49 protein-coding genes and 1 other RNA gene (1 of these 50 running past the window's edge) are annotated in these 57,671 nt (G+C 34.3%); 17 read left to right on the forward strand and 33 right to left on the reverse strand.

Annotation, left to right across the window (positions count from 1 at the left end):
• The 3 genes from GWR14_RS17295 to GWR14_RS17305 all read left to right on the forward strand — a co-directional run.
• A partial coding sequence (locus GWR14_RS17295; RefSeq protein WP_163410339.1) for a gliding motility-associated C-terminal domain-containing protein occupies positions 1-1,941 on the forward strand: 1,941 nt, incomplete at its 5' end.
• Positions 1,942-2,088: 147 nt separating this feature from the next.
• Positions 2,089-3,006, forward strand: coding sequence for a PorP/SprF family type IX secretion system membrane protein (locus GWR14_RS17300; RefSeq protein ID WP_163410340.1), 918 nt, complete (start codon positions 2,089-2,091; stop codon positions 3,004-3,006).
• Between the two features lie 11 nt (positions 3,007-3,017).
• The gene (locus tag GWR14_RS17305; protein ID WP_163410341.1) at positions 3,018-4,943 is read left to right on the forward strand and encodes an OmpA family protein; all 1,926 of its coding nucleotides are present in this window, start codon (positions 3,018-3,020) and stop codon (positions 4,941-4,943) included.
• A gap of 117 nt (positions 4,944-5,060) precedes the next feature.
• Here GWR14_RS17305 and GWR14_RS17310 read toward each other — a convergent pair whose 3' ends face one another.
• The 7 genes from GWR14_RS17310 to GWR14_RS17340 form a co-directional block, all read right to left on the reverse strand.
• The gene (locus GWR14_RS17310; protein ID WP_163410342.1) at positions 5,061-5,558 is read right to left on the reverse strand and encodes a CAP domain-containing protein; all 498 of its coding nucleotides are present in this window, start codon (positions 5,556-5,558) and stop codon (positions 5,061-5,063) included.
• 162 nt (positions 5,559-5,720) lie between these two features.
• Positions 5,721-6,365: a pyridoxamine 5'-phosphate oxidase gene (gene pdxH, locus GWR14_RS17315; RefSeq protein WP_163410343.1), complete on the reverse strand. Its 645-nt coding sequence runs from the start codon at positions 6,363-6,365 to the stop codon at positions 5,721-5,723.
• A gap of 92 nt (positions 6,366-6,457) precedes the next feature.
• Positions 6,458-7,363, reverse strand: coding sequence for a ribonuclease Z (locus GWR14_RS17320; RefSeq protein ID WP_163410344.1), 906 nt, complete (start codon positions 7,361-7,363; stop codon positions 6,458-6,460).
• A 96-nt stretch (positions 7,364-7,459) separates the two neighbouring features.
• Positions 7,460-7,792, reverse strand: coding sequence for a ribonuclease Z (locus GWR14_RS17325; RefSeq protein WP_163410345.1), 333 nt, complete (start codon positions 7,790-7,792; stop codon positions 7,460-7,462).
• 275 nt (positions 7,793-8,067) lie between these two features.
• Positions 8,068-8,994: an aspartate carbamoyltransferase catalytic subunit gene (locus GWR14_RS17330; protein WP_029273654.1), complete on the reverse strand. Its 927-nt coding sequence runs from the start codon at positions 8,992-8,994 to the stop codon at positions 8,068-8,070.
• Positions 8,995-9,095: 101 nt separating this feature from the next.
• On the reverse strand, positions 9,096-9,635 hold the full coding sequence (gene pyrR / locus GWR14_RS17335) for a bifunctional pyr operon transcriptional regulator/uracil phosphoribosyltransferase PyrR (RefSeq protein WP_163410346.1): 540 nt from the start codon (positions 9,633-9,635) through the stop codon (positions 9,096-9,098).
• 63 nt (positions 9,636-9,698) lie between these two features.
• Positions 9,699-10,913 (reverse strand): DUF418 domain-containing protein, encoded by a 1,215-nt coding sequence (locus tag GWR14_RS17340; RefSeq protein ID WP_163410347.1) that lies wholly within the window; start codon positions 10,911-10,913, stop codon positions 9,699-9,701.
• 664 nt (positions 10,914-11,577) lie between these two features.
• On the opposite strand from GWR14_RS17340, the gene GWR14_RS17345 reads away from it, so the two are divergent.
• Together GWR14_RS17345 and GWR14_RS23730 are read left to right on the forward strand one after the other, a co-directional pair.
• The gene (locus GWR14_RS17345; RefSeq protein WP_163410348.1) at positions 11,578-12,210 is read left to right on the forward strand and encodes a class I SAM-dependent methyltransferase; all 633 of its coding nucleotides are present in this window, start codon (positions 11,578-11,580) and stop codon (positions 12,208-12,210) included.
• A 94-nt stretch (positions 12,211-12,304) separates the two neighbouring features.
• The gene (locus GWR14_RS23730) at positions 12,305-12,475 is read left to right on the forward strand and encodes a hypothetical protein (RefSeq protein ID WP_187356542.1); all 171 of its coding nucleotides are present in this window, start codon (positions 12,305-12,307) and stop codon (positions 12,473-12,475) included.
• Between the two features lie 66 nt (positions 12,476-12,541).
• Here GWR14_RS23730 and GWR14_RS17350 read toward each other — a convergent pair whose 3' ends face one another.
• Positions 12,542-14,161, reverse strand: a complete 1,620-nt coding sequence (locus tag GWR14_RS17350; protein WP_163410349.1) for an ABC-F family ATP-binding cassette domain-containing protein — start codon at positions 14,159-14,161, stop codon at positions 12,542-12,544.
• Positions 14,162-14,294: 133 nt separating this feature from the next.
• The gene (locus tag GWR14_RS17355) at positions 14,295-15,068 is read right to left on the reverse strand and encodes a TlpA family protein disulfide reductase (RefSeq protein WP_163410350.1); all 774 of its coding nucleotides are present in this window, start codon (positions 15,066-15,068) and stop codon (positions 14,295-14,297) included.
• A gap of 161 nt (positions 15,069-15,229) precedes the next feature.
• Here GWR14_RS17355 and GWR14_RS17360 point away from each other — a divergent pair, with 161 nt between their 5' ends.
• On the forward strand, positions 15,230-16,231 hold the full coding sequence (locus tag GWR14_RS17360; protein WP_163410351.1) for a virulence RhuM family protein: 1,002 nt from the start codon (positions 15,230-15,232) through the stop codon (positions 16,229-16,231).
• A gap of 284 nt (positions 16,232-16,515) precedes the next feature.
• Here the strand turns inward: GWR14_RS17360 and GWR14_RS17365 are convergent, their stop codons facing one another.
• The 5 genes from GWR14_RS17365 to GWR14_RS17385 form a co-directional block, all read right to left on the reverse strand.
• Positions 16,516-18,582: a beta-N-acetylhexosaminidase gene (locus GWR14_RS17365; RefSeq protein ID WP_163410352.1), complete on the reverse strand. Its 2,067-nt coding sequence runs from the start codon at positions 18,580-18,582 to the stop codon at positions 16,516-16,518.
• A gap of 139 nt (positions 18,583-18,721) precedes the next feature.
• Complete coding sequence (gene nagB / locus GWR14_RS17370) at positions 18,722-20,659, reverse strand: glucosamine-6-phosphate deaminase (protein ID WP_163410353.1); 1,938 nt, start codon at positions 20,657-20,659, stop codon at positions 18,722-18,724.
• Between the two features lie 255 nt (positions 20,660-20,914).
• A complete protein-coding gene (locus GWR14_RS17375; protein ID WP_163410354.1) occupies positions 20,915-21,940 on the reverse strand; it encodes a glycosyl hydrolase family 18 protein in 1,026 nt (341 codons plus the stop codon).
• A gap of 83 nt (positions 21,941-22,023) precedes the next feature.
• A complete protein-coding gene (locus GWR14_RS17380) occupies positions 22,024-23,556 on the reverse strand; it encodes a SusD/RagB family nutrient-binding outer membrane lipoprotein (RefSeq protein ID WP_163410355.1) in 1,533 nt (510 codons plus the stop codon).
• 11 nt (positions 23,557-23,567) lie between these two features.
• Positions 23,568-26,759 (reverse strand): SusC/RagA family TonB-linked outer membrane protein, encoded by a 3,192-nt coding sequence (locus tag GWR14_RS17385; protein ID WP_163410356.1) that lies wholly within the window; start codon positions 26,757-26,759, stop codon positions 23,568-23,570.
• Between the two features lie 262 nt (positions 26,760-27,021).
• On the opposite strand from GWR14_RS17385, the gene GWR14_RS17390 reads away from it, so the two are divergent.
• From GWR14_RS17390 to GWR14_RS17400, 3 genes are all read left to right on the forward strand, one after another.
• On the forward strand, positions 27,022-28,071 hold the full coding sequence (locus GWR14_RS17390) for a sensor histidine kinase (protein WP_163410357.1): 1,050 nt from the start codon (positions 27,022-27,024) through the stop codon (positions 28,069-28,071).
• Positions 28,061-28,762, forward strand: a complete 702-nt coding sequence (locus tag GWR14_RS17395) for a LytR/AlgR family response regulator transcription factor (protein ID WP_163410358.1) — start codon at positions 28,061-28,063, stop codon at positions 28,760-28,762. Before GWR14_RS17390 ends, GWR14_RS17395 begins: the two co-directional genes overlap by 11 nt.
• Positions 28,763-28,935: 173 nt before the next feature.
• The gene (locus GWR14_RS17400; protein WP_163410359.1) at positions 28,936-30,405 is read left to right on the forward strand and encodes an MFS transporter; all 1,470 of its coding nucleotides are present in this window, start codon (positions 28,936-28,938) and stop codon (positions 30,403-30,405) included.
• A gap of 91 nt (positions 30,406-30,496) precedes the next feature.
• On the opposite strand, the gene GWR14_RS17405 is transcribed toward GWR14_RS17400, so the two are convergent.
• The 5 genes from GWR14_RS17405 to ffs form a co-directional block, all read right to left on the reverse strand.
• Complete coding sequence (locus GWR14_RS17405) at positions 30,497-30,991, reverse strand: hypothetical protein (protein WP_163410360.1); 495 nt, start codon at positions 30,989-30,991, stop codon at positions 30,497-30,499.
• Between the two features lie 91 nt (positions 30,992-31,082).
• Positions 31,083-31,739 (reverse strand): fructose-6-phosphate aldolase, encoded by a 657-nt coding sequence (gene fsa, locus GWR14_RS17410; protein WP_163410361.1) that lies wholly within the window; start codon positions 31,737-31,739, stop codon positions 31,083-31,085.
• 145 nt (positions 31,740-31,884) lie between these two features.
• Positions 31,885-32,085 (reverse strand): hypothetical protein, encoded by a 201-nt coding sequence (locus tag GWR14_RS17415; protein WP_163410362.1) that lies wholly within the window; start codon positions 32,083-32,085, stop codon positions 31,885-31,887.
• 4 nt (positions 32,086-32,089) lie between these two features.
• Positions 32,090-32,893 carry an SDR family oxidoreductase gene (locus GWR14_RS17420; RefSeq protein ID WP_163410363.1) on the reverse strand — a complete coding sequence of 268 codons (804 nt, stop codon included), beginning with the start codon at positions 32,891-32,893 and terminating at the stop codon, positions 32,090-32,092.
• Positions 32,894-33,066: 173 nt separating this feature from the next.
• Positions 33,067-33,164, reverse strand: an RNA gene (gene ffs / locus GWR14_RS17425) — signal recognition particle sRNA small type.
• An 88-nt stretch (positions 33,165-33,252) separates the two neighbouring features.
• Between ffs and GWR14_RS17430 the strand changes: the two genes are divergently transcribed.
• Complete coding sequence (locus GWR14_RS17430; protein ID WP_163410364.1) at positions 33,253-34,305, forward strand: glutaminyl-peptide cyclotransferase; 1,053 nt, start codon at positions 33,253-33,255, stop codon at positions 34,303-34,305.
• A 96-nt stretch (positions 34,306-34,401) separates the two neighbouring features.
• Positions 34,402-35,640, forward strand: a complete 1,239-nt coding sequence (hutI, locus tag GWR14_RS17435) for an imidazolonepropionase (protein ID WP_163410365.1) — start codon at positions 34,402-34,404, stop codon at positions 35,638-35,640.
• Between the two features lie 47 nt (positions 35,641-35,687).
• Here hutI and GWR14_RS17440 read toward each other — a convergent pair whose 3' ends face one another.
• Positions 35,688-36,566 (reverse strand): hypothetical protein, encoded by an 879-nt coding sequence (locus GWR14_RS17440; protein WP_163410366.1) that lies wholly within the window; start codon positions 36,564-36,566, stop codon positions 35,688-35,690.
• A 97-nt stretch (positions 36,567-36,663) separates the two neighbouring features.
• Between GWR14_RS17440 and GWR14_RS17445 the strand changes: the two genes are divergently transcribed.
• Both GWR14_RS17445 and GWR14_RS17450 read left to right on the forward strand, forming a co-directional pair.
• On the forward strand, positions 36,664-37,701 hold the full coding sequence (locus GWR14_RS17445; protein WP_163410367.1) for a formimidoylglutamase: 1,038 nt from the start codon (positions 36,664-36,666) through the stop codon (positions 37,699-37,701).
• Between the two features lie 134 nt (positions 37,702-37,835).
• Positions 37,836-39,086 (forward strand): DEAD/DEAH box helicase, encoded by a 1,251-nt coding sequence (locus GWR14_RS17450; RefSeq protein WP_163410368.1) that lies wholly within the window; start codon positions 37,836-37,838, stop codon positions 39,084-39,086.
• Here the strand turns inward: GWR14_RS17450 and GWR14_RS17455 are convergent.
• The 3 genes from GWR14_RS17455 to aroC form a co-directional block, all read right to left on the reverse strand.
• Positions 39,083-41,266, reverse strand: coding sequence for a tetratricopeptide repeat-containing hybrid sensor histidine kinase/response regulator (locus tag GWR14_RS17455; RefSeq protein WP_163410369.1), 2,184 nt, complete (start codon positions 41,264-41,266; stop codon positions 39,083-39,085). The two genes, GWR14_RS17450 and GWR14_RS17455, sit on opposite strands and share 4 nt — an antisense overlap.
• A 118-nt stretch (positions 41,267-41,384) precedes the next feature.
• Entirely contained in the window at positions 41,385-42,656 is a 1,272-nt protein-coding gene (locus tag GWR14_RS17460; RefSeq protein WP_163410370.1) for a dicarboxylate/amino acid:cation symporter, read from the reverse strand.
• A gap of 48 nt (positions 42,657-42,704) precedes the next feature.
• Positions 42,705-43,763, reverse strand: coding sequence for a chorismate synthase (gene aroC / locus GWR14_RS17465; RefSeq protein ID WP_163410371.1), 1,059 nt, complete (start codon positions 43,761-43,763; stop codon positions 42,705-42,707).
• 186 nt (positions 43,764-43,949) lie between these two features.
• Here aroC and GWR14_RS17470 point away from each other — a divergent pair, with 186 nt between their 5' ends.
• The gene (locus tag GWR14_RS17470; RefSeq protein WP_163410372.1) at positions 43,950-44,777 is read left to right on the forward strand and encodes a UDP-2,3-diacylglucosamine diphosphatase; all 828 of its coding nucleotides are present in this window, start codon (positions 43,950-43,952) and stop codon (positions 44,775-44,777) included.
• Positions 44,778-44,932: 155 nt separating this feature from the next.
• Entirely contained in the window at positions 44,933-45,430 is a 498-nt protein-coding gene (locus GWR14_RS17475; RefSeq protein WP_163410373.1) for a hypothetical protein, read from the forward strand.
• A 65-nt stretch (positions 45,431-45,495) separates the two neighbouring features.
• Here GWR14_RS17475 and GWR14_RS17480 read toward each other — a convergent pair whose 3' ends face one another.
• From GWR14_RS17480 to GWR14_RS17510, 7 genes are all read right to left on the reverse strand, one after another.
• Entirely contained in the window at positions 45,496-45,918 is a 423-nt protein-coding gene (locus tag GWR14_RS17480; protein ID WP_163410374.1) for a protease complex subunit PrcB family protein, read from the reverse strand.
• A 27-nt stretch (positions 45,919-45,945) separates the two neighbouring features.
• Positions 45,946-47,082, reverse strand: coding sequence for an N-acetyl-alpha-D-glucosaminyl L-malate synthase BshA (bshA, locus tag GWR14_RS17485; RefSeq protein ID WP_163410375.1), 1,137 nt, complete (start codon positions 47,080-47,082; stop codon positions 45,946-45,948).
• Positions 47,083-47,470: 388 nt separating this feature from the next.
• Positions 47,471-47,953 carry an ABC transporter ATPase gene (locus GWR14_RS17490; RefSeq protein ID WP_163410376.1) on the reverse strand — a complete coding sequence of 161 codons (483 nt, stop codon included), beginning with the start codon at positions 47,951-47,953 and terminating at the stop codon, positions 47,471-47,473.
• Between the two features lie 97 nt (positions 47,954-48,050).
• Positions 48,051-48,842 (reverse strand): (Fe-S)-binding protein, encoded by a 792-nt coding sequence (locus tag GWR14_RS17495; RefSeq protein WP_163410377.1) that lies wholly within the window; start codon positions 48,840-48,842, stop codon positions 48,051-48,053.
• 129 nt (positions 48,843-48,971) lie between these two features.
• Positions 48,972-50,303, reverse strand: coding sequence for a (Fe-S)-binding protein (locus GWR14_RS17500; protein ID WP_163410378.1), 1,332 nt, complete (start codon positions 50,301-50,303; stop codon positions 48,972-48,974).
• Between the two features lie 5 nt (positions 50,304-50,308).
• Positions 50,309-51,274, reverse strand: a complete 966-nt coding sequence (locus GWR14_RS17505) for an MlaD family protein (RefSeq protein ID WP_163410379.1) — start codon at positions 51,272-51,274, stop codon at positions 50,309-50,311.
• A 50-nt stretch (positions 51,275-51,324) separates the two neighbouring features.
• Entirely contained in the window at positions 51,325-52,446 is a 1,122-nt protein-coding gene (locus GWR14_RS17510; protein ID WP_163410380.1) for an N-acetylmuramoyl-L-alanine amidase family protein, read from the reverse strand.
• An 81-nt stretch (positions 52,447-52,527) separates the two neighbouring features.
• Here GWR14_RS17510 and GWR14_RS17515 point away from each other — a divergent pair, with 81 nt between their 5' ends.
• Positions 52,528-55,242, forward strand: coding sequence for a putative LPS assembly protein LptD (locus GWR14_RS17515; RefSeq protein WP_187356543.1), 2,715 nt, complete (start codon positions 52,528-52,530; stop codon positions 55,240-55,242).
• Between the two features lie 29 nt (positions 55,243-55,271).
• Entirely contained in the window at positions 55,272-55,652 is a 381-nt protein-coding gene (locus tag GWR14_RS17520) for a RidA family protein (protein WP_163410381.1), read from the forward strand.
• Here GWR14_RS17520 and GWR14_RS17525 read toward each other — a convergent pair.
• From GWR14_RS17525 to gap, 3 genes are all read right to left on the reverse strand, one after another.
• Positions 55,633-56,007: a methylglyoxal synthase gene (locus GWR14_RS17525; RefSeq protein WP_163410382.1), complete on the reverse strand. Its 375-nt coding sequence runs from the start codon at positions 56,005-56,007 to the stop codon at positions 55,633-55,635. The genes GWR14_RS17520 and GWR14_RS17525 overlap by 20 nt on opposite strands.
• Before the next feature lie 9 nt (positions 56,008-56,016).
• Complete coding sequence (locus GWR14_RS17530; RefSeq protein WP_163410383.1) at positions 56,017-56,868, reverse strand: N-acetylglucosamine kinase; 852 nt, start codon at positions 56,866-56,868, stop codon at positions 56,017-56,019.
• A gap of 128 nt (positions 56,869-56,996) precedes the next feature.
• Positions 56,997-57,671: the 3' portion of a type I glyceraldehyde-3-phosphate dehydrogenase gene (gap, locus tag GWR14_RS17535; protein WP_163396584.1), read on the reverse strand. It continues 330 nt past the right edge of the window; only the last 675 of its 1,005 coding nucleotides appear in the window; its start codon lies off the right edge, out of view; its stop codon occupies positions 56,997-56,999.

Here is a 57,671-nt window from a genome sequence, read left to right on the forward strand (position 1 = left end):
ACCAACACCTGGACTGTTAAAGACGACTGTGGTAACACTTCTGATACTTTCACGCAAGTAATTACCATCGAAGACACCACCGCGCCTACATGGGCTACTGAAATGGGTTCTTTAAATGTAACTCTACAATGCAGCGATCTTTCAGGATTAGAAAATGCTCAGGAAATGTTCCCAACAGCTTCTGACTTATGTGATACTGATGTTTCAAACATTGTAAAAGTAAGTGGTCAGTTTATCGCTTCTGAAAGTTGCTCAAACGCCGGAACTTACACCAACACCTGGACTGTTAAAGACGACTGTGGTAACACTTCTGATACTTTCACTCAAATAATTACTATCGAAGACACCACTGCTCCAACATGGGCTACTGAAATGGGTTCTTTGAATGTAACTCTACAATGCAGTGATCTTTCAGGTTTGGAAAACGCTCAGGCAATGTTCCCTGTGGCTTCAGATCTTTGTGATACTGATGTTTCAAACATTGTAAAAGTAAGTGGTCAATTTATGGCTTCGGAAGGTTGCTCAAACGCCGGAACTTATACCAATACATGGACAATAAAAGACGATTGCGGAAACACTTCTGATACTTTCACTCAGGTGATTACTCTGGAAGATACAACACCACCAATGTTTACAGGAAATCTTCCTTTAGATATTACCGTTTCATGTGATGCTGTCCCTGAACCAGCAACTATAGAAGTTTCAGATAATTGCAATAGCAATTTACCAATTGTTTTTTCTGAAACAAAAAGCAATATCCAAAATGAATGTCTTACAAATTACACTTTAACTCGTACCTGGACAACAAGTGACTGCAGCGGAAATACTGCTTCTCACACTCAGGTTATAACAGTAAGAGACATAACTGCACCTACAGGAACTGCCCCTGTGAGTGTGGCTAATTTACAAAGTATTGCCAACATACCCGCCGGAAGCCCACAAGACATAATAGATGCAGCAGATAATTGCAGCGAGAGCGTAAACATCTCGATAAGTGATTCGAACAATGGAGGAAGCGGCTGTGATGGAAATGCATATGTCTTAACCAGAACTTATACCTTAACAGATTGTGCAGGTAACAAAACTGAACTAGTACAAACCTTTACTGTTGAAAATAAAATTTCAGTAACGGGAATAGCTTCAAATGTTACCTGCTTTGAAGGCAGTAACGGCTCTATTTTAGTAACTAACAGCCCTGGTTCAACTGTTGTAATTACAAATCAGAACAATGAAGTTGTAGGAAATACTAATTTACGTGCAGGAGTATACACACTTACAGCAACATCATCGGTTAATACTAATAATCAGATTTGTTCTGCAACAGCTACTGTAACCATCACACAGCCTTCAAATGTTATTATCAACCTTAACAGTGAAGCTTGTAATGCTGATTCCTCAACTCTCGACTTATCAGGTTTATTGCCTGAAGAAATTTCAAAAACAGGAATCTGGACAGACACAAACAGTACTAATGCATTACAAGGAAACATCCTTACTGTTTTTGGTCTTCCATTGGGCAGTTACACATTTGAATATAAAACAACAAATGAAGATTGTCCAAGAAGCGTATCATTGAATTTACTGGTAAATGATGACTGTAGAGTATTAGCTTGTGAAAAAGTATTAGTGCACAATGCTTTCTCTCCTAATGGTGACGGTATAAATGATTTATTCAAAATTGATAATATTGACCAGACTACCTGTTATCCTGAAAATACTGTAGAAATCTATAATCGTTGGGGAATATTGGTTTTCGAAACCACTAATTATAACAATCTCACCAACGCTTTTGACGGAACTTCCAGAGGCCGAACTACCATCAAACAATCTGAAGGACTGCCTACCGGAACATACTTTTACATCATAACCTACAAATCGTTTGATAATAACAACGTAGCACACACTAACAAACAAGACGGTTATCTCTATTTATCAAAATAAACACTATTTGTAATTCGGTGCACCCCTGCGCCGAATTACAAAATAATCAATACAAAATCCTTGTTTGAGTAAGTGAATAGAGGGCTTATTGTTAAGGATTTTCAGTGATAAAAATCATTAGTAATAATTGCAAAAAAAATATCTACTATGAGAACAAAATTATTTTCCTTCGTTATTATGTTTGTATCCATGGTAAGTTTTGCACAGCAGGATGCTCAATTTACGCAATACATGTACAATACCATAAATGTCAACCCTGCTTATGCAGGTTCTCGTGGAGCTTTAAGCATTTTCGGTTTATACCGTACACAATGGGTAGGACTTGACGGCGCTCCTGAGACAGGCTGTATTTCTGTAAATTCTCCAATAAACAACAGTAATTTGGGAGTCGGTCTTTCTTTAGTAAACGATAAAATAGGACCTACAAATGAGAATAATATCTCCGTTGACCTTTCGTACACTATTCAGACATCTGCAGATTTTAAACTGTCTTTTGGTATCAAAGGAACAGCCAATTTGTTTAATCTTGATGTTAATAAACTAAATCCGGATGTAGCTGGAGATCCTCAATTTCAGGATTTTGACAATAAATTCTCTCCAAATGTAGGAGCCGGGATTTATTATCATTCAGACAAAGCTTATTTGGGATTATCTGTACCAAACTTTATAGAAACAAATCGTTACAATGACAACGACATTGCTATTTATAAAGATAAAATCAATTATTATTTTATTGCAGGTTATGTTTTTGATCTGGATAAATATCAATATATAAAATTCAAACCTGCTTTACTGACCAAAATGGTAGAAGGAGCCCCACTACAAGTCGATGTATCCGCCAATTTTATGTTTATAGACAAATTTGTAGTGGGTGTTGCTTACCGTTGGAGTGCTTCACTGAGTGCTATGGTTGGATTTCAAATTTCAGACGGTCTTTATCTCGGATACGGTTATGATCGTGAAACCACCAACCTGAGTAACTATAATTCAGGATCGCACGAGATATTTCTGCGTTATGAATTCGTCACCAAAAATGGTAAAATGACAACTCCTCGTTTCTTTTAAAAATAGTTATTATGAAAAATTTTATACTCCTTTGCTTCACAATGGTAAGTGTTTTTTCATTCAAATGTTATTCCCAACAATCGAAAGTGAACGCTGCTGATAAAAAATACGATGGCTATGCTTATATCGATGCCATAAAGACCTATGAGAGAGTAGCCCGGAAAGGATACAAATCTGAAGACATGTTTAAAAAACTGGGGAATGCTTATTATTTTAATTCTGACTTTGAAGGGGCTTCCAAATGGTATGGAGAATTATTTGCCATGAACCCAAGTCCGGAATCTGAGTTTTATTACCGATATGCCCAATCTCTAAAAGCAACAGGGCAAACCGCACAGGCTAATAAAATCCTTGACGAATTTAATTCTAAATACAAAGATGACAACCGTGGCAGACTTTATAAAGAAAACGTAAATTACCTTGATAAAATCAAAGCCAACTCAGGTCGTTATAATATTGAAGACGCCGGCATCAACTCCCAATATTCTGACTACAGCACTTTTGTGACTAATAATAAAATCTATTTTGCTTCAGCAAGGGATACCGGTAATTTTTCGAATCGCAAACACAAATGGACAGGCGAATATTTTACCAATTTATATGTTACAGATGTTGATTCTGCCAAAGTAAAAAAATTCAAAACTGCATTGAATACTAAATTCCATGAATCTTCTCCCGTACTTACAAAAGACGGAAAAACAATTTATTTCACACGTAATAATTATTTAGATGGAAAAAAAGGAAAAAATGAAGACAAAATTACTTTTATCAAGATTTACAAAGCAACTCTCGAAAATGGCAAATGGACTAATATTAGAGAACTTCCCTTCAGCAGCAACAATTACAGTACTGCTCATCCTGCACTTAGTCCTGATGAAAAAACTTTATATTTTACTTCAGATATGCCCGGAAGTATTGGGCAGTCTGATATTTTTAAAGTTAGTATCAATGAAAAAGGTGAGTATGGAACTCCTAAAAATCTAGGAAAATCGATTAATACAGAAGGCAAAGAAACATTTCCGTATGTTAGCGATGAAAACGAAATTTACTTTTCTTCAGACGGACATCCCGGGCTTGGCGGTCTTGATGTTTTTGTAGGTCAGATAGAACCAGACGGAAGCATTAGTGATATCGAGAATCTGGGTGCCGATATCAATTCACCTAAAGATGATTTTGCCTATACGATTGATACTGCTACAAGAAAAGGGTATTTTAGTTCCAACAAAGACGGTGGAAAAGGTTCTGACGACATCTATAAGTTTTTAGAAACAAGACGATTAAAATGCGCCCAGGAATTATATGGTCTTATTACCGATGAAGCTACCGGAATGATTTTGCCCGGGGCAAAAGTTAGCTTGTATGACCGGAATCTTGATCTTAAAAAAACGTTCATCGCAGATGAAACCGGAAATTACAATTTTCAGGTCGAATGTGACGAAACGTATTATGTAAGAGCTGAAAAACCTGAATACAATACCAAAGAAGTAAGCATCAAAATACCTGATAAAACCGGTAAAACAAATCTTCCGATTGCTTTGGAACCTGCTAAATGTAAAGTTGCAATTGGCGATGATTTAGGAAAATGTTTTGGTATAAAAATGATTTATTTTGACCTTGACAAATCTAACATCAGAGAAGAAGCTGCTTTGGATTTAGAAAAAATATTAGATGTTTTAAACGATAATCCAAAAATGAAACTGGACATACGTTCTCATACAGACAGCAGAGCAAGTCATAAATACAATGAATCTTTGTCTGACCGAAGAGCGAAATCTACCATAGAATGGCTTATTACCAATGGTGTGGCAAAAAACCGTTTAACCGGCAGAGGCTACGGTGAGACACAACTTGTAAACCAATGCGCTGATGGTGTAAAATGTACAGAAGAAGAACATCAGGCAAACAGAAGAAGCGAATTTATTATTACAGCTTTATAAATAACCAAAAACCAATAACCTCAGCTACCTTTCGGGGTAGCTTTTTTTCAAAAAAAGTCGTTGTAAACATGACCTTACAACGACTTTTAATAACTAAACCTGAATACTAACTTTCTTCTAAATTTTTGCAAAAATATTGGTATAATATTTTTTACCTGTTTCTGCATCAATTTTAATGGCAATACCAAAATGGGTATAATCGCCCTCTATATTTTGTTTATGGCTCGGACTCTCCAACCAGGCCTTTACTGCTGCTTCTGAAGTTTGATAATTATAAGCCACATTCTCACCCACCTTTTTTGCACCTAAAACACTGGTGATATTCTCTGACCTTGCAACAAAATCATTATGATTTACCACTTTGTTGGCAATCATGTAAAAATCATGTTCTTCGGATTTGTATGAAATATGATTTATTCTTTCTAAAGCATTTAGTCCAATACTTAGACGATGTTTGTTTATCAAATCAAGTGCTTCCAGTTCTGATTCATTATAAGTATAATCAGTAACAAGTTTAGATTGAGAATCATCAATACCTTCAGCTGAATCTGAAGAACATGAATTAAAAACAAAAACAAGTGCAAAAAGCAACATTGCCTGAAGCCATTTTTTCATAAAATTGGTTGCATGTGTGTAAATAAATTGTGGGGCAACTTATTTAAATCTGTAAATAAAATAATTTAATTATCGTTTTAAAATAACAAAATTACCGTTCAACAACCAAAATTAATCGATAAAAAGCACAATTTAAGCATTTTAACAACCAAAAATCTTACACTATGGTGCAAGCCTGTCAATTTTCCAGGTAAAATCAGACTGACTGAAATAACGAATTCTGTCATGCAGGCGGTTAGGTCTTCCCTGCCAGAATTCAACTTCTAAAGGAGTCACTAAAAATCCGCCCCAATGTTCCGGCCTTGAAATAGTTTTTCCTTCAAATTCTTTTTCCAGCTGTTTTAATTTTTCTTCCAAAAATGATCTGGACGGAATCACTTCGCTCTGATTTGAAACAACAGCTCCTAATTTGCTTCCGTCCGGACGTGAATCAAAATAATTGTCCGAAATAATTTCAGACGTTTTTTGGGCAATTCCTTTAATGATTACCTGACGTTCCATATTAGGCCAGAAAAAAGATAGACAAACATGCGGATTAGCTGTAATTGCTTTTCCTTTTTCAGAATTGTAATTGGTGTAAAATATAAAGCCTTCTTCAGAATATTTCTTCAGTAAAACCACACGGGACTTCGGAAAACCATCTAGTCCAATTGTCGAAACCGTCATGGCGTTTACTTCTCCTACTCCTCCAAAATCTTCCACTTCATGAAACCATCTGTTAAAAAGGTTAATCGGATCTTCAGGAATTGTCGTTTCAAGCAATTCGCTTTTTTCGTATGATTTTCTATAATTGCTTAAATCGCTCATAGTTTTAGTTTTTTTGTTTCAAGTTTCAAGTTTCAGGTTTCTCAGAAGAAAACTTAGAACCTTAGTATCTTAGAATCTCAGGACCTTTAAAATTAAAATTCAAACGAAACCCCGTCATCACCCAAAAGTACATTCGGAAAAATGGTTTCAGCTTCTTTTTTAAAAGGTTCAATTCCTTCGTATCGTGTCGAATAATGACCTAAAATCAATTGCTTTACATTTGCTTTCACTGCTATCGTTGCCGCTTCTTTTGCTGTAGAATGTAATGTCTTTTCTGCCAAAGGAGCTTCTGATTCCAAAAAGGTAGATTCATGATACAAAACATCTACATTTTCGATGATCGGAATAATAGCTTCATTATAAACTGTATCTGAACAAAAAGCGTAACTCATTGCCGGAACCGGATCAAAAGACAGTTTCTCATTTTCAATTACCCTTCCGTCATCAAGCGTAATATCACCACCGTTTTTTATCTTTTGATAATATGCTACGTGAATATCATATTGCTGTACCGCTTCTATATTCAGCTTTCTTTCTGCGGGCTTTTCCTGAAACAAATATCCGTTGGTATAAATGCGGTGTTTCAGCGGAATCGTTTTTACAATCACTTTCTGATCTTCAAAAATCACTTCACTTTCTTTAGATTCTAATTCATGAAAAAACAAGGAATAAGTTGTCCAGGATTCTGTTAATTTTAATTGAAGCAGAATAAGTTCTTTAATTCCTTTCGGTCCGTAAATATGTAAATCGGTTGTTCTTCCCAAAAGGGAAAAAGTCGAAATAGTTCCAATCAATCCATACAAATGATCTCCGTGAAGATGCGAAATAAAGATGTGATTGATTTTAGAAAATTTGATTTTGTTTTTTCGAAGCTGTACCTGAGTTCCTTCGCCACAGTCAATCAAAAACAATCGGTTTTTAATTTCTAAAACCTGCGAAGTTGGGTTGGTAATCGTTCTGGGAGTAGCCGCATAGCAGCCAAGTATCGTTAATTTCAATTTTATGTTTATTCGTTAATTTGGTAAATCGTTTAATTGTCTAAAATTAAATCAAATCGATTAAACAATTAAACGAATAAACAATTAAAATCAATTTTAGAATCCAAGATCTCTTTCAATTTCTTCCATTTCGATAATATCGTGTGCTTCTAAAAGTGAAGGCACAACAGTCAATTTAACTGAAATTGCATTGAAATCAAGATCTGAAACCACAATTACAAACGATTTTTTTGACTTTTTCTGCTGTTTTGAAAGCGGTAAAAAAAGTTTCAAATCATTTTCTGTCAAAGTCGTATCGGCAGATAAATCGATTATAATATTGTGTTTTTCAAAGGTTTTAAACTGCTGCGTTACTTTTTCAAGGAAAGAATTAACATCTCCCTGAGTATCCTTAATAGTAACGGTATGTCCTTTTTGATCTACTTTCATTTTATAATTTGTGGGGCTTATATAAAAATTGATATTTCTGAAGGCAAATGTACAAAGTTTTTTTCTTTGTTGTTTCTGGTTTGGACTTGATGTTTCAGGTTTCAGGTTTCAGGTTTCAAGTTACGTTGTTAGGCTGAGCGGAGTCAAAGCCCTTTATTAGAAAGACTCTCTGCATAAAACCCTTCACCAAAGTTTATCCTGAGCGAAGCCGAATGGACTCAAGATGGCATCACATTTCAACAACTTGAAACATTAAACTTGAAACAAAAAGAAAACTACTGAATCTTAGAAGCCAAAAGATAAATAACTGCCATTCTAATCGCAACACCATTTTCCACCTGATTCAAAATTACTGAATGATCAGAATCCGCAACTTCAGATGTAATCTCTACTCCCCTGTTGATTGGTCCAGGGTGCATGATTACGATTTCTTTTCCTAGCGAATCCAAAAGCGGTTTATCGACTCCGTATTGTTGCGCATACTCACGTGTTGATGGGAAGAAATTCACATCCATACGTTCGTTTTGAACACGAAGCATATTGGCAACGTCACACCATTCTAAAGCTTTACGTAAATTCGGTTCAACCGTAACACCAAGCGATTCGATATATCTCGGAATCAGTGTTTTTGGACCGCAGACTTTTACTTCTGCGCCCTGCATCTGCAAAGCATATATGTTGGATAAGGCAACTCTCGAATGCAGAATATCGCCTACAATAACTACTTTTTTTCCGGCAACATCACCCAGTTTTTCTCTGATAGAATAACTATCCAATAAAGCCTGAGTTGGATGTTCATGCGCTCCGTCTCCGGCATTTACGATACTGGCTTTGACATTTTTAGATAAAAAATAAGCCGCTCCGGGATTGGAGTGGCGCATTACAACCATATCTACTTTCATCGAAAGGATATTATTTACAGTATCAATCAGAGTTTCTCCTTTTTTAACGGATGACTGAGCTGCAGAAAAACTGATGACATCAGCAGATAAACGTTTCTGAGCTAATTCGAAAGAGAGTTTGGTTCTTGTACTGTTTTCGAAGAAAATATTGGCAATGGTAATATCTCGTAATGAAGGAACTTTTTTAATTGGTCGGTTAATGACTTCTTTAAAATGATCTGCCGTTTCAAAAATCAGGTTTATATCATTTTCGTTGATATATTTGATTCCTAATAAATGATTTACGCTTAATTCTTTCATGTTTAATGTTTAACTGTTTTTTTTACTGTTTAATCGTTAATTTGTTTAATCGTTTAATCGTTTTTCTTCCGATTAAACAATTAACCGGTTAACCGATTAAACTAATTTGTAACCAAATGCACTACATCTTCACCATCATTTTCTTTCCAGCTCACTTTTACTTTTTCGCCATTAATTGCATCTACCTGACGGCCTCGATAATCGGGCTGAATTGGTAAATTACGGCTGAAACGTCTGTCGATTAACACTAATAATTCAATTTCTGAAGGTCTTCCAAAAGACTGAATTGCGGTTAAGGCAGAACGAATGCTTCTTCCGGTAAACAATACATCATCAATAAAAATGACTTTTTTGTTTTCGACTATAAAATTTATTTGCGTTTTATTAGCTTCAAGAGGTTTCTCAGTTCTGCGAAAATCATCTCTAAAGAAAGTGATATCCAGATAACCCAGTGAAATTTGAGGCGTATTGTATTCGTTCTCTAAAATCTGTTTTAAACGCTCCGCAAGAAAGACACCTCTCGGCTGAATACCGATTAAAATAGTGTCTGAAAAATCAAGATGTTTTTCGATTAACTGACAAGCCAAACGATGGAGTATGATAGTAACTTCTTTTGAATTAAGTAATACTTTTTGGCTCATAAGTAATTGTAATGATTGGTCGGGCAAATATACAAAACCATTTTAGGATTTTTAAAGTACTCCTTATATAATTACTGATTTTTCTTTAGACTTGAATGACAGCCAAGTCAGTTTACTCCAAATATACTCAAACGGACCTTGTTTATGATTTTTTAGCCAACATTTACAAAAAATGAGCTGAATACTAAACAAAACAATAGCAATTAAAAAGCAATAAGTAGCTCCAGTATATTCATACAACCCAAGTCCCCACCGATAATAAACAAACGCCCCCATTACAGATTGTGTGATATAACAAGTCAAGCTCATCTTTCCAAAAGGCATCAATTTAGAAAGTAGGGATTTCATGAATTCAGAATGATAAAACGACAAAATTAAAACACCTACCACGACAAACATAAAAGTTACGTTTGACCAAGAAGTCATAACAATATTAAAAATTTTGAAAATAGCCTTGCTTTCAAAAAAATATTTGGCATTGTATTTCAAAACAAACAATAATACCGTTAATGGAATGCAATAAAAAATTATTTTCTTCCAAAAATTAAAACTGTTTTCTGATGCTATAAAATATCCTTTCCGACCCAAAAGCATCCCTAACAAAAACAAAGCTGAAGCTTGAAAAAATCGGGTATTCTCCCAACACCAATACAAACAAGCTTTACGCCCTATTGTTAAATTTATTCTGGCATGTTCCAAAAAGGAATAGGAAGGCGATTTTAGTGCTGCCATCATTTCTTTAAAATATATAGACGACATTTTTTTGGGTGCAACATAATTAGGTGTCAACAAAGCATCAAAAAAAACATACCAGTCAAATGGCAGTAAGAGCAACAATAAAGCAAGCATTAAAACAAGTCTATTGTTAAATTTAACTGTTACAATTAGAATACCTCCTAAAATAGCATATAAAACCAGAATATCTCCTTCAAAAAAAATAGTATTTATATAACCGAAACCAGCCAACAATACTAAACGCCAAGCAAAACGAAGCCTAAAATCTTTACCTTTTTTTTCTTGATTTTGATTTTGAATAAAAAAAGTAAAGCAAAAAAGTAAAGCAAAAATTGCATACGATTTACCTCCAAAAAGAAAAAACAAAGTTTCCCAAATTCCTTTATCTAAAACCTTCATCCAATTTGGCAAATGCTCAGGAAAATGATAGAAATCAAAATGTTCAATATTATGTAACAACATGATTGACATAACGGCATAACCACGCAGAGCATCAACTACTTCTATTCTTGAAGCTTTTAAATTAAAGATATCGTTTTGCATAATTTATTTTATAGATATTTTTTTTACCAAAAATATCTTAAATTTTTAAAATCACTAACAGTATTTTAACCATTTTTTAAAGAAATTAGTTCAAAAAACATCTATTAGTTGAAATCATATTTAGTATAGTATAAAGTCCGATAATACAGATATACCGAGCGAACACGTAAAATATATTTGAAACTGCTAATTAAATTCGTATCAAAATCAATCCATTTTTGCTTAAATTAACAAAATACACCAAATTTCATGAGAAAAATAATTATCCCGATCGCTCGTATATGTGCAACGATAGCGCGGAAATTCTTTCCGTGCACGCAAAGTATATCAACTTAGTGAACATTAAAATTCCGTAGGAATGAACTAAATTGTAGCAACGGATTTCAATCCGTTATAAAAGAGAACGACCATACGTAAAGTTCCATCGGAACGGTTCATATTCATAAACATATAATATGTATCGAACCAATGGTTCTTTTTACCTCATCCCGAATTTCAGATCGGATTAAAATCCGGGGCCCTACAATATTAATCCGAGCCGATGGCTCTTCAAAACCTAATGAACTCAGTCTGGCATCTGTTTTTACCCGACAGGTTTAGCATCCGTAAAAAACTAATAATTATATTTGGTAGAACGTAAATAAAAAATCAGTCTAAAAAACAAATGGATAAATACAAAGAAACTTTTGAAACCTGGAATAAAATTGCGAATCTTTATGAGGACAAATTTATGAATCTGAGTATCTATGATGAAACTTATGATTTCTTTTGCAGTCTTTTAAAAGATCAACAAAACGTATTTGAAATTGGATGCGGACCGGGAAACATTACCAAATATTTATTATCCAAAAGACCTGATTTAAAAATCACCGGCATCGACATTGCACCAAAAATGATCGAATTAGCGCAAAAAAACAATCCCACAGCTGATTTTAAAATAATCGATACCCGAAAGCTGAATGAGTTAAATGAAAAATTTGATGCCATTATGTGCGGGTTTTGTTTACCCTATTTGTCCGAATCAGATTGTTCGAAACTAATAAAAGACTCTGCTCAAATACTTCATAATAATGGAGTTTTATACTTAAGTTTTGTACAAGGTGATCCTGCTAAATCAAGCTTTATTTCGGGAAGCTCCGGAGACCGAACTTATTTTTATTATCATTCTTTAGAAAACTTAAAAACCAGCCTTCTTGAAAATAATTTTGAGATTGTAAAATTGTTTGAAGTAAATTATCCCAAAGCAGAAGGTCCTGAAATTCACACCATCGTAATTGCGAAAAGCGAAACTTTCTAAATAATCCAAATCATAAAACTTTTCGCAAAAATTGTATAACACATTTTCCTTGTTCCTTAAGTAATTTTATTTCTGAACTTAAAAACTCAGAATCATGCAAAATAAAATTACAAGACTGTTAATGGTATTGTTTATACTATTTTCATTTACAAGCTGCGAATTAGTTGGAGACATTTTTAAAGCCGGAATGGGATTCGGGATCTTTATCGTGATTTTTATAATCGTAATCATTATCTGGATCTTTGCCCGCGTTTTCAAAAAGTAAAAACATAAAAAATCCCAAATTCTGTTTTAATTGGAATTTGGGATTTTTAATATTGTAATTTACAGATTAAAGATTGTACATCTTTTTTCTCTGTTCCTGAATCTTTTCATCATCAAGATATTCGTCAAATGTCATGTAACGGTCGATAACTCCGTTTGGTGTCAATTCTACGATTCTATTACCTACAGTTTGCGCGAACTCGTGGTCATGTGTTGTGAAGATTACAGAACCTTTGAAGTTTTTCAATGAGTTGTTGAAAGCCGTAATAGACTCCAAATCTAAGTGGTTTGTAGGCTCATCCAGCATTAAAACGTTTGCACGTTCCATCATCATTCTGGACAACATACAACGCACTTTTTCTCCTCCGGATAAAACTCTTGACGTTTTTAGAGCTTCTTCACCAGAGAAAATCATTTTCCCTAAGAAACCTCTAATGAATACCTCATCACGCTCTTCTTCTGTTTTAGCATACTGACGTAACCAGTCAACTAAACTTAAATCATTTTCGAAATATTTATGATTTTCAGCTGGCAAGTATGCTTGATTTGTTGTAATTCCCCAGTCAAAAGTTCCGGAATCTGCTTTTTGCTCGTTGTTTAATATTTCGTAGAAAGCAGTTGTAGCACGTGAATCTTTAGAGAAAAGAACGATTTTATCGCCTTTTGCCATATTCAGGTTAATATCTTTGAATAAAACTTCTCCATCTACAGAAGCAGAAAGGTTTTCTACATTCAAAATCTGATCTCCGGCTTCACGATCCTGATCAAAGATAATTGCAGGGTAACGACGGCTTGAAGGTTTAATTTCAGAAATATTCAATTTCGAAATCATTTTTTTACGAGAAGTTGCTTGTTTCGATTTCGCCACGTTTGCACTAAAACGACGAATAAATTCTTCCAGCTCTTGTTTCTTCTCTTCTGCTTTTTTGTTTTGCTGTGCACGCTGTTTTGCTGCTAATTGGCTAGACTCGTACCAGAACGTATAGTTTCCTGAATAGTGATTGATTTTTCCGAAATCAATATCAGAAATATGTGTACAAACCGCATCCAAAAAGTGACGGTCGTGAGATACAACGATTACAGTGTTTTCGTAGTTTGCTAAGAAGTTTTCTAACCAGGCGATTGTCTCGAAATCCAAATCGTTGGTAGGCTCATCCATAATCAGCAAATCAGGATTTCCGAAAAGTGCCTGCGCCAAAAGCACACGTACTTTCATTTTTCCTTCCATATCGCTCATTAAAGTATAATGATCTGCTTCAGTGATTCCTAAGTTAGACAACATCGCTGCAGCATCAGAATCGGCGTTCCATCCGTTCATTTCTTCAAACTGAACCTGTAGCTCCCCTATTCTGTCTGCATTGGCATCATTATAATCTAAATAAAGTTCATCCATTTCCTTTTTAACAGCATACAGTACTTTATTTCCCATTAAAACGGTTTCCAAAACGGTATGTTCGTCGAACATGTTGTGGTTCTGGTTCAAAACCGACATACGTTTTCCCGGCTCTAAATGAATGTGACCAGAAGTTGGATCAATATCGCCCGAAATAACTTTTAAGAAAGTAGATTTTCCTGCTCCATTTGCTCCAATTACGCCGTAAATATTTCCGTGAGTAAACGTAGTATTTACTTCGTCAAATAAAATTCTTTTACCAAACTGAACTGATAAATTATTGACTGTTAACATGAATGTCTTTTTAATTAATTTGGTGCAAAAGTAAGGAAAAAGGTTCAGAGTTGCAAAGATGCAAATTCACCATTAAGATATTAAGAAAATTAAGCTCTGCTTCATGAAACTTAATATCTTAATGGTGCAAAATTTAATTTTTACTTTCTTTCTCCAAAGCGACTTCGAGGCTTTCGTAATTCGAAACTACTTTTTTGATTACTCCTGCTTTATCCAAAATAAAATGCGTTGGGAAAGCATTTAAATCCAGTTTTTCATTCATATACGTTTTCATGTTTGGAATAACGGAATATGAAAGTGTTTTTCTAGCCAAAAATGTTTTTAACTGTTCCGGTGTATCTTCGGCCAGACTTATGAAAATAATATCTTTTCGGTCTTTGTATTTTGAAACTAATGCGTTGACCTTTGGAAACTCTTTGATACAGGCTGCACAATGAATGTACCAGCACTTTATAACAACGATTTTACCGTTCATGGACTCATTGGTTATCAGATTTCCGTCTAAATCTTTAAAGGAGAATTCCGAAAAAGGCTTTCCTTCCATCTCATAATTTTTTAAAGCATCAAAAGCTTCCTGATTAATCGTTGCTTTGATACTTGTATCTGATTTTGGAAGGATTTTAAACAGTTTGTAACAATAAACCGAATCAGCTGATTTTAATCGGATTGGGATAAAACTTTCGTTTGCCAGGGCATTCAAAAATACTTTTTTTGAGATTTCTTTTGAGGATTCATCCAGTGCAATATAATCCCGTGAAAGCATAATATTTCTGCTTTGATATGCCCACCAATCCATAAATTTACTTTGAATCTTTGCCGGATCAACTTCAGGATCACCATATTTAGTCTGACTTGTGCAAGAAGTAAAGATTAAAAACAGGATGATAAAGCGGATTAATTTATGCATGATATTTAATAGAATAATTTAAGAATCAAAAGTACTTAAAAATTAATGTTTCAAAAATGATTTATTCAAATTAGCTATATTCGCTAAAATCTTGGCTGATTAAATAATTCAGCTTCTCAGATTCAAATTACCTGAACACATTTCGACAAAAAAAGATAAATATGCAGGCACCAATTTTACTATATCAGACATCGGAATCTAATATAAATGTTGAAGTTACTTTTTTAGATGAAAATTTTTGGCTTTCACAAAAAGCTATGGGGCAATTATTTGATGTTAACATTAGAACTATAAATGAACATCTTCAAAATATCTTTAACACATCTGAACTAGATAAAAATTCAACTAACCGGAAAATCCGGATAGTTCAAACTGAAGGAAAAAGAGAGGTTAGCAGAGAAATTGATTTTTACAATCTTGATGCAATAATAGCAGTAGGATACAGAGTAAACTCTAAACAAGCATCTCAATTCAGGATTTGGGCAACTAAAACACTGAAAGAATTTATCATCAAAGGATTCATTGTAAATGATGAAATGCTGAAAAACGGTAAATCCTTTGGAAAAGATTATTTTGAAGAATTACTGGAACGCATTAGAGAAATTCGTGCCTCTGAAAGGAGATTTTATCAAAAAATAACCGACATCTATGCACTTTCGGCCAATTATGACAAAGACGATGTTACTACAAAGACATTTTTTGCAACAGTTCAGAACAAATTACACTGGGCAATAACGGGTAAAACAGCTGCCGAAATTATTTATAATGAAGCCGATGCTACTAAAATCTATATGGGATTATCTACATGGAAAGATGCTCCCAATGGAAAAATTCAGAAAAGCGATGTAAGTGTTGCCAAGAATTATTTAAATGATGCACATCTTCAGGAATTAAACAGAATTGTTTCTGCTTACTTAGACTTAGCCGAGAATTATGCCAAAAGACAAATTGTAATGCAAATGGAAGACTGGACCGTTTTTTTGAATAATTTTCTACAACTTTCTAACTACCCAATTCTAAATGAAAAAGGAAAAGTAACACATTTAGAAGCTAAAATTAAAGCCGAAATGGAATTTGATAAATTTAGAGTTATCCAGGACAGAGAATATCTTTCTGATTTTGACCGGGAAATTTTAAATCTGGAAAAAAAAAATAAAAATTAAAAAACCTGACAACGAATTGCCATGTTTACAATGTTCTTTTTCGGGTAAAAACCAAATAACAAATTACCCAAAACTGACACATTACTTGAAATAAAATTTAGATTAAAAAATAAATAACCAAACTCAATTTTAACCGTCCCAATATTTTATTTCTATTTCTCTTTAAAACTTTTAATAAACTAATTTGGTTAAAATTATCTCTGCCAGATTGTTTTTCCGGCAGAGACAAAACCAATTAAATAATCATTAAACTTAACTTAAACTACACATTACTAACTCAAACTTTATATCAACTTTTTAAAACTTGTATAAACTGCAAGCTCAACGTCGGCGTGGTCTTTTGTATTGCATTGTTCTATCAGGCTTTTCAAATCGGCCGGTTTTAAACCTGATTTATTGTCTAACAGAAGCAGCAATTGCTGTGATGCATCACTTAATTTTTTCGCTAATGGCAAAATCGGCTGTACCAAAGGCGCATTGGCACTCAAATCAATTAATTCTTTGTTGACTGTAATCCATTTGTTTAAAAATGCTGTGACTTTTTCTTTATTCTCTGGGGTTTTATTTACCAGATATTGCGTTACCGCTTCATCAAAAGCTAAAGCATCTTTTGCGTCGGGTGTGCATGCATCTGCGAAAAGTGTTAACGGAGAATACGTCTGGTATTCTGTGCCGTCTTTATTTCGCGTATAACCTTTTAATGGTTCGCAAACATTTGAAAATTCAGTTAGCGATTTTATGTTTTGATTGTTGGCAATATTTCTCAGAATCACATCTTTGTTGCGAATGTGTGTCAGTCCTAATTCCTCTAATCTGAACGAAACGGTTTCAAGGCGTTTACGCATATCAGCAACATCGGTAATATTTTCAGGAGACCAGAATCTTTCTGCAATTGCTGCCGTCCTTGGCCACACTCTTGAATCAATTGTTGCCGGTGATGCAAGTTCTGTCCACATTGTGGCTTCTCCGCCCAGAATTCTTGCTTTTTCTTCGGCAGATAAATTAGCATCTTTTGGCATTGGGTCAGTTAAATAATGACTTTCAATCGGATACATCAAATCAATATAATAGCCATTTGACAACACTGTTTTATACCCTTTTTTTACTGCTTCAACTAAAGACTGACCCGGTAAAACACCTTCATTTGGCCCTCTCCACGAATGAACAATAGCTTCTTTTGACAAATCTTTGGTTAGAATTTCTTCCCAGCCCATCAGTTGTTTTCCGTGTTTTTTTAGCATCGGAACCAATTGCATCGTAAAATAAGTCTGTAATTCGTGATTGGTTTTTAAGTTGTGTTTCTTTTTAAATGCCTGAATCTTCGGATTGGCATCCCAGTCTTTCCCTTCGTTTTCATCACCTCCAATGTGAAAATAGGCTCCCGGAAACAACGGACAAACCTCATCAAAAATTTCGCTCAACAATTGGTAAGTTTTGGGATTTGAAGGATCTAATGTAGGCGTAAAAATACCCGCATTTCTCTCAATTCCGTAGGTTGCAATTGCTGTTCCCTGAATATTTTTTTCTGAAGTTCCACCGGTAAGCGTAATCACTTTGCTCCCAATTTCAGGATAAGCCGTCAAAATCGCAGAACCATGCCCAGGAACATCTATTTCGGGAACAATTAAAATACCGCGTTCATCAGCATATTTTACTATATTTCTGATTTCTTCTTGCGTGTAATAGAGTCCATCTGAAGCTAATTCGATTAGTTTTGGATGTTTTTTTGTTTCGATTCTCCAGCCCTGATCATCAACTAAATGCCAATGAAAAACATTCATTTTCATAGCAGCCAGTCCGTCAAGATTTCTTTTGATAACATCTACCGGCTGAAAATGTCTTGAAGCATCAATCATTAAACCTCTCCAGATAAATCTTGGAAAATCTGAAATCTGCGAATTCGGAAAATAAAACGATGAACCATTGTTTTGCAACAACTGTAATAATGTTTCAAGACCGTGTAAGGCTCCTAAATCACTGGTTGCATTCAACGTAATTTTGTTTTGTTTGATGTCTAAATGATAACTTTCATCTTCATATAAACCTATTTTTCCGCTTTTGGTACAATTGATCTGAAGTTCTGCTGTTGGAACCTCATTTAATTTTGTAATAAAACCCTGTTCGAAAAAAATACCGGTTCTGCCATCTAAACGTCGTAAAAAACGGGTTGCACCGCCAAAAATTCTTGAATTCGGATTTCCGGTAATGTTTACTTTAAATTTTTTGGTTAAAGTAAAATTCCCGTCGTTTAAAACTATACTTTGAGGCCAGGGCATAAGACTGAGCTGCTCTTTTTTCGTCTGAGCACCAACAGTCAAACCCGCAAATAACAGGATTATTAAATATCTCATATTTTTTTTAGTTTGAACATGCTACCAACTGAGTAACATGGTATTAAAAAAAATCCAGAATGATCTCTATTGACCCTCACTATCCGTTGAAATCAATCTGAATTATACGATTTGATTCTAAAACCAAATCTTAAATAAACTAGTAATCAAAACGTTTGAAAGCTTCAATAGCTTCATATTCTGCCAGACCTAATTCATCGTACAGCACGGCTGTATTTTTGTTACGGTCTTCTGCCCTAACCCAAAATTCCCTTGAATCATTGCCCTGAAACATCACCCTGTCTTTTTGAGACTGATGATACAGAATCGCATGGCGTTTCAAAAGTACTTCTGACGGAGAAAGCGGAACGGCCATATCAATTTCGTGAATGTCCCATTCGTGCCACGCCCCTCTATATAACCACAACCAGCAATCGTTCATGTATGGTTCCGGTTTAAGCTCTTTTAATGCAGCAAATATGGCATTCAGACAAACTTCGTGTGTTCCGTGTGGATCAGCCAAATCTCCTGCTGCAAATACCTGATGTGGTTTTATTTTAGCGATAATATCCTTTACAATAGCAATATCTTCGAGACCCAGTGGATTCTTTTTAACCTGCCCTGTTTCATAAAAAGGAAGATCTAAGAAATGTGTGTTTTCATCTTTCAGTCCAATGTATCTTGTCGCTGCATAAGATTCTCTTCTTCTAATCAGCCCTTTTAATTTTCGGACTTCTAAAGAATCTACCTGATCTTCTGATTTGTTATTCAGAAATTCAATTACCGATTTGAAATTTATTTTAGGATCGGCATCACCTACAAAATCATTGCATACCTCAGCAAATTTTAGCGCTTCATCATCTGTAACCGCGATATTTCCGGAGGTTTGATACACAACATGTACATCATGCCCCTGTTTTATGAGTTTTGAAAAAGTTCCTCCCATCGAAATCACATCGTCATCAGGATGCGGACTAAAAAGTATTACTCGTTTTTTGGCAGGATTTGCCCTTTCCGGACGATGCGAATCGTCTGTATTTGGCTTTCCGCCCGGCCATCCGGTAATGGTGTGCTGCAATACATTGAACATATTGATATTCAAATCATAAGCAGAACCTTCCAAAGCCAAAAGATCTGACATTCCGTTATTGTTGTAATCACGGTCTGTTAATTTTAAAATCGACTGTTTTGTTTTTTGACACAACCAGACAATCGCTTTGCTTTTTAATTCCTGTGTCCAGATGCATTCTCCTACCAACCAAGGTGTCTTGAAACGTGTTAATTCAGAGGCTGCGGACTGGTCTAAAACAAAAGTCGCATTAGGATGATTTTGTAAAAATGTAGCAGGAACTTCAGAACTGATATCTCCCTGAATGGTTCTTTTGATAACATCTGCCTTGTTTTGTCCCCAGGCCATCAATACAATTCGTTTAGATCTCATAATAGTCGAAACCCCCATCGTAATCGCACGTTTAGGAACGTTATCAATACCATTAAAATCTGACGAAGCATCTACTCGTGTAATATGATCCAGTGTAATGATTCGGGTTCCTGAATTAATATGTGATCCCGGTTCGTTGAAACCTACATGTCCCGTACGACCAATACCTAACAACTGAAAATCGAGGCCTCCGGCTCTTTTGATATTCATTTCATAATCGATACAGTATTGATTTAATTCATCAATTGCAACTGTACCATCTGGAATATTAACATTCTCAGGATCAATATCGATATGATTAAAAAGATGCTGATGCATAAAATAGTGATAGCTCTGATTACTCTCTTTTGACATCGGATAATATTCATCCAGATTGAAAGTGATTACATTGCTAAAACTTAGTCCTTCTTCTCTGTGCATTCTCACTAATTCCTCGTACACTTTTATAGGAGAAGAACCCGTTGCCAAACCTAATACGCAAGTTTTGTTTTTTTCTTGTTTAGCCCTGATTAACTGTGCGATTTCCTGCGCTACAATTACCGAAGCCTCTGCTGAACTTTTGAAGATTTCATTATGAATTTTTTCAAATCTTGTTTCTTCAAATTTTCCTGCACTTTTATAGCTGATATCAGGTTTTATTTCTAAAGCACTTTTCATTTTTTTTCTTTTTTTGATACTATTATTTATAAAAGTAAGACTTTTCGTAATACGCTAAGTAACCCATCCTTAACACTCACCAACCCTACTTTTATTCTTTTCTGCAAATTTATTTTTAAAGGATTCCTCAAAAAAATTATTTATACAAACTGCTCAATGTTTTAAACGAACAACACTATTCGGTCAATAACACGTTTTGTACAATAAAAAAAGAACTTCTATACAGTAAAGATTTGCATATTTTACAGGCGGCTTTTAGTTACCGCATAAATCTGTGGTAATAAAACCTAGTTTTGTGTATTTTTTGTGAATTACATCTAATAAAGAATATTCATCAAACGAATCCTGGGAAATTTCCCAAATCATAATTCCGCCTGTGGTTTCTGATGCCAGCTGTACTTTTTGCTCAATCGTTGGTCTTCCGTTATAATAAATTTTGCCCCATTCATCCTGATCTGCAAACTGTTTCCCAGAAGCTACAATTTGTCCGTAAGAGGGACTGGTAACTATTGCCTCTGTGAAATTATGCCCGTAAAAAGGAACCCCGAGTGTTAGTTTATCTTTTGGGACATTTTGCAGTTTATTCCAGAAATCAATCCCCAGTTTAGCGTCATCAAAAGAACTGTGCTGTCCCGGTTTTTCAGGCGCCCAAGGACCTGTCATATCATAAGCCATAATATTAATGAAGTCAAAAGCATTTAAGGCCTCATTGCTTATGTTCGCAAAACGTGTGTTATTTGGTAATGCTGCTGTTATAAGCTTGTTTTTGCTTTTTATGGCATTTTTTAATTCAATAACAAAACCACTGTAACCCGTCGTGACTGCATCCCATTCCAGATCCACATCAACACCATCCAATTTATGAACTTCAACAAAACTGACTATCTTTTTTATAAAATCAGGCCTGTTTTCCGGTTTATCAATAAGCTTTGACCAGTTGGCCGCCTGCTCTGCCGATATAACTCCGCCAGCGATTGAAATACTTATTTTGATTTTAGGATTGATAGTTCTTACATATTTAATAACAGCATCAATATCAACGTCAAAAATTAAATTTCCTTCTTTATCCGGGTTTGCAAATGACAAATTCAAATGTGTAAGTTTGCAAAACTGTATAGAATTTATTTTATTATAATTATCCGAAAACAGATAACCTACAACTCTGGCAGTTTTACTTTTTGGATTCTCAATTTCTGTATCGTTCTCCTTAGAACAGCTATAAGATGAAAAAAGTGAACCAATAAAGAAAAGGATACCTAATAAGGCTTTATTTTTTATCATTATTTTTAATTTAAAACGTTTTTAATTTATCAGAATAAAAATAACACCTCATTAGGCATAACTTTATATTTTGGGGTTATTTTTTAGTTGGCATCCCACCAAACTTTATTCAGCCAGTCATTTGTTCCTCCCATTCTTGACAATGCATCCAGATAATTCGTTTCATTTTTCTGCATTTCATCGTTAGGATAATACAAGCGGGTTGGTACAACACCTCCTGTTTCTGAATCAGGATTTGTTATTGGCAATAAATGCGGGAATCCGGTTCTTCTCTGATTAGAATACGCTTCGATACTGTTGAATATGTATGTAATCCAAAGCTGTGTTCCTATTTGCTCTTTTTCTGTTCCTGCCACTAATGGCTTAGCATTTAGATAAGCATCAATATCTGTCTGAAATGGCAGAGTTGCTCCGTAGATCAACAATTGTTTGATACCGGCTTCAACTCCTTTTTTGTAATATTCAGCAGCAGAAGTACCTGTTACCCATCCTCTGTGAGCAGCCTCGGCTAATAATAATTGTGTTTCTGAATAACTTACATGCAGATAAGGTGTTGTTTTTTGCTTAAAATAAGACTGGATTCCTGAACTTGCAGTTGCCCCTCCCGGAACTTCCCATTGAAAAGATCCCGGACGAACCCCCTCATACAGTTTTTCTCCCGGCTGAACTGGCTGACCACCTTTTCCCGGCAAAGCAGAAGTTGTTTTAGGAGTTGCCAGCATAGTTAATCTAGGATCTCCGTTGTCTCTCAAATAATCTATTACCAATGAACTGAAATGATCTCCGTGCTCATTACCTACAAAAGCATAAGCCAAACCGTTTCCTCTAAAATCGATAGCTGCAGGATTATCACTGAAAGTAGCATCTAAGTGTTTCATGATACAGTTGTCAAGATTACTCTCAAAAACACCATTTTGTAAAGCTGCTTTTACTTGTTTTTCTGCTTCTTGTGGTTTTACTTCAGAAAGTCTCATTCCTAAACGTAGTCTTAGTGTATTAGCCAGTTTTTTCCATTTTGAAATATCACCATTATAAAACAAATCTCCTTTAACAGAACCACCTCCTGCATTTAACTGATTGTATGCTTCATCTAATTCACTAAAAAAGGCTGTATAAACTTCTTCCTGAGTATCATATTTTGGTGTTACAATTCCTTCTGAGAATCCTTTTCCTGCCTGAGAATAAGGAATATCCCCATAAAGATCAGTTAAACGCTGTGCCACCATCACTTTCATAATTTTTGCTACAGCATTCATGTTTACCATAGCAGGATTACCACTGGTTTTATCCAAAATATCTACAACATTTTTCAGCTCATTTGCATAACCGTTTCTCCAGATTGCTGTTGCGTAGTCATCACTTTTCTTGAATTTGTTGCCATATTCTGTTTGATTCCAGGCACCGGAATAATGCTGTACAAATCCTCCTGAATAAATCAGGTTTGCTCTCCATTGGTAGTATCCGTCTCCTGACATACACAATTGGGTAAATGTTAGCTGTCCTGCAGGATTTGCTGACAATGCAACCGGATCTTTTTCCAGTTCATCAAAATTTTCGGTACAGCCAACTGCAGTAAACAATATGGCTATGGCTAGTATTATATTTTTAAATTTCATAATTTCTTTTTTTAGAATCCTACTTTAATATTAAAACCATACGATTGTCTGAATGGCAGTGAGCCATATTCAAATCCTTGCCCATTTCCGGAAGTATACATAGACTCCGGATCAACGTTTGGTAAATCCTTATTAAAAGTCAATAAATTTCTTGCGAATGCAGATACATAAATGGAATTAATTTTTGCTCCTCCAAAAACACTTTTTGGAATACTGTAACCTAAGCTTATCTCTCTTAGTTTTACATAAGAAGCATCGTAAATAAAAGGTGCCGGTGTATTGTTGAAAACAGTATTCCAATAATCCTGAGGGTTTACAGGTTTTGTATTTTCTACGTATACAGGATTAGCAGCAGTTCCGGTATTCACTACACCTTGTGCAACATAACCCGCAGTTGGGATCCATGTTGACTGACTAAAATTAGGGTCGTTTGCAATTGCTTCTGCTCTTGCATGGTTGTAAGCATCTCTTCCTTCTGTAGTCACATCCAAAAGTCCTTTTTGTGCAGCTAATGAATTTGTCATAGAATATACATCCATTCCAAATTTCATATCAATTAAAAACTGAAGTGTTATTCCTTTATAAGAAAATCTGTTTGTTAAACCGGCAGCCCAATCAGGAAGTCCTTTTCCTAAAGCCACTTTAGAATCTGTAAACATAGGCAAACCATTTGCATCTACAATCTTCTCTCCAGAAGGTGTTCTTAGAAAATCTTTTCCAATGATAGTTCCGTATTGACCTCCAACCTGAGCTACGATAGCCGCTCCGGCCCAACGAGCTTCAGAAATAGCGTACGTATTGATATCCGGGTGTAAAGAGATAATTGAGTTTTTGTTTTTTGAGAAGTTCAAATCAATTCCCCATTCGAAGTTATTCGTTTTAATTGGAGTCCCTGATAAGAAAATCTCAATACCTTCATTTCGTAGTTGTCCTGCGTTTACCGAAAGGAATTCATATCCTGATGTAGCAGATGATGCTAAATCAAGAGTCTGATCAGCAGTATCTTCGCGATAAACTGTAATATCTGCTTTTAATCTGTTTTTAAAAAATGCTGTTTCAACCCCAAACTCAACTCCTGTTTTAGACTGATAAGTCAAATTAGCATTTGGTGCTGCAGAATTTTTAATATTAACAACACTTTGTCCGTCATAAGATGAAAAGGTAGTATAATTTAAAGCATTTTTATACGCTCCGGGTGCATTTGAAACCTGTGCCCATGAAGCTCTGAATTTTCCGTAACTGAATGTATCATTCTGGATATTTAAAGCATCAGAGAAAATAAAACCTAACGAAGCTGCAGGATAAAAAGCATCTTTGTTGATCACACTGAACCAGTCGTTTCTTCCTGTAAACTCAGCATATAAGTATCCTTTGTAATCAAATTTTGCAGATCCGTAAACCGAATTAGTTCTGGTTCTCGTTACTACAGGAGCATTCTCAGTCTGATTTACAAAATTACTGATGTATTCTGTACCCGGCTCAATAATTTTAGTACCGAATCTTGAATTTTGTTCTCTTTTAAAATCTCTTCTTCCTGTTCCTAAAATTCCTGAAAAAGTAAAGTCTGTAGCTAATTTTATATCGCTGAAAGTAGCAATAATATCCGTGTTCATCTCTGAAACATTTATATTATCTAACCCTAAATATCCTTCATCTCTTCCTGGCCATGTACTTCCTGCTTCCATAAAATCTTTTGAACTGAAAGCATAGCTGTCTAAACCGGTTCTAAAAGTCAATGCTACCCAGTTTTTCAACTGATAAGTTCCTGTAACATTACCTATAAAACGATTTTTTACAGATGAGTTATGATTTTCCTGTGTAGTGAAATACGGGTTCAATTGGTACACATTATTATTCCATGGATAAATCTGGCCTGTTTCTTCATTTTTATAATGTTTCAGCCATGCCTGATCAAAACTTGGAGCTAATGAACTTAATGAATAACCAACGTTATTTGGAGAATCCCCTAATCCTGGTCTGTTCTGAGTATTTTCGACCATGTAATTTACGTTTGCATCCAAAGTAAATTTCTCCGATTTTATTCTTCCGTTTAAACTTGCATCGTTTCTTTCTAAACCAGATTCCGGAATAACGTCATCATTTGTCAGATTGTTAAATCCGAAGCGAACAAATGCATTGTCACTTCCTGCCGATAATGAGATTCCGTTTGAAAGCGTAACTCCTGTCTGGAAAAAATCCTGAATATTATTCTCTACTTTCGCATACGGCTTCATAGAACCATCAAATATTTTTATCTGCTGCCCAACACTCTCAGAAAATTTAGGTCCCCAGGCACTTGTAGTATAGTTATATATTTCAGAAGGTGCTTTTGTTGGATCTGGTAAAGCTCCGTTTGATCCTGAACCATATTCAGACTGATAATCAGCATATTTTGCATTTACCCTGTCAAAACTTACACCGCTTGTCAGTTCAACCTGTAATTTGCCTTTGCTACCTTTTTTAGTTGTAATAAGGATAACACCGTTTAGGGCTCTTGATCCGTATAATGCAGCTGCCGCAGCTCCTTTTAGTACTGTTAAGCTTTCAATATTATTTGGATTAATACTCGAAATTCCGTCTCCGTTATCTCTTCCGTCAAACCATTTACTTGTTGCAGCAGTATCATTGTTCAAACCTGAATTATCAATAGGCACTCCATCTACAATATAAAGTGGCTGATTGCTTTCACCAATACTTGAAATTCCTCTAATAATAACCCTTGTTGATCCACCTACTCCCGTGGCCGGAATAGAAACATCAACACCGGCAACCTTTCCGGAAAGAGCGGTAGCCACATTCGTAGTAATAACTTTGTTTAATTGTTCTCCTTTAAGATCCTGAACCGCATAACCTAGTTCTTTTTTCTGTCTTTTAATACCTAATGCCGTTACCACAACTTCATTTAATGTATTTGAAGCCGCCTGCAGCATTTTCACATTAATTGTTGCTGCCTCCCCAACAACGATCTTTTGTGTTTCAAGGCCTACATAGGTAAAAACCAGTGTTTGTCCTTTTTGCGCTTCAATTGTATACAAACCGTCAAAATCGGTAGTCGCACCTTTTTGCCCCCCTTGTACAGCAACAGATGCCCCTGGTAACGGCACCCCATTTGAATCTGTAATCAAACCTTTGACATTTTTTACCTGAGCAAGCGAAACCTGCGCTGTAAAAACAATCATAAAGATTAATAGAATTTTTTTCATGTTTATTTATTTTGTTAGTTATGAGGTAAAATTATTCTTAAGGTATTGTTAAAAAAAATAATTTATACAAACTACATCAAACTTTAAACGAACGACATAAAACAATCAATAATCCGTTTTACGAAAACGTTTTATAAACAAAAAAACATACAAAAAATCACTTTGCATAATTTTTTATTCAAAAAAATTGCGTTTTATCAACTAATTGTTTAAAGTTGCATAACCAAAACAAACTGCTTCTAAACCCAAACCATTCCTAAAGTTGAGCGAAATTCAAAAATTAAACTTTGACATTAAACTTCGAAATCATATCTGGTTCTGGGGCAGTTATTTCACTCTCAATTTTTTAAGATGGGGCGCTTATTTTAACGACTACGAATATTCATTTAAATCGAATCTGATTGAATTTTCTCTTCACATTCCTTTGGTTTATTTTAACCTTTTTATTTTAGTCCGTCGTTATGTCCTGAAACAGAAATACATTAAGTATACGATTGCATTATTAGCAAGTCTTTTTGCAGTCTATTTACTAAAAACAGCCCTGACGTATTATATCGTTTCCGAAAACATCTGGCCCGAAGCAAATCGCGAATATCATCCTTTCGAAATAAACCATATCGTAGCTGTATGTATTGGCGAGTTGTATGTTCTCGCCATGGCATCATCTGTATACCTGACATTAACCTGGCTTCGTGAAAGAGAAAGAAACAGGTCGCTAAGAGAAAATCAGTTTAAAATAAAACTCAAATACCTTGAGAATCAGATTCAGCCTCATTTTTTCTTCAATACATTAAATAATTTATATGCTTTATCCTTAGAATCTTCAGACAAGGTTCCGGATGTAATCATGAAATTATCAAACCTGATGGAATATGTATTGTATGATGTAAAAGGAACCAAATTTGTCCCTCTGATAAAGGAAATAGATTATATCCAGAATTATATCGAAATTGAAAAGCTCCGTTTTGAAAATGTGGAGGTCACCATTAATTTGGAGTGTGATATTGAAGATATCAAAGTTCCCCCCTTAATTTATATTTCATTAGTTGAAAACGCCTTTAAGCATGGTGGGCTGCATAACAAAAACCTGAAAATTAAAATAAACTGTAAAGCTGTTGGCTCTAAACTGCATTTTGAAATCCTCAATAATTTTGTAATTTCACAAAAAAATGATTCAAAAAGCGGTATTGGATTAGTCAACACAAAAAAAAGACTGAAATTGATTTATAAAAATAATTTTAGCCTGCATTACAAAACAAAGCTGAATTACTATATAATAAGTTTGCAAATACCTATTCATAATGAAGATTAAATGCCTGTTAATCGATGATGAACCTTTAGCTATCAAAGTTTTACAAAATTACTTTACAAATTTTCCTGACTTTGAGATTATAGGCACATTCAATAATTCTTTAGAAGCACTCGATTTTATAAACAGTACTCCTGTTGATGCCGTTTTTCTGGACATCAACATGCCTATGATGACCGGTTTTGAATTAATCAGCTTAATCGAAAACAAAACAAAAGTCATAATCACAACCGCTTTTAGGGAATTTGCGGCTGAAAGCTATGATCTTGACGTTCTGGATTATCTGGTAAAACCTATTCCGCTGCCAAGATTCATTAAATGCATCAATAAAATTGCCACCGAATACAATTTAAAAAACAATATTAAAACAGAAATAGCCAAAGGTGATTCACATATTTTTATCAAAGTCGATAAAAAAATGATCAAAATTGGTGTTGAAGAGATTCTTTTTGTCGAAGGAATGAAGGAATATATCAAAATTGTTACTCCCGATAAAACTTATATTACCCATAAATCAATTACTTCACTTTCTGAAGAATTACCTAATGACAAATTTTTGCGTATTCACAAATCCTATGTGATTGCTCTTAATAAAGTAAAATCAATTGAAGGAAACAAAATACAAATAAACTCTTACACTATTCCAATTGGAAGAAATTACAGCAAGGATGTTAAGAGTAAAATCCTGGAATAACTTTTACTTAATCGATATCGTAATTCTTAAAAAAATAACACATTGTTGAATAAATTGTGCTGTTTGTATAATTTCTGCATTTTTTATGCTTTTATATTTTTTTTTGATAATTGTAACAAATATATTTACGTCTTTCAAAACCACTAAAAACATAAAAAAAACTAAATTAAATTATGAATTCAGAAAATGTACAGACCAAGTGGGGACAATTCATTTCGTTGATAATTGTCTTCTTCTTTTGGGGTTTCGTTGGTTCTGCCAATGATATTTTAATCCCCGTATTCAAAAAAGTTTTTACTTTATCGCAGGTTCAGTCACAATTAGTAGCCTGGGCCTTTTATGCTGCCTATTTTGTAGGCTCGATAATTTTCTTTTTAGTATCCCTAAAAGTTGATGTTTTACAAAAATTTGGATATAAAAAAACACTTTCAGCCGGTTTAATCCTTTCTGCCGTAGGTTCCTTTTTATTTGTTCCTGCTGCTTCAATGGAAAGCTTCCCATTCTTTTTAACGGCTTTATTTACTGTGGGTTTAGGATTTTCGATTCAACAGATTGTAGCAAATCCTTTAGCCATCAAAATGGGAAGCCCAACAACAGGCGCACATCGCCTAACTTTAGCCGGAGGTGTAAACTCTTTTGGAACAACAATTGGTGCTATTTTACTGGGAATCGCTTTATTCGGAATGGGAGATAACAAAAAAACAGCACTTTCATTAGAAGACATCAAATTACCCTTCATTATACTCGGACTGGCTTTTATTGCTGTGGCAGTTTTTATGAACTTCTCTAAAATTGAAGATCCCGAAAAAGAGGAAGAAGCAATAATCAAACACGCTCATGAAAAATTCAATATTTTAGACTACCCACAACTTTATTTGGGAATGCTGGCTATTTTTATTTATGTTGGAACGGAGGTAACCATCATTAGTAATTTACCGGCTTTACTTCATACTTCAGAGTTTGGAAACATTCTTGAAGATGCTATTGCACCTTTTATAGCTCTTTATTGGGGAAGTTTAATGATTGGTCGCTGGAACGGTGGGGTCAATGTATTTGATTTACCAAAAGTGGCTGTTACAGCTCTTAAATTCATTGTTCCGGCTTTAGGATTTGCTGTTATTATTGGAGCCAACATATTTGCAGGTCATGATGTTTCCGGATTTTACATCTACCCTGTCTGGATTTTAATTTTCATAGCTGTAAGTTTCGTTGGAGGAAAAAACGCAGGCAAAACATTAATGCTTTTCGGTCTTTCAGGCGTAACCATGATGCTTATTGGATTGGTTTGCACAAATACCGAAATTGCTAAATTCTTTCTTATATCAGGAGGCTTATTCCTGTCAATCATGTGGCCTTCAATTTTCGATCTGGCTATTGCAGGATTAGGAAAAAATACTGGTAAAGCATCTTCATTCCTGATTATGATGATTCTTGGAGGAGGAGTTATCCCATTAATACAGGGAAGAATCTGTGATATCGACATAACAAGTCCAAATGGTATTTTCGGAATCACATGGACACATTTCTCTTATATTGTTCCGCTTATTGGTTTCGCTTATTTAGGATTCTACGGCTATTACTGCCCTAAAATATTAAAAAAACAAGGCATTAACCATGTTGAAGGTGGTGGCGGAGGTCATTAAATCATAAAAGTAAGTAAATAAATAGAAAATTCCAAATTCCAATGATCGATAAAATTGGAATTTGGAATTTTTTTATTGTTTTTTTGAAATTCTATTTTGCCGTTATAATCGCATTTAAGTTTTTCTTAAAAATAGCTTTATTTTTTTCGGTCAGCATATACACCACATCTTTATCAGCATGAACAATAACTTTGTCAATATTTGCTGTCAAAAGTGCCTGAGGATCTTTAATTTTTAAAGTGCAGGCGCCATCAAAAAAACCATCCTCTTCAATTATTTTTCGGGCTTCAATCTCTGTTCCGTCATTTAGTACAGCAGAAATAGTCAATTCCTTATTCGGTGTCTGTGAATAAAATCCGTCCATAACTAAAAGCAGTCTGTAAATATTCTTGAGTTCAGGTCCTTTAAACTCATGACGGGTAATATTGTAACGCAGTCCTTTTGCCAGTGTCTGAAACTTAACTGTACAATCCAATTCAAAAGTGGCTACATCACCGGCTTCATTTACTCCTTTGAGCACACTAGCCTGTGCGTTGGATGCCATACTAACAAACAAAAATGCTAAAATAAGAATACCTTTTTCCATATGTAGTTCTTTTTGAGACACATAAAAATAAAAAAAAATCGCCATGTTTCTGCTGAAAATGACGATTTTAATTGTTTATTTAAAAAGTAAACTATTTGTTACCTTTCTCAAAATCAGCTACAAACTGAGCTAATCCGATATCTGTTAAAGGATGTTTCAACAATCCAGCGATAGCAGACAATGGTCCTGTCATAACATCTGCACCAATTTTAGCACAGTTTACAATATGCATTGTGTGACGTACAGAAGCAGCTAAGATTTGAGTCTCATATCCGTAGTTATCATAGATTTCTCTAATTTCCTGAATCAAATTCAGACCATCTGTAGAAACATCATCCAAACGACCAATGAAAGGCGAAACGTAAGTCGCTCCCGCTTTTGCTGCCAATAAAGCCTGACCTGCAGAAAACACAAGTGTTACATTAGTTTTAATTCCTTTATCAGAAAAATATTTTGCAGCCATTACCCCTTCTTTTGTCATAGGCAATTTTACTACGATCTGCTCATGCAATTCAGCCAATTCTTCACCTTCTTTCACCATTCCTTCAAAATCCAGCGCATTTACTTCAGCACTTACATCACCATCAACAAGATTACAGATATCAACATAATGTTTCAAAATGTTGTTTTTTCCTGTAATTCCTTCTTTTGCCATCAATGACGGATTAGTCGTTACACCATCCAAAACACCCAATGCCTGTGCTTCTTTAATCTGAGCTAAATTAGCTGTATCAATAAAAAATTTCATAATTATATTTATTTAATTGTGTTCATAATTTGGGCGTGCCCCAAGGGTCGGGTGTTCCGCTGTATCTTTTTGTTTTTAAAGAAAAAACAAAAAGGATGCCGCTTCACCCCCTCACGCAAAGCCGGGGCAAAATTACAATTTAAAATTACTTCGAAGAATTGTTTTTGTTCAATTCTTTCAATTCATCTCTAATTTCTTCTAAAACCCTTAAAGTATCTTCTTTATAAACTTCAGAATTATTGATTTTATCACTTATTGAGCTCAGTATTCTTCGAACAATAAACCAGACAAAAACTAAAAACAGAATCCCTAAAATACTTGGTAAAAATTCAGTAACCTTATCCATAACTCTACAATTTATAATGATTCATCAGCATTTTTTCATATACCTTGTCCGGAAGCGCACGTTTTAAAACAATTGAAAACTTCTGCATAAAAACCCCTACTTTATAATGCACTTTTGGACTCTTTTCCTGCATGATTTTATAAACAGCCTCTGCCATTTCATTCGGATTGCTTCCTGCGTCTACATGCTCATTCATTGTTGCAAGTGTCTCACCGTATACTTTTTCATAAGCCGAACCTTTTACAACAGGTGCATGATATCGTCCCGATGCAATATTCGTAGCAAAATCACCCGGAGCAACATTGGTAATCTCAATTCCAAATTGTTTTACTTCCATTCGCAAAGCTTCTGTAATCAGTTCCAAAGCTCCTTTTGATGCCGAATAAACACTTCGGTATGGCAATCCCATATAAGCAGCAATCGAGGTAATATTGATAATCAGACCTGATTTTTGTTCACGCATTTGTGGCAAAACAGCCTTCATCACTTCGATCGGACCAAAAAAATTGGTTTCAAAATTATTCTTGATTTCCTCCATCGGGATCTCTTCCAAAGGACCGGTAATTCCTACACCTGCATTATTAATCACAACATCTAACCTTCCTGAAGTTTTTATAATTTCAGAAACAGCAGTTTTTATTGATTCCGTATTTCGGACATCCAAAGCCACAAGCGGAAAAACAGAATTCAACACTTTCTCCGGATTCCTGCTCGTTCCATAAACAACGAAACCTTTTTGATGTAAAAATTCTCCAATTGATTTTCCAATCCCTGAGGATCCTCCGGTAATTAAAACTACTTTGCTCATTTTGAAGTTAGATGTTAAATGTTATAAATTAAACTTGATTATCTATGAGCAGAATTTGATTGAGGATTTAAAAACTTCTAACCTCTCACATATAACTTCTAACTCATGAAAGGTCCAAAAATAAAAAAATCCTCCCGAAGGAAGACTGCTTTTATATAAATTCTAAAAATAAAAAATGGCAAGCGACCTACATCGCACCGCTCAACCACGTACCCTTGCTATGTTCCCATCCTGGGGGAGTCTGCAGGAGCTGGTCGTGTAGGACTTGCCGATGCAAATATACAATCTTTTTATATTTTTGCAAGACCTTTGTTGCTATAAAAATATCGTTGTATATTGTACTATTCAAATTTTAAACCATGAAAAAACATAACTTCCTAACTGCCATTTTATTAGGAATTACATTAATTGGCTGCGGAGATAAAAATAAAGGTGAAAATTCTTTATTTACTATAGACGATTCTGCTTTTCCTGCACATTTTCTGCCACAGGAAGCTATTTCTATTGCTGTTTTAAATCCAAAATCGAAAGAAATCGACAGCATTGCCTACTTTGTAAACGACAAAAGAGTCGGAAGTACAAAAGGTACAGAAAAATTCAAATTCGAATTAAAAGATCAAAAATTAGGGTATCAGTACCTAAAAGCAACTGTTTATTTTGGCAGTGATTCATCTGATGCTACAAAAAGAGTTGAACTCGTTTCAAACGTTAATCCTAAATTATTAAAGTATAAAATCGTCAATACCTTTCCTCATGATAAAAAGGATTTTACTGAAGGATTGGAATTTTACAATGATACTTTATACGAAAGTACTGGTCAGGAAGGAGCTTCATTTATAAAAAAATACGATTATAAAACAGGTAAAGTTTTCAAAAAAATTGATTTGGATTCAAAATATTTTGGAGAAGGAATTACTTTTATAAACGGTAAATTATTTCAATTGACCTATAAAAACAAAAAAGGTTTTATTTATGATGCTAAAACATTAAAACTCGACAAAACTTTTGATTACGAAAAACAAATTGAAGGCTGGGGAATGACAAATGACGGAAAACATATCTATCAAACCGATGGAACTGAGAAAATCTGGAAAGTAGACCCTTCAACTCAAAAAATGATAGATTATATAAATGTATATTCCGGAACTTCTAAAATTAAAGCCGTTAATGAGCTGGAATGGATTAACGGAAAAATCTACACGAATGTTTGGTTTAAAGATGCTGTTGCTGTTGTAAATCCAGAATCTGGTGCGGTAGAAGGAATTCTTGATCTTTCCGGTCTGCGAAAATTAACAACCGGTACAACAACAGATGATGTTCTAAATGGAATTGCTTATAATCCTAAAACTAAAACTATTTTTGTTACAGGCAAAAACTGGGATAAAATGTTCGAAATAACCGTTTCAGAATAAATCAAACCCAAATAATCTAAAACACGAATTTCACAGATTTCACGAATTATTTCGTGATAATTTGTGAAATTTGTTTTTATACAACACTCATAAAAAATGATTACTCTTATCACTAACATAAAAGAACTGTTGCAAGTTCGCGAAATCCCGGTTTCAAAAGTTTCAGGAGCAGAAATGACTGTTCTGCCCACCATCAAAAATGCTTTTTTGATAATAAAAAACAATGTTATTGCTGATTTTGGTTCAATGGAAAACCTTCCGGAAATCAAAGCCGACAAAACTATTGATGCAACAGGACGAGTTGTTTCACCTACCTGGTGTGACAGTCATACACATATCGTATATGCGGGCAATCGCGAACAGGAATTTGTAGACCGAATTAATGGATTTACTTATGAAGAAATCGCAAATCGCGGTGGCGGAATCCTGAACTCTGCAAAAAAATTAAACGAAACTTCCGAAGAAGATATTTACGAGCAGTCAAAAGCCCGTCTCGAAGAAATAATGCATTTAGGAACGGGAGCCGTCGAAATAAAATCAGGCTATGGATTAACGATTGAAGGAGAACTAAAGATGCTTCGTGTTATAAAAAAACTTGCCGAAAATTACCCGATTTCGATAAAGGCGACCTTCTTGGGAGCACATGCTTTTCCATTGCATTACAAAGAAAACAAAGCTGGTTACATTGACGAAATCATAACCCAGATGCTTCCTGAAATAGCAAAAAACAAACTGGCAGATTATATTGATGTCTTTTGCGAAAGCGGTTATTTCTCTGTTGAAGAAACCGAAAAAATAATGGAAGCCGGAATACAGTTCGGATTAAAACCAAAAATCCATGTAAACCAGTTCAATTCTATAGGCGGTATTCAGGCTGGAGTAAAATTTAAAGCCCTTTCTGTTGACCATCTTGAAATCATGAAACCTGAAGACATGGAAGCTCTAAAAAACACCGAAACGATGCCCGTTGCATTACCTTCATGCTCCTATTTTTTAAGTATTCCCTATACTCCTGCACGTGAAATGATAAATGCAGGCCTGCCTATTGCTTTGGCAACTGATTTCAATCCCGGCTCCACTCCATCCGGAAACATGAATTTTGTTGTGGCAACAGCCTGTATCAAAATGAAAATGACTCCCGAAGAAGCCATAAATGCCGCTACCATAAACGGCGCCTATGCAATGGGAATTTCAGAAACCCACGGAAGCATTACAAAAGGCAAAAAAGCCAATTTAATTATTACTAAACCGATTTCATCCTATTATCAGATCCCATACGCTTTTGGAAGTAACTTAATTGAAAGTGTGCTCATTGAAGGCCAAATTTTAGCATAAAAAAAGAGGAGCATAACTCCTCTTTTTGTCTCTATTTTTTTCAATTCTTATCTTAAAGAAAAGCTTGTTTTAGAAACCAACTCATCATTATCAAAGATGTTGATAAAATAAGTTCCTTTTGCAAAATCTTTACCTGGCAAATCTTCAGAAACATTTACAGTTTTATTTTCGTACTGAACAGTTGTTTTAAAGCTGTAAGTTAAAGATTTATCACCAAAGCTTTCTGTCTTTTTATCACCTAAAACATTGTTTTTACTATCGATAACCTGAACATAGTACGTTTTATCCCCAGACTTTGCAATTTGATTTTCTGCAATAGTAAAACTAACTTTTAAAACATCAGCACGGCTTGCTTTGTCTGTTTCAATTTGCTTACCTGAGCTTTTCAATTTGTAAGCAGCTGTTTTTGTATTCAAAACAGACAGTTTAGAACCTTTTTCTACTGTTTTAGCTAAAGCTTCATTTTGACCAACCAAAACTTCATTATATTTTTTAGACTCTCCCAAGACTACAATTGTACTGTCTCTCTGAACTGTTAAAACACCATTTTGTTTTTTCAATTCATCATTTTCAGCTACTAAAGTTTTCATTTTAGCCTGTAGCCCCTGAACCTGAGATCTGTATTTAGAAACATCCCCTTTTGATTTATTCAGGTCATCCATCAAAGCTACAACTTTGTCTCTTTCCTGAATTAATTCATCTGACATTGAAGTATTCTCAGCAATGGCAGCATCATAAGTTGCTTTCAGTTCCTGAAGATCTTTCATTACAGATTCTTTTTCTGTCAATGTAGTAGTAAGTTCTGTTTTTACAACATCTGAATCAGAAGAAAGTTTAAAAATGTATACTAAACTACCAATAAGTAGGACTGCTAAAACTGCGATTACCGCCTTTAGACTTGAGTTGTTTTTGTTTGGGTTTTCCATATTTAATAATTTTCTTTAATAACAAATTTAAATAATTAATGTAAGGTAATAACGTAAGTTAACACTTTTATATTATTTTTGGATAATATTTTTTTTTATGGATAAGTTAATCCCTTTTACGATTAATGATTTAGCAAAAGTTACCAATCACAGAAGTGGTGAAATAAAATTTGGGGAAAAAATGATCCTTATTCCTAAGGGCATAAATTATATAGATTTCCTAAAAGAAAGTGACGCTAAATATGTGCTTTTGGGCATCCCTGAAGATATTGGTGTACGTGCCAATTACGGAAGACCCGGCGCAGCTTCCGCCTGGGACTGTGCAATAAAAAGCATAGCAAACATCCAGCATAACCGTTTTTGCAAAGGCAGCCAGATTATTGTTCTGGGACATATTGATGTAGCTCAGGAAATGAAGGATGTTGAAAACCTTGATTTTAACGATATTGATGACCGTTCAAAACTGAGCCAGCTAGTTGAAAAAATCGACAAAGAAGTTTCACATATCATCTTCACTTTAATCAAAGCAGGAAAAACACCTATCATTATTGGAGGTGGACATAACAATGCTTATGGAAATATAAAAGGTACGGCTTTAGCTAAAGGAAAACCAATAAACGCAATCAATTTTGATGCACATTCTGATTTTAGAATACTGGAAGGACGACATAGCGGAAATGGTTTTTCGTATGCTTACGAAGAAGGATTCCTTAAAAAGTATTTCATTTTTGGACTTCACGAAAATTATACTTCAAAAAGCGTTCTTGATATTATAAAAAAACTGGAAGACCGTGTACGCTATAATACTTATGACAGTATTAATATTCGGGAAGAAAAAGATTTCAACCACGAAATGATTTCTGCACTGGAATTCATAAAATCAGATTCTTTTGGTATTGAAATTGATCTGGATGCCATTCCAAATATCGCCAGCAGTGCCATGACCATCAGCGGTTTTTCAATTGAACAGCTGCGTCAGTTTATTTCGTACTTCGGACAGCACAGAAATGCTGCATACTTACATATCTGTGAAGGAGCTCCGGATTTAGACAATTCTTCAAACAACCATTTAATCGGCAAACTAATTGGCTATATGATAACTGATTTTATCAAAGCAAATCATGAAAAAATTTAACGATTAAACATTTATCAACGCCTTATCATCCATCCTTTTTCCAAATAAAATCTTAATCAATTAAACGATTGGCCGAATAAAACTATCTTTGCACAGAATTTAGTACTTAAAACTAAATTCCTAATACCTAAGATATGTTATTCGAAGATTTATCACTTTCAAAAAGTATACAAAGAGCCGTATTTGAAGAAGGCTATTTAAATCCTACCCCAATTCAGGAACAGGCTATTCCGGTTGTACTGGCCGGAAGGGATTTAATTGGCTGTGCACAAACCGGTACCGGAAAAACGGCTGCATTTGCAATTCCGATTATTCATCAATTACACAGAATCGTAGGTTCTTCAAAAAAAGCCAAACAAATTCGTGCCCTTATTGTCACTCCTACACGTGAACTAGCTGTACAAATCGGACAGAGTTTTGATACTTATGCCAAATATACGAATCTAACACAACTGACTATTTTTGGAGGAGTTTCTCAAAACCCACAGGTAGAAACTCTAAAAAAAGGAGTTGATATTCTTGTAGCTACACCGGGAAGACTCTTAGACTTACACAAACAAGGTTTCCTTGATTTAAATCATCTGCATGTTTTGGTTTTGGATGAAGCAGACCAGATGCTGGATATGGGATTTGTAAACGATGTCAAAAAAATCGTAAAGCTAACACCTAAAAACAGACAAACTTTATTCTTTTCTGCAACTATGCCAATCGCAATACGGGAACTAGCCGAAATGTTTTTGACAGAACCGGAAACAGTAACTGTATCACCCGTTTCTTCTACAGCCGAAAATGTGGAACAGCGTGTCTATTTTGTAGACAAAACTGAGAAGCGAAATTTACTTTATCATTTAATAAAAACAGAAGGCTTATCAAACGTATTGGTTTTTGCAAGGACAAAACACGGAGCAGATAATGTTGTAAAAGCCCTTCGTAAAAAAGATATTCCTGCAGAAGCAATTCACGGGGATAAATCCCAAAATGCAAGACAGCGCGTTTTGGATGCATTCAAGAACAAAGAAGTTGGTGTATTGGTTGCTACTGATATTGCTGCAAGAGGAATTGATATTGACCAGTTACCGTTTGTAATCAATTTTGATTTACCAAATATTCCTGAAACCTATGTACACCGAATTGGAAGAACAGGACGTGCCGGAAATGGCGGCATTGCAATATCTTTTTGTGGAAAAGACGAGCATCCATATTGGAAAGACATCCAAAAATTAATAAAGGTTGATGTAAAAACAATTAACGATCATCCGTACAAATGGCATGCTGGAAGCCCTGACCCAACTTCAGAAAAACCTAAAAATTCAAACAGAAGCGGAGGCGCACATAAATCCAGAAAATCAAACACTTCTAAGAAAAATAAAAAACGTTGGTATTAACAGCCAACGTTTTTCTCTTCTAAAATAAGATTATTTATAATTTTAAATAATTTTCCTGACTCAAAAGGCTTCACTATAATATCATTCATCCCTGAAGACAAAGCTTCTTCTGCTATTTCATCCTTATCAAAAGCGGTTAAAGCAATAACAGGTGTTACAATTCCGTTTGCCCGAAGTTTTCTTGTAGTTTCAAATCCGTTCATTACAGGCATATTGATATCCATTAATACAATATCGAACTCTTCTTGTTGCAGCAGTTCAATAGCCGCAAAGCCATCATTTGCAACACTGCATAGATAATTATTTTTTTCTATAATTTTCTTAGTAACCAACTGGTTAATAACATTATCATCTACTATTAAAACTTTGCATTGATAGGTGGATTCTAAATCAAAATCAATTTCATCAATTGCAGTTTTATTCTTTTCAGGATTATATTCAAAAGAAATTGTAAAAGTAAATATTGTCCCTTTCCCTATTTCACTTTGCAGGAAAATTGTGCTTCCAAACAACTCAAGAAGTTTTTTCACAATACTTAGTCCCAATCCCGTTCCCTGATAATCTTGTTCTTTTCGACCTACCTGTACAAACTTTTCAAAAACCTTGTCCTGGTCGGCTGATGCAATTCCGATACCGTTATCTTTTACCTGAAACTCTACAAAATGATGATTATCTTCTGTTTTTACCAAACTAGCTATGATTTCAACCTGTCCATTTTTGGTAAATTTAAGAGCATTACTCGCCAAATTCATCAAAATCTGACCAAGCCTGAGTTTATCTCCAATCAAATATTGCGGAATATTCGAATCAATATGCACAAAAAACTGATTATTATTTTTCTGAGCTAAAAAGGATAATGAATTTTTAATCATATTGATTTCCTCAAAGACATCAAAAACCGAATTTTCAAGAACCACTCTTTTTTCTTCAATTTTATTGATTTGAAGAATATCATTTACCAAAGACAATAAATAACGAGCCGAAAATTTTAATGAACTCAAATACTGACTTCCTGATAATTCCTTGTGTTCATCTGCTATAATATTTGTAATTCCGACCACACCATACAGTGGGGTACGCAATTCATGGCTAATGGTAGAAATAAAATGAGTTTTCATCTGCGACGCTTCTTCGGCGATTTCTTTTGCCTTTAAAAGTTCTTCATTTACTTTCTTTCTGATAATATTATTTTTATATAAAGTAAAAATCAGGAATAAAAAAATAAATGATATTAAAACAAATAAGACAACAATGATTTTGGATTTCTTGAGGTTTTCAGATTGCACAACTTTTTCATTTTCAATCTTATCAATCTCTCTTTTATATTCATCCAGCTCCAAATTAAATCCTGCTACAGATGCTTTTTTCAACTTCTCCTGACTGTACAGATCATCCGTAATCTTATTATAAAGAGACAGGTTTGCATAAGCTTCTTTATATCTTTTTACTTTGTTCAAAAAATTAGAATATTCTAAATATGCAAAAGACAAATCGTTTTTTTCTTTGCTATGCTGACCTAATTCAATTGCTTTTTTAAAGTACAAATCAGCATTTTTGTAATCATTTTTATAACCTGAATACATCCCGTTTAGCATCGCAACAATTACTTCTGTTGATTTGCTCTTGTTTTTCTGATCCGTATTAATAAATTTCAAAAATGAAGTTCCTTCTTTAAACTTTCCAATATCAAAATAGGCCCATGCAATATTTACATTTGTAAAATATACTTGCTTAAAATCATGAATTTTCAAACCATATGCGATGGCTTTTTTATAATAATAAATCCCTTTATCAAACTGTTTTTTTTCAAAACAGTAAGCATTCCCTAAATTATTATAAAGGCTATATTTTATAGAATCGTTGTTAATCTTATTGGCATATGCCAAACTTTTATTGTAGAAAAAAATAGACTTATCAAGTTCCGATAATTCACTATAATTATCAGCTATTACTTTATAAGAATAGGCAATTAAGTAATTATTCTTTTTTAAAGAAGCATAATTTAAAGCTGCTCTGGATTTAATTAGAGATTTTTCAAAATTTGAATTTTTGAAATCTGACCAGGCCAGTTTGATTAGTTTATGGATTTTAGCTTCTGAAATTTTATCGTGATGAGCCTCCGCCGAATTCCAAAAGCAATTCAGAAACAACAAACATAAAAACATCCGTATTCGGGGCATAATTCGGCTAATTTCATCAAATATACACTTTAAAATAAAAAGAGTTGCATTTGATAAACAAATTACAACTCTTTTCTAAAAAATTATCTGTAAAAATAAAACCTAAGCCTGAATCATTTTAAGCAACATTCTGCTCATTATTGCTTTCCCATTGGCCAACTACTGAAGTAGCGAGTGCATTTCCTAAAACATTTGTTGCACTTCTAAACATATCACAAAAATGATCAATCGGTAAAATCAATGCAATTCCTTCAACCGGAATATCAAACATTCCACAAGTTGCTGCAACCACAACCAAACTCGCTCTCGGTACACCTGCAATTCCTTTACTGGTAAGCATTAGAACCAAAAGCATTACCATTTGGGTTCCTAAATCTAAGTGTACATTATAAAACTGGGCAATAAAAATACTGGCAAAAGTCATATACATCATACTCCCGTCAAGATTGAAAGAATATCCAAGCGGAAGCATAAAAGATACGATTCTGTCTTTTACACCAAAATTTTCAAGTTCTTCGGTCAACTTAGGAAAAACAGCTTCACTGCTTGTTGTTCCAAAAGCAATTGCCAAAGGCCCTACAATACGTTTTAATAATTCGATCATTCTTCCTTTTAAGAAAATAAACCCAACAGCTATTAAAACCACCCACAATGTACCTATTCCTAACAAAAAGGAACCGAAAAATTTAAAATAAGTGATCAGCAACTCTTCTGCATCACGAACGGCAAACACACCTGCAATAGCCCCAAAAACTCCAATTGGAGCAAAGTTCATTACATAATTTACCATTTTTAATACAATGTGCGACATCTTATCTAATGCACCAATAACGGGTTTTACCTTTTCTCCTAAAGAAGCTGCTGCTAATCCAAAAAAGATTGAAAAAATTACAATCTGCAGAATTTCATTTGTTGCCATGGCCTCAATGATACTCTTTGGCACAATATGTTCAACAAAATTCTCAAAAGATAAATTTTGTGTTTTAGCCGTAACTTCAGATGCGGCACCCATATCAATATCATCTAATTTTATACCAACTCCCGGCTCTAAAATATTCACATAAAATAACCCGATTAATAATGATATAAAAGAAGCAGTAAAAAACCATCCCAGTGCTTTTCCACCAATTCTTCCAACGGTTTTTATGTCTCCTAATTTTGCAATTCCGACTACGAGAGTCGTAAAAACCAACGGAGAAATAATCATCTGAACCAATCGAATAAAAACAGTTGCCAGCATTTTTATTTTATTGCTGAACGATTGTGCCGCCTCAGTCGAAATCGAATTGTGCAATATGATTCCTAAAATAGCGCCAAGAACCATCGCTATTAAAATCTGACCTGTCAGTCCTGAAAAAAAAGATTTTTTTGAATTTTGGATTGTATCCATCTATTTGATTTTATAATTAAAAAAAGACCCTCACTGCCTGCTTTTAAATTAATATGTTTTGTTGATTAAATAAAAATCAGCCAAAACAATAGCCGCCATAGCCTCAACAATAGGCACAGCTCTTGGTACTACACACGGATCATGACGGCCTTTTCCTGTCATTGGCGTAATATTTCCTTTATTATCTAATGAATCCTGAGTCTGCATGATAGTCGCAACAGGTTTAAAAGCTACTCTGAAATAAATATCCATTCCGTTGCTGATTCCTCCCTGAATTCCTCCTGAAAGATTTGTTTTTGTAGTTCCGTCAGGATTGTATAAATCGTTATGTTCGCTTCCTTTCATTTCTGAACCAGAAAAACCGCTTCCATACTCAAAACCTTTTACAGCATTAATAGACAGCATTGCTTTTCCTAATTCAGCATGCAGTTTATCAAAAACCGGTTCTCCCAAACCAACAGGAACGTTCTGAATCACACATGAAACCACTCCTCCAACTGTATCTCCCTGCTTACGGATATCACGAATATATTCTTCCATAATTGCTGCTGATTTTTCATCAGGACAACGTACAGGATTACTTTCTATCTTCGAAAAATCAAGTTCCTGATAAGGTGTATCTAAATGAATTGGCCCAACAGATGAAACGTAGGCATTTATTTTAATTTCCGGTAACATTTGCTTTGCAATTGCCCCGGCTACTACTCTGCTCGCTGTTTCACGTGCCGAACTTCTTCCGCCTCCGCGATAATCCCTAAAACCATATTTCTGATCATATACATAATCAGCATGACTTGGCCTGTAATTATCTTTTATATGTGAATAATCATCTGATTTTTGATTGGTATTAGGAATAATAAATCCAATTGGTGTACCTGTAGTTTTTCCTTCAAAAATTCCGGATAAAAACTGAACTGCATCCGGTTCTTTTCGTTGTGTTACAATTGCGGACTGCCCTGGTTTTCTTCTGGACATTTCAACTTCAATCGCTTCAAAATCAAGTTGAATTCCTGATGGACAACCGTCTATTATTCCGCCTAAAGCTTCCCCATGAGATTCACCAAATGTGGTAACTTTATATAGTGTGCCGTAGCTATTTCCTGCCATTATAATTAGTTTTGAGCAAATGTAAGTTTTATGAATTAAATTAAAAAATTTAAAATCAGGATTTAAAGCAAGTACATTTGGCTAAAAAATCATAATTTATTAAAATTAAAACCAAATTGATAACCTTTTGATAAAACGAAAATGATTCTGGTTTGCTTTATTTGTTAAACTTCAAATTAAGAAAAATTGAAAAAAAGAAACGTCGAACTGGTCATCATTTCCGATGTGCATTTGGGGACTTATGGCAGCCATGCCAAGGAACTAAACAACTATCTTTCAAGCATTAAACCAAAAACATTAATTTTAAATGGTGACATTATTGATGCCTGGCAGTTTAGAAAATCATACTTTCCAAAATCACATTTAAAAGTCATTCAGCGTATTATCGGAATGGCTTCAAAAGGCACAAAAGTCTATTACATTACAGGAAATCATGATGAAATCCTAAGAAAATTCAGTGATATGAATATGGGCAACTTTTCTTTGGTTGACAAACTGATTTTAGAACTGGATGATAAAAAAGCATGGATTTTTCACGGAGATGTTTTTGATGCATCTGTTCAACACTCAAAATGGATTGCGAAACTTGGTGGCTTAGGTTATGACTATTTGATTCTCTGCAACCGTTTTGCAAACTGGTGCCTGGCGAAACTAGGCAAAGAACCTTATTCTTTTTCAAAAAAGATAAAAGCCAGTGTAAAAAAGGCCGTTAAATTTATTTCTGATTTTGAAACTACTGCTACGGATTTAGCAATCGAAAAAAAATACGATTATGTAATCTGCGGACACATTCATGAACCTAAGATTCTCACCAAAGAAAACAAACACGGATCTACAGTTTATCTAAACTCAGGAGACTGGATAGAAAATCTGACCGCTCTGGAATACCACAAAAAAAGATGGAAACTATTCTCTTATGCTCAGTCAAACTTTACTGACACCGAAGAAAATCTTTTTGAAATGGAAGATACTTTAACAGCAGAATTACTTTCTTCAATTGTAAAATCAAAATAACTCTTTCAACAACAAAAACTTACATACTTTTTATATTATTACGCATATTTTTTTCATACAAACATGGGAATTACATAACAATTTTACAGAATTTTATACGTTACAACATAACAGTAATTGTAATTTTGAAAAAAATTAATAACCATTTTTATTTTATGAAAAAAATCATTTTATCTGCCATTGCGCTATTAGGATTCGCTTTTACCGCTCAATCACAGGAAATTTCTAAACATGCTTTAGGTCTACGTTTAGGAGATAATAATGGATTCGGAGGAGAAATATCATATCAATTAGGATTAAGTCAAAAAAACAGACTTGAATTTGATTTGGGCTGGAGAGACAATCATGACGTTGATGCTATAAAAGGTGTAGCACTTTACCAATGGGTTTGGAATATTGAAGGAGGTTTTAACTGGTATGCCGGTGTTGGTGGTGGTATTGCAACCTGGGATTATGATTATCATTATGGAAATGATCATTATAGTGACAGTGGAACTTATGTTTTTGCTGCCGGAGATATTGGTATAGAATACAGATTTAAAGAAATCCCTCTTACTTTATCATTTGATGCCAGACCAGAAATTGGATCAGGTTATTATGATGACGACAATTTTGGTTTTGATGTTGGATTTGGAGCAAGGTTCAGATTCTAATATTTATAAAAAAACTAAATCAACTTCCTATAAAAAATCCAGCCACTATAAATGGCTGGATTTTTTTATTTGACAATTATTTCCTTTTTCGATCTTATTTTTACTACTGTGTAAGGATATGTAATAACCTGCATCAGCATTGCATCAGAGGCTGGATTATTTTCTTTTACTGTAATGATAATATTTTTATCTGTTTCTTCTACCTTTTCAACTCCTATTGAATAACCTCCGGTGTTTTTTTGCCCCATATTCAGGATTACATAATTCGAATTAGCAATATCTTCCTGATTAATTTTACCTTTTATATGCGGATCATTCTGAAGCATTATAATTTCGTTGGGTTCACTCAGGATTTCAAAAAACCTGATATTTCCACCTCCATCAGATTGTTCCGTTAAGATTTCATACAAAGCTGTTGAATCTGATGTTTTTTTTGCTCCACAGGAAATTAAAACAAAAACTGTCAAAACTGAAATCACTTTTTTCATACCACTTTATTTTACTGATTAAAACCTCTATTCCTTATAATCATCTATCGCTTTCTGATATAACGCTTCATACTTAGGTAATATGTTTTGGATATCAAATTTTTTAGCAACTTCCAATGCATTGTTTTTAAACTCTTTCAAAACCTTATCATCTTTAAGAATCTTAATCGCATTTTCAGCCATTTCATCAACATTTCCTACATCACTCAAATATCCGGAAACACCATCATGATTCACTTCAGGCAAACCACCCGAATTACTTGAAATCACAGGAACTCCACAAGCCATAGCTTCTAATGCGGCCAAACCAAAGCTTTCTGTTTCAGATGGTAATAAAAACAAATCAGTCAAAAGTAAAATTTTGTCAATTTCATTACTGTTCCCAAAGAAAATAACCTTATCCAGAATTCCTAACTCCTGACATAACAGTTCTGCTTTTTCTTTTTCAGGACCATCTCCAACCATCATCAGTTTAGCTGGCATTTCTTTTTGAATGCGATAGAAAATCTTAATAATATCCGGAATTCTTTTTACTTTTCTAAAATTACTGATATGTGTAACAATACGCTCCTCTGCATTAGCCATAACACTACGGTGACAAGGCGCTGTTGGATCTTTAACCACTTTATCCAGTTCTATAAAGTTTGGAATTACCTTAATCTTATTCTTGATTTTGAATAATTTTAATGTATCGTCTTTCAAACTTTGTGAAACTGAAGTCACATAATCTGATTTATTGATACTAAAAGTAACTGCCGGTTTATAAAAAGGATGATTTCCTACCAGTGTAATATCTGTTCCATGAAGCGTTGTAACCATAGGAAGATTAATTCCTTCATTTTTCAGCATTTGCTTTGCCATATAACCCGCATAAGCGTGTGGAATTGCATAATGCACGTGTAACAACTCAATTTTGTACAATTTCACCATATCAACCAGTTTACTTGACAAAGCCAATTCGTAAGGCTGATAATGAAAAAGTGGATATTCGGGAACGTTTACTTCGTGATAATGAACATTAGGATTCAAAAGTGCCAATCGAACCGGCTGGCTGTAGGTAATAAAATGTATTTCGTGTCCTCTTCTGGCTAATTCGAGGCCTAACTCAGTGGCTACTACACCACTACCTCCAAAAGTAGGATAACAAACTATTGCTATTTTCATGTATTAAATTTAATACTACGAAAATACTCAAAAAACAGCTGTGGTCAAGCATTTAAAATGTTAGATTTTCCTAAAATTATACCTTATCCAAAATCTAAAAAACAAAGACATAAAAAACCAAAACATCCATTGGTTAAATCATTTTTTTTTAGCAGAAAATATTCTTTTTCATAAGAACTAAAGTCCTGCTCTCCACTATATCTGTTGTTGCGAACCCCGCAACAACAGGATGCCGTTACGATCAGGGCTAAATTAGAAAACTTTAATTTCTCATGTAAACTACTAATTTCCCAAAAAAAAACTTTAAATGTTTTCAACCAAAATTAATTTCAACAAAAAAAGACATAAAACCTAAATTATATGTCTTTCAAAATATTATAAATGTCTCTTAGAAAAATCTGCTATGCCAGCTATCCGCGGCAGGAACTTCCCAAGCCTCATTAAATTCTTCAATATTAGTAACCAGATTATTAAAAACAATTGTATTCTCTGAAACCGACTTATCTTTAACCATTTTCTTAAAATCAATTAAAGGTTTATGAGCTATATGCTCCCCCAGTTTGAAAGTAACATTCATTTTATCCAGCAAATCAACATTATATTTTTTCTCTAAGCTCTGAATAAATTCTACCGAGCTATCAATAGAACAGCCTGTTGCTGTTTGTACTTCCTGATTAACAGCCAATATAATAAAACGATTGTATTTAAGTAAAAAAGAAGCTTCAAGACTTGTCCCATGTGCTGCCCACTGCTCTACAAAAGCTTTTAAATCAGTTTCGATTTCAGAAAACTCTTCCTCAGAAAATTTTCTGTTCGATTGATAAATCCAAACTCTGGATTCACCAGGTAAATTTTCAAAAGGTATATACATTTTTAAATTTCTTTTTTGTTTGTTTTTTTGTTTCAAGTTTAAAGTTTCAAGTTAAAAAACTTCGAACCTTTGTCACTTTGTTACTTCGAACCTTAGATTACAAATCTTGTGCATTAGCGATTAATTCTGCAATGTCCATTACTTTTACCTGTCCTTCCTTTTCTTTGTTTTTAATGCCATCCGTCAGCATGGTATTACAGAACGGACAACCGGCAGCTATAATATCCGGGTGGGTTTCAAGAGCGTCTTCAGTTCTTTCAATATTCACTTCTTTATTTCCTCTCTCAGCATCTTTAAACATTTGCGCTCCTCCGGCACCACAACACAAACCATTTGCCTTTGAACGCTTCATTTCAACCAGTTCAACATCCAGTCTCTGAATCAGATCTCTTGGTGCTTCATATACTTTATTTGCTCTTCCTAAATAACAAGGATCGTGAAAAGTGATCTTTTTGCCTTTAAACTGCCCGCCTTCAACAGTGAGTCTTCCATCATCAATTAATGTTTTTAAAAACTCTGTATGATGAATAACTTCGTAATTACCTCCTAATTCAGGATATTCATTTTTTAAAGTGTTAAAACAATGAGGACATGCCGTAACTATTTTTTTAGCCTCATAAGCATTCAAAACCTCAATATTCATCATAGCCTGCATCTGGAACAAAAACTCATTTCCAGCTCTTTTTGCAGGGTCTCCGGTACAGCTTTCTTCAGTACCAAGAACAGCAAAAGAAACATTTGTACGATTTAGAATTCGCACAAAAGCTTTTGTGATTTTTTTTGCCCTATCATCAAAACTTCCTGCACAACCAACCCAAAACAACACTTCAGGCTGTTTTCCTTCGGCCAGCATTTCTGCCATTGTTGGTACTACTAAACTTTCTGACATCTTCTTCTTTGTTAAATCGGTTAATCGTTACTTTTTTAATAGCCTTCTAACAGCTAAGAACAAAACTAAAACCGAAATTATTTTTATTTAATCGATTAAACGGTTAAGCGAATAACCAATTAAACTTTTTTAATTCTCGTTTTTCCAATTCAATCGGTCCTGTTGGCTGTACTGCCATGGCGCACCATTGTTTTCAATATTCGTCATCATTGCATTTAGAGACATTGGTGCAGCACTTTGCTCCATTACTAAATAACGACGCATATCCATAATAATAGATAACGGACTAATATTTACCGGGCATTCTTCCACACAAGCATTACAAGACGTACACGCCCATAACTCCTCTGGTGTTATGTAATCGTTCAATAATGTTTTATTATCTGGAACAAAAACTCCTTTATTGGCATCGATATTTTTTCCTACTTCCTGCAAACGATCTCTTGTATCCATCATAATTTTACGTGGAGACAATTTTTTACCCGTTTGATTTGCAGGACATGATGATGTACAACGCCCGCATTCTGTACAGGTGTAAGCATTTAATAATTGTACCCAGTTTAAATCCTGAACATCACTTGCACCAAATTTTGCAGGAATAGCATTTTCATCTACCGGAGCAGCAGCAAAAGGATCGGCATTTGGATCCATCATCAACTTCACTTCTTTGGTAACTGATGCCAGATTATCAAATTGCCCTTCAGGTTTTAAATTAGCAAAATATGTATTTGGAAATGCCAAAATAATATGCAGGTGTTTTGAAAAATATAAGTAATTCATAAAACACAAAATACCTATAATATGCAGCCACCAGAATGCTTCAAATAAAACCACAACCAATTCATTTGATATTCCATTAAAAACTGGAGCTACAAACTGACTAATTGGAAAACTACCTGCTTTATGAAAAACTCCTCCCGGGACATTTTGCAAGTGCAAATCGGCAGCATTCATCAATAAAAACAGAATCATTAATACTGTTTCAAAATACAGAATATAATTAGCATCTTTTTTAGGAAATCCATTCAAGTCTGGATTAATAAAACGTTTCAGTCTGACAACGTTTCTCCTGATCCAAAAAACGGTTACAGCAAAAATTACAAGTATTGCTAATATTTCAAATGAAGCTATCAAAACATCATAAACTCCCCCTAAAAAAGGTGCAAAAACTCTATGAGTTCCTAATAATCCATCGATAATAATTTCGAGTAACTCTATATTGATAATTACAAATCCTACATATACAAAAATATGAAGTATTCCGGCTATAGGACGTTTGACCATTTTGGACTGACCAAGTGCAATCATAGCCATATTTGTCCAGCGTGCTTTAGGGTTATCTTTCCTGTCTACGTCAACACCTAAATTAATATTTCGGATGATTTTTTTGACGTTTGAAGCAAAAAAACCAAAACCGGCTATTAGAATTATAGCAAACAAAATATTATCAAGATAGCTCATTGCTGTTATTTTTTAGTCGTCGGATTCTCCTCTTCTGTTGGCGCCACATAAGGTTTATTTTTCTTTCCGAAAACAGAAACATTTACGTAACGTGTTGGATGCAGACGTACATCCTGCAATAATAATTCTAACTCTTTTGAAGTTTTTGCCAGATTATTATACAATGCATCATCATTTAATAATTTCCCTGCTGTACCTTTTCCTGAATTTAAATTCGTCATAAGCCCATCAACTTTAGCTAATGTCTGGTTCAGGTTTCTGACTGTTTTCCCTAAATCAGCCTTGTTTAAAGTATCAGATATTTTATTGAAGTTCCCTGACATCTTGTTTAAATTTGTCACGATCCCGTTTATCTGACCTTTATTAGTATCTAAAATAGAATTCAGACTTCCTGAAGCTTTATGAAACTGCTCCATTGTCTGACTTAACTCAGCTATTGTTTTCTTCAGGTTTTCTTGTGTTTTTTGATCTAAAGTATTGTTCAATCCTGTAACCAGAACATCAATATTTACGAGCATCTTTTCCAGTTTTTGCTGAATCGGCTCTATCTTACCTCCTAAAGATTCTGTCAAACCTAATTCAACATTGCTTACCAGAGTCTGTCCATCTTCTGCAGGATCTTTGTCAGCTAAATTCGGAACAATCTTTATTTGCTTCCCACCAATTAAACTTGGCGAATATAAAGATGCCTGACTTGTTTTGGAAATAGGAAAATCTGTTTTTAATTGTAACTCAACTAATAATTTACCTGTAACTTCATTAATTGTAATCTTATTTACTTTACCAATTACAAGACCGTTTAATGTAACCGGAGCTGTTGACGCTAAATCCTCAACATTATCATATTCAACATATAATATTTTGTAATTCGTAAAAAGGTCTCTGCCTTTTAAAAAACTATACCCCCAAATAAATAATAAAATGGATGCGATGACTAAAATAGCCGTTTTAATTTCTCTTGTTAGTTTCAAAATTGTAAGTATTTGTACAAAATTAATATAAATATTCGAACTTACCAGTATTATTTGATGGCGTCCTGAATACTGATTTTTTCACCATTTTTAGTTGCTACCAAAAAAGAAGCCCCATATCCTTTACTTTTAGCTTCTTGCAAATATTTTTTAGCGGTTTCGTAATCTGAAGTTTCCTGATAAAAATATTTATAAATATTATTTTCATAAATCATTGTTACATTTTTCAGGCCTTTGAAATTTTTAGGTTCCAAAGGCGTTTTTTTGATACTTGCAATAAGCTGTACCTTAAAAAAAGTCCCTTTAGGAGCTTCCTTCACCGCTTTTGGAGCTGTTTCAACAGTTTTAGGTTTAGCAGTATCTTTTGCAGGCTTTACTTCATTAATTTCCGGAGCACCAGTTCCAAAATATTCTCTTTTATAACTTAAAATTGCCTGCGCAATTGCTTCAGCAATATCATTTTGACCTTCTTCTGAATTTAAAATATCCCCTTCTGTTGGATTAGACACAAACCCTGTTTCTACCAAAACTCTTGGCATATAGGCCTTATGAAGCACCATAAAAGGAGCCTGCTTTACACCTCCGTGACGAAGTTTTTTTCCCAGTTTTTCAAAATTATCCTCAATTTTACTAGCTAATGATATACTATTATCTAAATATTCTTCCTGCATTAGCATCATTGCCGTCATTGACTCAGGAGAATTTGGGTCGTATCCTTCATATTTACGTTTATAATCTTTTTCTAAAGTAATAACCGAGTTCTCTTTTTTTGCAGCTTCAAGATTTGATGCTACTTTACTCAAACCCATCACATACGTCTCTGTTCCGTCTGCTGCGGTATTCTTATTGGCATTACAGTGTATTGAAACAAAAATATTAGAATTGGCTCTGTTTGCAATATTCGCTCTTTCAACCAAATCTATAAAAACATCCGTTTTACGGGTATAAATAACATGAACATTAGGACTAGTCTCTAAAATTTTTCCAACTTTAAGCACAATAGCCAAAGCAATATTTTTTTCAATACGACCACTGTAAACAGCTCCAAAATCATGATCACCATGCCCTGCGTCAAGCGTAACCTTAAACACATTAGCCTGACTATAAATACAAAATGAAATCGTCAATAGAAAAAAACTAAAAATTAGTCTAGTTTTGTTAAAAAAGTTCATAAATCTAAAAGTTAATTTTAATAAAATGTAAAAGTTATAATTTTTACAATTGATTATTTTTGCCAAAAATTATATGTAAGTTTGACATGTCAAAAAACAAGCCATAATTTTACAAAAATAGCATTTAAACCTTTGCGCACAAACTTATTTAATATCGTTTTAGTATCATTTTTCCTTGTATTAGGATGTGGTAATTTATATTCACAAGATATAAAACCAAAAAAGAAACCTTTACCAGCTGCAAAACAAAGCAGTAAACCTAAAATTGCTGCAACAGACAGTACCAAAACAATAACTGATACTATTAAACTGGATACTGTAAGACCTAAAAAGACTTTCCTGGATGGAAAAGTAAAATATATTGCCAAAGATTACGCTAAAATAGACCAAAAGAAAAAAAGAATCACACTCTATAATGAAGCTGAGTTGTATTATAAAGATGTAGAACTAAAATCCGGAGTTATAGTCCTTGATTACGAAAAAGACGAAGTATATGCAGGAAGGATAAAAGATTCTACAGGAACTTTGATACAATACCCAAATTTCAAACAGGGATCTAACGAAGTTAAACCGGATTCAATCCGTTTTAATTTTAAGACCAAAAAAGCTTTAATTTACAACTCAAGAACTGAACAGGGAGAATTTAAAATAAAAGCAGAAATTACCAAAAAAGAGAACGACTCAGTTTATTATTTAAAAGGAGCCCGTTTTACAACTTCTACAGATGTAGATCATCCTGAATATTATTTTAGAACCAGTAGAGTAAAATTCGTTCCAAATAAAAAAGTAGTTGTTGGCTTAACAAATATGGTTATTGCAGATGTTCCGACTCCTATTGCATTGCCTTACGCCTATTTCCCTATGAGTCAGGAAAAAAGTGTTTCAGGTATCATCCTTCCTAGTTACAACGATTCTAACACCAGGGGATTTTCTTTACAAAACGGCGGATATTATTTTGCCTTAAGCGATAATTATGATCTAACTGCTTTAGGAGATTATTATACCAACGGAAGTTATGCGCTGCGATTTGAATCATCCTATGCAAAAAGATATAAGTTTAGAGGAAACGTGAATGTTCGTTTTGAAAATTTAATAACTAGTGAAAGAGGTTATCCTGATTATTCAAAACAAAACATTTATAATATCCAATGGTCACATTCAAAAGATTCAAAATCGAATCCGAATTCGAGTTTTTCTGCTTCAGTTAATATGGGTAGCAGTAAATATTTCAAGCAGTCTATTAATCAGGCCAACGTTGGTTCAAGTTTAAACAATACACTTAGCTCTTCCATTTCCTGGAATAAAACTTTCAATACAATTCCGCAAGCCAGAATAGCATTAACTGCTACACATTCTCAAAATACACAGACTGAACAAATCAACATGACTCTTCCGTCTTTACAGGGAAGTATTGATCGTATTTATCCCTTTGTTGGAAAAGACGGAGTAAAAAAAGGATTAATTAAAAACATCAATTTGCAATACAATCTGAGTGGTAAAAATAGTTTTACGACTACCGATTCTTTATTTTTCAAACCTCAAATGTTTGAAAACGCTCAAATCGGAATGCAACATAGTATTCCGATCAGTACTAATTTTAAAATATTCAAATACTTTAGTGCAAGTGCCTCGACGAACTATCAAGAAACCTGGGTTACAAAAACGATTAACAGATCTTATGACGAGAACTCAAATGCAGTTGTAGATAAAACAGTTAATGGTTTTGATGCCTTTAGAACATATAACTTTAGTTCAAGTTTAGGAACCACTATCTATGGTACTTTTAAGTTTGGAGACACAAAGAAAATACAAGCCATACGGCATGTTATGCGTCCGTCTTTCTCTTACTCTTACACACCGAGTTTTGAAAAATATTATGACACCTACGCTATAGATGCTACCGGTACGACTTATAAAGATTACACCAGATTTGAAAATGGTGTCTACGGAGCGCCAGGGAAATCAAATTCCAATATCGTAGGTTTTGACTTAAGTAATACTTTTGAGGCTAAAGTAACAGATAAGGACAGCACTAAAACAGAACCTAAAAAAATGATGCTGTTAAACAATTTAAATTTCAGCACCAGTTATAATTTTAATGCAGACGGAAAAACAACATTTGCCTTAGAACCTGTTCGTGTTAGCGGAGGAACCCAATTGTTCGACAACAAAATGAATGTCAATTTTGCTGCAACTTTAAACCCTTATGCAATTGACAACTCAGGTCAGCAAATCAATGAATTCAACATTAATAACGGAGGAAGTCTTTTCAGAATGACAAGCGCAAATATGACTTTGAATTATTCTTTTTCAAATAAAAATGACAAAAAGGATGAAAACAAACAAAGTCAGCGGAATGGAGGTCGTAGTGATGACTTATTTGGGACAAATACCGATCTGAACGATACAAGAAAAAGCCAGTTTTCCGAAGAAGATTCTGAGAACGTAATCACCGAATTTTTTAATTCAAAACTCCCATGGGACATGACAATGGCTTATTCATTGACTTATTCAAATACAAGCCGGGAAAACAAAATTTCAGGAAATTCGATAATGGTTTCTGCAAATATGGATATTACCCCTAAATGGAAAGGGGGAATTTCAACTGGTTATGATTTTGTACAAAAAGGAGTTACATTTACTCAACTGCGTTTTGAAAGAGATTTGTTGAGCTGGAGAATGTCATTTAACTGGACACCACTTGGTACATATGCCAACTGGAATTTCTTTATAGGAATAAAATCAGGAATGCTTAGCGACATTAAATACAACAAACGAAGCACTTCTAACCGATAATCAATATTACAGAATTTAATATTTTTGATATGAAAAAAATAATCTTTACCGAAAAAGCTCCTGCTCCTATAGGCCCTTACAATCAGGCTGTTTTATCAGGAAACACGCTTTATGCTTCAGGACAAATAGCCATAAACCCTGCTACAGGAGAACTGGTGACCGAAAACATCAATGATGAAACGCATCAGGTAATGCAAAACATTGCTGCTATTCTGGAAGCTGCAGATATGTCTTTTGAAAATATTGTAAAAGCTTCTATTTTCATCATGGACATGAATAATTTTGCAGCAATAAATACCGTTTACGGCTCTTATTTTAACGAAAAAACCGCTCCAGCACGTGAAACGGTTCAGGTGGCATGTCTGCCAAAAAATGTAAATGTTGAGATTTCTATAATCGCTGTGCAATAGCATCTAATAATAATTGTGCCGTTGCTTCATTGGTTGCCAGCGGCACATTATGCACATCACAAACTCTTATTAGCATATTAATATCTGCTTCGTGCGGATGACTCGATAGAGGATCTTTGAAAAAGAAAACCATTTGAGTTAACCCTTCTGCTACCCTACCGGCTATCTGAGCATCCCCCCCTAGTGGTCCTGAAAGCATTCGTTTTGTTTTAAAACCAGCTGCTTCAGCTTTTCCTCCGGTAGTACCTGTTCCTATTAAACTTATAATTTCATTTTGCAGAACAGTTGTGTTTTTAATCAAAAAATTAATTAAATCTGCTTTTTTTCCATCATGCGCAATAATTGCAATTTCCATTCTATTTTTTTATTTATTTGCAACGTGATAAGCTATCAGACCATCAATCGGACGTCTTAAAACATTACCAAGCTTAAGTTCATATTTATCAAATATCTCCTGTAATTCATCTTTTAAATAAAAGGCTATAGAACCTACAAAATGAACAGGAACTTCCTGACAGTTGTCATATTGTTTAATATAGTTTTTAACGAAAGATTTCATCCCTTTAAAGATAATTTTTCTACAAAAGTCAGAGTCTTTGTGCTGAATCAAAAACTTAGCAAAAGTTGCCAGATAAGCATTTGGATTTGGCTCTTTGTACAGCTTATTTTTGATAAAATCAGCATCCAGATTATATTCTTTTTCAAATTCAACTGCCAGCTCTTTAGGCATTTTATTAAAATAATACTTTCTGATCAATTCTTTTCCAAAAACATTTCCGCTGCAATCATCCATTGCAATATAACCTAATGACTGTACTTTTTGATGCAATATTTTCCCATCAAAATAACTACAATTAGAACCGGTACCCAAAATACTAACAATTGCCTCTTCTCCTTTTGGTGTAGTCGCATAAACGGCTGCATAGGTATCCTCATGAACCTCTACAATCGCATTTTCAAAATACTCTCTAAACACCTCTTTTAATGCTGTTTGCATTCTTTCAGTTCCACAACCAGCTCCGTAAAAGAACAAATGTGTAGCTTCTTTTCGATTTTGCGAAATATCAAAACGATCATTTACTCTTTCAATAATTTCAGGACCATCAAGAATTTCAGGATTTAACCCTAAAGTCTGTGTAGTAAACAATACCTTTCCATTATCATCAATTGCTATCCAGTCTGCTTTAGTAGAACCGCTATCAACTATTAATTTCATTTTAGTTTAGTTTTTTTTAGTTAGTTTTCCTTCAATTAAAAGTGTATTTTTTACATTAATTAAAGATATGCCAAAATAAGAAAATCCCGTTACTTTGAAATAACGGGATTTTATCATTTTATAAAATATTATTTTAAACCTGCGATATGTACTGACAAATCGATTAGTTTACTTGAATATCCGTACTCATTATCGTACCATGATACCAATTTAAAGAAAGTTGAATTTAAACCAATTCCGGCAGTTGCATCAACAATTGAAGTTCTTTTGTCAGAAATGAAATCCTGAGAAACAACAGCATCTTCAGTGTATCCTAAAATACCTTTTAACTCATTTTCAGAAGCTTTCTTCAAAACAGCCATAATTTCTTCGTATGAAGTTTCTTTAGCTAATTTTACTGTTAAATCTACTGTAGAAACGTCAGCAGTAGGAACACGGAAAGCCATACCTGTTAATTTTCCATTTAAAGAAGGGATAACTTTTCCAACAGCTTTTGCAGCACCAGTTGAAGAAGGAATGATGTTTATTGCAGCTGCACGTCCACCTCTCCAGTCTTTTCTAGAAGGTCCGTCAGCAGTCATTTGAGTTGAAGTTGTAGCGTGAACAGTAGTCATTAAACCTTCAACGATTCCAAAATTATCATTAATAACTTTAGCCAAAGGAGCTAAACAGTTTGTAGTACAAGAAGCGTTAGAAACAACTAAATCAGAAGCTTTTGCAGTTTCGTGGTTAACCCCCATTACAAACATCGGAGCATCTGCAGAAGGAGCAGAAATGATTACTTTTTTAGCGCCACCTTTTAA

Source organism: Flavobacterium ajazii (assembly GCF_010614725.1).
Taxonomy (GTDB): Bacteria; Bacteroidota; Bacteroidia; order Flavobacteriales; family Flavobacteriaceae; genus Flavobacterium; species Flavobacterium ajazii.

Coding starts and splice junctions, on each gene's coding strand:
- GWR14_RS17300 (WP_163410340.1), top strand. CDS start 2,089: ATGAGAACAAAATTATTTTCCTTCGTTATTATGTTTGTATCCATGGTA.
- GWR14_RS17305 (WP_163410341.1), top strand. CDS start 3,018: ATGAAAAATTTTATACTCCTTTGCTTCACAATGGTAAGTGTTTTTTCA.
- GWR14_RS17310 (WP_163410342.1), bottom strand. CDS start 5,558: ATGAAAAAATGGCTTCAGGCAATGTTGCTTTTTGCACTTGTTTTTGTT.
- pdxH (WP_163410343.1), bottom strand. CDS start 6,365: ATGAGCGATTTAAGCAATTATAGAAAATCATACGAAAAAAGCGAATTG.
- GWR14_RS17325 (WP_163410345.1), bottom strand. CDS start 7,792: ATGAAAGTAGATCAAAAAGGACATACCGTTACTATTAAGGATACTCAG.
- GWR14_RS17330 (WP_029273654.1), bottom strand. CDS start 8,994: ATGAAAGAATTAAGCGTAAATCATTTATTAGGAATCAAATATATCAAC.
- pyrR (WP_163410346.1), bottom strand. CDS start 9,635: ATGAGCCAAAAAGTATTACTTAATTCAAAAGAAGTTACTATCATACTC.
- GWR14_RS17340 (WP_163410347.1), bottom strand. CDS start 10,913: ATGCAAAACGATATCTTTAATTTAAAAGCTTCAAGAATAGAAGTAGTT.
- GWR14_RS17345 (WP_163410348.1), top strand. CDS start 11,578: ATGGATAAATACAAAGAAACTTTTGAAACCTGGAATAAAATTGCGAAT.
- GWR14_RS23730 (WP_187356542.1), top strand. CDS start 12,305: ATGCAAAATAAAATTACAAGACTGTTAATGGTATTGTTTATACTATTT.
- GWR14_RS17350 (WP_163410349.1), bottom strand. CDS start 14,161: ATGTTAACAGTCAATAATTTATCAGTTCAGTTTGGTAAAAGAATTTTA.
- GWR14_RS17355 (WP_163410350.1), bottom strand. CDS start 15,068: ATGCATAAATTAATCCGCTTTATCATCCTGTTTTTAATCTTTACTTCT.
- GWR14_RS17360 (WP_163410351.1), top strand. CDS start 15,230: ATGCAGGCACCAATTTTACTATATCAGACATCGGAATCTAATATAAAT.
- GWR14_RS17365 (WP_163410352.1), bottom strand. CDS start 18,582: ATGAGATATTTAATAATCCTGTTATTTGCGGGTTTGACTGTTGGTGCT.
- nagB (WP_163410353.1), bottom strand. CDS start 20,659: ATGAAAAGTGCTTTAGAAATAAAACCTGATATCAGCTATAAAAGTGCA.
- GWR14_RS17375 (WP_163410354.1), bottom strand. CDS start 21,940: ATGATAAAAAATAAAGCCTTATTAGGTATCCTTTTCTTTATTGGTTCA.
- GWR14_RS17380 (WP_163410355.1), bottom strand. CDS start 23,556: ATGAAATTTAAAAATATAATACTAGCCATAGCCATATTGTTTACTGCA.
- GWR14_RS17385 (WP_163410356.1), bottom strand. CDS start 26,759: ATGAAAAAAATTCTATTAATCTTTATGATTGTTTTTACAGCGCAGGTT.
- GWR14_RS17395 (WP_163410358.1), top strand. CDS start 28,061: ATGAAGATTAAATGCCTGTTAATCGATGATGAACCTTTAGCTATCAAA.
- GWR14_RS17400 (WP_163410359.1), top strand. CDS start 28,936: ATGAATTCAGAAAATGTACAGACCAAGTGGGGACAATTCATTTCGTTG.
- GWR14_RS17405 (WP_163410360.1), bottom strand. CDS start 30,991: ATGGAAAAAGGTATTCTTATTTTAGCATTTTTGTTTGTTAGTATGGCA.
- fsa (WP_163410361.1), bottom strand. CDS start 31,739: ATGAAATTTTTTATTGATACAGCTAATTTAGCTCAGATTAAAGAAGCA.
- GWR14_RS17415 (WP_163410362.1), bottom strand. CDS start 32,085: ATGGATAAGGTTACTGAATTTTTACCAAGTATTTTAGGGATTCTGTTT.
- GWR14_RS17420 (WP_163410363.1), bottom strand. CDS start 32,893: ATGAGCAAAGTAGTTTTAATTACCGGAGGATCCTCAGGGATTGGAAAA.
- GWR14_RS17430 (WP_163410364.1), top strand. CDS start 33,253: ATGAAAAAACATAACTTCCTAACTGCCATTTTATTAGGAATTACATTA.
- hutI (WP_163410365.1), top strand. CDS start 34,402: ATGATTACTCTTATCACTAACATAAAAGAACTGTTGCAAGTTCGCGAA.
- GWR14_RS17440 (WP_163410366.1), bottom strand. CDS start 36,566: ATGGAAAACCCAAACAAAAACAACTCAAGTCTAAAGGCGGTAATCGCA.
- GWR14_RS17445 (WP_163410367.1), top strand. CDS start 36,664: ATGGATAAGTTAATCCCTTTTACGATTAATGATTTAGCAAAAGTTACC.
- GWR14_RS17450 (WP_163410368.1), top strand. CDS start 37,836: ATGTTATTCGAAGATTTATCACTTTCAAAAAGTATACAAAGAGCCGTA.
- GWR14_RS17455 (WP_163410369.1), bottom strand. CDS start 41,266: ATGCCCCGAATACGGATGTTTTTATGTTTGTTGTTTCTGAATTGCTTT.
- GWR14_RS17460 (WP_163410370.1), bottom strand. CDS start 42,656: ATGGATACAATCCAAAATTCAAAAAAATCTTTTTTTTCAGGACTGACA.
- aroC (WP_163410371.1), bottom strand. CDS start 43,763: ATGGCAGGAAATAGCTACGGCACACTATATAAAGTTACCACATTTGGT.
- GWR14_RS17475 (WP_163410373.1), top strand. CDS start 44,933: ATGAAAAAAATCATTTTATCTGCCATTGCGCTATTAGGATTCGCTTTT.
- GWR14_RS17480 (WP_163410374.1), bottom strand. CDS start 45,918: ATGAAAAAAGTGATTTCAGTTTTGACAGTTTTTGTTTTAATTTCCTGT.
- bshA (WP_163410375.1), bottom strand. CDS start 47,082: ATGAAAATAGCAATAGTTTGTTATCCTACTTTTGGAGGTAGTGGTGTA.
- GWR14_RS17490 (WP_163410376.1), bottom strand. CDS start 47,953: ATGTATATACCTTTTGAAAATTTACCTGGTGAATCCAGAGTTTGGATT.
- GWR14_RS17495 (WP_163410377.1), bottom strand. CDS start 48,842: ATGTCAGAAAGTTTAGTAGTACCAACAATGGCAGAAATGCTGGCCGAA.
- GWR14_RS17500 (WP_163410378.1), bottom strand. CDS start 50,303: ATGAGCTATCTTGATAATATTTTGTTTGCTATAATTCTAATAGCCGGT.
- GWR14_RS17510 (WP_163410380.1), bottom strand. CDS start 52,446: ATGAACTTTTTTAACAAAACTAGACTAATTTTTAGTTTTTTTCTATTG.
- GWR14_RS17520 (WP_163410381.1), top strand. CDS start 55,272: ATGAAAAAAATAATCTTTACCGAAAAAGCTCCTGCTCCTATAGGCCCT.
- GWR14_RS17525 (WP_163410382.1), bottom strand. CDS start 56,007: ATGGAAATTGCAATTATTGCGCATGATGGAAAAAAAGCAGATTTAATT.
- GWR14_RS17530 (WP_163410383.1), bottom strand. CDS start 56,868: ATGAAATTAATAGTTGATAGCGGTTCTACTAAAGCAGACTGGATAGCA.